Source organism: Alkalihalobacterium sp. APHAB7, assembly GCF_048323755.1.
Classification (GTDB): Bacteria; Bacillota; Bacilli; order Bacillales; family Bacillaceae_F; genus Alkalihalobacterium.
Map to the genome: position 1 here is coordinate 1 of NZ_JBLWFS010000022.1, position 57,671 is coordinate 57,671.

The 57,671-nt window shown below is 38.5% G+C and carries 50 protein-coding genes and 1 riboswitch (1 of these 51 running past the window's edge); of the genes, 38 read left to right on the plus strand and 12 right to left on the minus strand.

What is annotated here, in order from left to right; genetic code table 11:
- The first annotated feature begins 506 nt into the window (after positions 1-506).
- From ACNSTQ_RS17475 to ACNSTQ_RS17490, 4 genes are all read left to right on the plus strand, one after another.
- Positions 507-1,070 (plus strand): peptidoglycan-binding domain-containing protein, encoded by a 564-nt coding sequence (locus ACNSTQ_RS17475; protein ID WP_418201094.1) that lies wholly within the window; start codon positions 507-509, stop codon positions 1,068-1,070.
- A 311-nt stretch (positions 1,071-1,381) separates the two neighbouring features.
- Positions 1,382-1,906 (plus strand): cell wall hydrolase, encoded by a 525-nt coding sequence (locus ACNSTQ_RS17480; RefSeq protein ID WP_418201095.1) that lies wholly within the window; start codon positions 1,382-1,384, stop codon positions 1,904-1,906.
- A 451-nt stretch (positions 1,907-2,357) separates the two neighbouring features.
- Positions 2,358-2,693 (plus strand): hypothetical protein, encoded by a 336-nt coding sequence (locus ACNSTQ_RS17485; protein WP_418201096.1) that lies wholly within the window; start codon positions 2,358-2,360, stop codon positions 2,691-2,693.
- A 189-nt stretch (positions 2,694-2,882) separates the two neighbouring features.
- Positions 2,883-4,802: a serine hydrolase domain-containing protein gene (locus tag ACNSTQ_RS17490; protein ID WP_418201097.1), complete on the plus strand. Its 1,920-nt coding sequence runs from the start codon at positions 2,883-2,885 to the stop codon at positions 4,800-4,802.
- A 150-nt stretch (positions 4,803-4,952) separates the two neighbouring features.
- Here ACNSTQ_RS17490 and ACNSTQ_RS17495 read toward each other — a convergent pair whose 3' ends face one another.
- Entirely contained in the window at positions 4,953-5,459 is a 507-nt protein-coding gene (locus tag ACNSTQ_RS17495) for a GNAT family N-acetyltransferase (RefSeq protein ID WP_418201098.1), read from the minus strand.
- A 309-nt stretch (positions 5,460-5,768) separates the two neighbouring features.
- On the opposite strand from ACNSTQ_RS17495, the gene ACNSTQ_RS17500 reads away from it, so the two are divergent.
- Both ACNSTQ_RS17500 and ACNSTQ_RS17505 read left to right on the plus strand, forming a co-directional pair.
- The gene (locus tag ACNSTQ_RS17500) at positions 5,769-7,436 is read left to right on the plus strand and encodes a long-chain fatty acid--CoA ligase (RefSeq protein WP_418201099.1); all 1,668 of its coding nucleotides are present in this window, start codon (positions 5,769-5,771) and stop codon (positions 7,434-7,436) included.
- A 170-nt stretch (positions 7,437-7,606) separates the two neighbouring features.
- Positions 7,607-8,608, plus strand: a complete 1,002-nt coding sequence (locus ACNSTQ_RS17505) for an LLM class flavin-dependent oxidoreductase (protein ID WP_418201100.1) — start codon at positions 7,607-7,609, stop codon at positions 8,606-8,608.
- A gap of 106 nt (positions 8,609-8,714) precedes the next feature.
- Here ACNSTQ_RS17505 and ACNSTQ_RS17510 read toward each other — a convergent pair whose 3' ends face one another.
- Positions 8,715-10,082 (minus strand): FAD-binding oxidoreductase, encoded by a 1,368-nt coding sequence (locus tag ACNSTQ_RS17510; RefSeq protein ID WP_418201101.1) that lies wholly within the window; start codon positions 10,080-10,082, stop codon positions 8,715-8,717.
- Between the two features lie 193 nt (positions 10,083-10,275).
- Between ACNSTQ_RS17510 and ACNSTQ_RS17515 the strand changes: the two genes are divergently transcribed.
- The 7 genes from ACNSTQ_RS17515 (at position 10,276) to ACNSTQ_RS17545 (ending at position 17,407) form a co-directional block, all read left to right on the plus strand.
- The gene (locus tag ACNSTQ_RS17515) at positions 10,276-10,968 is read left to right on the plus strand and encodes a FadR/GntR family transcriptional regulator (protein ID WP_418201102.1); all 693 of its coding nucleotides are present in this window, start codon (positions 10,276-10,278) and stop codon (positions 10,966-10,968) included.
- A 144-nt stretch (positions 10,969-11,112) separates the two neighbouring features.
- Positions 11,113-12,207, plus strand: coding sequence for a tartrate dehydrogenase (locus ACNSTQ_RS17520; protein WP_418201103.1), 1,095 nt, complete (start codon positions 11,113-11,115; stop codon positions 12,205-12,207).
- Entirely contained in the window at positions 12,204-12,944 is a 741-nt protein-coding gene (locus tag ACNSTQ_RS17525) for an SDR family NAD(P)-dependent oxidoreductase (protein WP_418201104.1), read from the plus strand. The genes ACNSTQ_RS17520 and ACNSTQ_RS17525 overlap by 4 nt, the downstream gene beginning before the upstream one ends.
- Before the next feature lie 2 nt (positions 12,945-12,946).
- Positions 12,947-14,410: an aldehyde dehydrogenase family protein gene (locus ACNSTQ_RS17530; protein WP_418201105.1), complete on the plus strand. Its 1,464-nt coding sequence runs from the start codon at positions 12,947-12,949 to the stop codon at positions 14,408-14,410.
- Between the two features lie 73 nt (positions 14,411-14,483).
- Positions 14,484-15,518 (plus strand): TRAP transporter substrate-binding protein, encoded by a 1,035-nt coding sequence (locus ACNSTQ_RS17535; RefSeq protein ID WP_418201106.1) that lies wholly within the window; start codon positions 14,484-14,486, stop codon positions 15,516-15,518.
- A gap of 150 nt (positions 15,519-15,668) precedes the next feature.
- Positions 15,669-16,139 (plus strand): TRAP transporter small permease, encoded by a 471-nt coding sequence (locus ACNSTQ_RS17540; protein WP_418201107.1) that lies wholly within the window; start codon positions 15,669-15,671, stop codon positions 16,137-16,139.
- 2 nt (positions 16,140-16,141) lie between these two features.
- Positions 16,142-17,407, plus strand: a complete 1,266-nt coding sequence (locus ACNSTQ_RS17545) for a TRAP transporter large permease (protein ID WP_418201108.1) — start codon at positions 16,142-16,144, stop codon at positions 17,405-17,407.
- A gap of 580 nt (positions 17,408-17,987) precedes the next feature.
- Here the strand turns inward: ACNSTQ_RS17545 and ACNSTQ_RS17550 are convergent.
- A complete protein-coding gene (locus tag ACNSTQ_RS17550; RefSeq protein ID WP_418201109.1) occupies positions 17,988-18,206 on the minus strand; it encodes a hypothetical protein in 219 nt (72 codons plus the stop codon).
- A gap of 390 nt (positions 18,207-18,596) precedes the next feature.
- Between ACNSTQ_RS17550 and ACNSTQ_RS17555 the strand changes: the two genes are divergently transcribed.
- The 3 genes from ACNSTQ_RS17555 (at position 18,597) to ACNSTQ_RS17565 (ending at position 20,879) form a co-directional block, all read left to right on the plus strand.
- A complete protein-coding gene (locus tag ACNSTQ_RS17555; RefSeq protein ID WP_418201110.1) occupies positions 18,597-20,153 on the plus strand; it encodes an acyl-CoA carboxylase subunit beta in 1,557 nt (518 codons plus the stop codon).
- A gap of 169 nt (positions 20,154-20,322) precedes the next feature.
- On the plus strand, positions 20,323-20,589 hold the full coding sequence (locus ACNSTQ_RS17560) for a hypothetical protein (protein ID WP_418201111.1): 267 nt from the start codon (positions 20,323-20,325) through the stop codon (positions 20,587-20,589).
- Entirely contained in the window at positions 20,589-20,879 is a 291-nt protein-coding gene (locus tag ACNSTQ_RS17565) for a type II toxin-antitoxin system RelE/ParE family toxin (RefSeq protein ID WP_418201112.1), read from the plus strand. Before ACNSTQ_RS17560 ends, ACNSTQ_RS17565 begins: the two co-directional genes overlap by 1 nt.
- 141 nt (positions 20,880-21,020) lie before the next feature.
- Here the strand turns inward: ACNSTQ_RS17565 and ACNSTQ_RS17570 are convergent, their stop codons facing one another.
- Both ACNSTQ_RS17570 and ACNSTQ_RS17575 read right to left on the minus strand, forming a co-directional pair.
- Positions 21,021-22,316: a Zn-dependent hydrolase gene (locus ACNSTQ_RS17570; RefSeq protein ID WP_418201113.1), complete on the minus strand. Its 1,296-nt coding sequence runs from the start codon at positions 22,314-22,316 to the stop codon at positions 21,021-21,023.
- A 17-nt stretch (positions 22,317-22,333) separates the two neighbouring features.
- The gene (locus ACNSTQ_RS17575) at positions 22,334-23,875 is read right to left on the minus strand and encodes an AbgT family transporter (protein ID WP_418201114.1); all 1,542 of its coding nucleotides are present in this window, start codon (positions 23,873-23,875) and stop codon (positions 22,334-22,336) included.
- A gap of 293 nt (positions 23,876-24,168) precedes the next feature.
- Between ACNSTQ_RS17575 and ACNSTQ_RS17580 the strand changes: the two genes are divergently transcribed.
- From ACNSTQ_RS17580 to ACNSTQ_RS17590, 3 genes are all read left to right on the plus strand, one after another.
- Positions 24,169-25,410 carry a M20 family metallopeptidase gene (locus ACNSTQ_RS17580; RefSeq protein WP_418201115.1) on the plus strand — a complete coding sequence of 414 codons (1,242 nt, stop codon included), beginning with the start codon at positions 24,169-24,171 and terminating at the stop codon, positions 25,408-25,410.
- On the plus strand, positions 25,379-27,226 hold the full coding sequence (locus tag ACNSTQ_RS17585; protein ID WP_418201116.1) for a helix-turn-helix domain-containing protein: 1,848 nt from the start codon (positions 25,379-25,381) through the stop codon (positions 27,224-27,226). The genes ACNSTQ_RS17580 and ACNSTQ_RS17585 overlap by 32 nt, the downstream gene beginning before the upstream one ends.
- A gap of 129 nt (positions 27,227-27,355) precedes the next feature.
- Positions 27,356-28,354, plus strand: a complete 999-nt coding sequence (locus tag ACNSTQ_RS17590; protein ID WP_418201117.1) for a DUF3231 family protein — start codon at positions 27,356-27,358, stop codon at positions 28,352-28,354.
- Positions 28,355-28,969: 615 nt separating this feature from the next.
- On the opposite strand, the gene ACNSTQ_RS17595 is transcribed toward ACNSTQ_RS17590, so the two are convergent.
- Positions 28,970-29,473, minus strand: coding sequence for an Lrp/AsnC family transcriptional regulator (locus tag ACNSTQ_RS17595; RefSeq protein WP_418201118.1), 504 nt, complete (start codon positions 29,471-29,473; stop codon positions 28,970-28,972).
- Between the two features lie 184 nt (positions 29,474-29,657).
- On the opposite strand from ACNSTQ_RS17595, the gene ACNSTQ_RS17600 reads away from it, so the two are divergent.
- Both ACNSTQ_RS17600 and ACNSTQ_RS17605 read left to right on the plus strand, forming a co-directional pair.
- Complete coding sequence (locus tag ACNSTQ_RS17600) at positions 29,658-30,605, plus strand: DMT family transporter (protein ID WP_418201119.1); 948 nt, start codon at positions 29,658-29,660, stop codon at positions 30,603-30,605.
- Positions 30,606-30,755: 150 nt separating this feature from the next.
- Positions 30,756-31,223: a DMP19 family protein gene (locus ACNSTQ_RS17605; RefSeq protein WP_418201120.1), complete on the plus strand. Its 468-nt coding sequence runs from the start codon at positions 30,756-30,758 to the stop codon at positions 31,221-31,223.
- Between the two features lie 186 nt (positions 31,224-31,409).
- On the opposite strand, the gene ACNSTQ_RS17610 is transcribed toward ACNSTQ_RS17605, so the two are convergent.
- Both ACNSTQ_RS17610 and ACNSTQ_RS17615 read right to left on the minus strand, forming a co-directional pair.
- Positions 31,410-31,532, minus strand: coding sequence for a hypothetical protein (locus tag ACNSTQ_RS17610; protein ID WP_418201121.1), 123 nt, complete (start codon positions 31,530-31,532; stop codon positions 31,410-31,412).
- A gap of 310 nt (positions 31,533-31,842) precedes the next feature.
- Positions 31,843-33,393 carry a BCCT family transporter gene (locus ACNSTQ_RS17615; RefSeq protein ID WP_418201122.1) on the minus strand — a complete coding sequence of 517 codons (1,551 nt, stop codon included), beginning with the start codon at positions 33,391-33,393 and terminating at the stop codon, positions 31,843-31,845.
- 575 nt (positions 33,394-33,968) lie between these two features.
- Here ACNSTQ_RS17615 and ACNSTQ_RS17620 point away from each other — a divergent pair.
- The 3 genes from ACNSTQ_RS17620 to ACNSTQ_RS17630 all read left to right on the plus strand — a co-directional run bounded on the left by ACNSTQ_RS17620 (position 33,969) and on the right by ACNSTQ_RS17630 (position 37,855).
- Positions 33,969-34,802: an ion transporter gene (locus ACNSTQ_RS17620; RefSeq protein ID WP_418201123.1), complete on the plus strand. Its 834-nt coding sequence runs from the start codon at positions 33,969-33,971 to the stop codon at positions 34,800-34,802.
- A 524-nt stretch (positions 34,803-35,326) separates the two neighbouring features.
- Entirely contained in the window at positions 35,327-35,896 is a 570-nt protein-coding gene (locus tag ACNSTQ_RS17625) for a cupin domain-containing protein (protein WP_418201124.1), read from the plus strand.
- A 363-nt stretch (positions 35,897-36,259) separates the two neighbouring features.
- The gene (locus ACNSTQ_RS17630; protein WP_418201125.1) at positions 36,260-37,855 is read left to right on the plus strand and encodes a diguanylate cyclase; all 1,596 of its coding nucleotides are present in this window, start codon (positions 36,260-36,262) and stop codon (positions 37,853-37,855) included.
- 111 nt (positions 37,856-37,966) lie between these two features.
- Here the strand turns inward: ACNSTQ_RS17630 and ACNSTQ_RS17635 are convergent, their stop codons facing one another.
- Positions 37,967-38,269 carry a hypothetical protein gene (locus ACNSTQ_RS17635; RefSeq protein ID WP_418201126.1) on the minus strand — a complete coding sequence of 101 codons (303 nt, stop codon included), beginning with the start codon at positions 38,267-38,269 and terminating at the stop codon, positions 37,967-37,969.
- A 670-nt stretch (positions 38,270-38,939) separates the two neighbouring features.
- Between ACNSTQ_RS17635 and ACNSTQ_RS17640 the strand changes: the two genes are divergently transcribed.
- The 6 genes from ACNSTQ_RS17640 to ACNSTQ_RS17665 all read left to right on the plus strand — a co-directional run bounded on the left by ACNSTQ_RS17640 (position 38,940) and on the right by ACNSTQ_RS17665 (position 47,038).
- Positions 38,940-40,085 (plus strand): HD domain-containing phosphohydrolase, encoded by a 1,146-nt coding sequence (locus ACNSTQ_RS17640; RefSeq protein ID WP_418201127.1) that lies wholly within the window; start codon positions 38,940-38,942, stop codon positions 40,083-40,085.
- A gap of 177 nt (positions 40,086-40,262) precedes the next feature.
- Positions 40,263-41,447 (plus strand): peptidase, encoded by a 1,185-nt coding sequence (locus tag ACNSTQ_RS17645; protein WP_418201128.1) that lies wholly within the window; start codon positions 40,263-40,265, stop codon positions 41,445-41,447.
- Between the two features lie 260 nt (positions 41,448-41,707).
- Positions 41,708-41,818, plus strand: a riboswitch (TPP riboswitch).
- Between the two features lie 77 nt (positions 41,819-41,895).
- Positions 41,896-42,657 (plus strand): 3-oxoacyl-ACP reductase, encoded by a 762-nt coding sequence (locus ACNSTQ_RS17650; protein ID WP_418201129.1) that lies wholly within the window; start codon positions 41,896-41,898, stop codon positions 42,655-42,657.
- A gap of 614 nt (positions 42,658-43,271) precedes the next feature.
- Positions 43,272-44,660: an MFS transporter gene (locus tag ACNSTQ_RS17655; RefSeq protein WP_418201130.1), complete on the plus strand. Its 1,389-nt coding sequence runs from the start codon at positions 43,272-43,274 to the stop codon at positions 44,658-44,660.
- Positions 44,661-45,087: 427 nt separating this feature from the next.
- Positions 45,088-45,426 (plus strand): hypothetical protein, encoded by a 339-nt coding sequence (locus tag ACNSTQ_RS17660; RefSeq protein WP_418201131.1) that lies wholly within the window; start codon positions 45,088-45,090, stop codon positions 45,424-45,426.
- A gap of 421 nt (positions 45,427-45,847) precedes the next feature.
- Positions 45,848-47,038, plus strand: a complete 1,191-nt coding sequence (locus ACNSTQ_RS17665) for a sulfite reductase subunit alpha (RefSeq protein WP_418201132.1) — start codon at positions 45,848-45,850, stop codon at positions 47,036-47,038.
- 117 nt (positions 47,039-47,155) lie between these two features.
- Here ACNSTQ_RS17665 and ACNSTQ_RS17670 read toward each other — a convergent pair whose 3' ends face one another.
- Positions 47,156-47,647: a staygreen family protein gene (locus ACNSTQ_RS17670; protein WP_418201133.1), complete on the minus strand. Its 492-nt coding sequence runs from the start codon at positions 47,645-47,647 to the stop codon at positions 47,156-47,158.
- A 393-nt stretch (positions 47,648-48,040) separates the two neighbouring features.
- Between ACNSTQ_RS17670 and ACNSTQ_RS17675 the strand changes: the two genes are divergently transcribed.
- The gene (locus tag ACNSTQ_RS17675; RefSeq protein WP_418201134.1) at positions 48,041-48,601 is read left to right on the plus strand and encodes a sugar O-acetyltransferase; all 561 of its coding nucleotides are present in this window, start codon (positions 48,041-48,043) and stop codon (positions 48,599-48,601) included.
- 73 nt (positions 48,602-48,674) lie between these two features.
- Here the strand turns inward: ACNSTQ_RS17675 and ACNSTQ_RS17680 are convergent, their stop codons facing one another.
- Entirely contained in the window at positions 48,675-49,592 is a 918-nt protein-coding gene (locus ACNSTQ_RS17680) for a ferritin family protein (protein ID WP_418201135.1), read from the minus strand.
- 297 nt (positions 49,593-49,889) lie between these two features.
- Between ACNSTQ_RS17680 and ACNSTQ_RS17685 the strand changes: the two genes are divergently transcribed.
- The 4 genes from ACNSTQ_RS17685 to ACNSTQ_RS17700 all read left to right on the plus strand — a co-directional run bounded on the left by ACNSTQ_RS17685 (position 49,890) and on the right by ACNSTQ_RS17700 (position 52,130).
- The gene (locus tag ACNSTQ_RS17685; protein WP_418201150.1) at positions 49,890-50,315 is read left to right on the plus strand and encodes a hypothetical protein; all 426 of its coding nucleotides are present in this window, start codon (positions 49,890-49,892) and stop codon (positions 50,313-50,315) included.
- 318 nt (positions 50,316-50,633) lie between these two features.
- Positions 50,634-51,089: a hypothetical protein gene (locus ACNSTQ_RS17690; RefSeq protein ID WP_418201136.1), complete on the plus strand. Its 456-nt coding sequence runs from the start codon at positions 50,634-50,636 to the stop codon at positions 51,087-51,089.
- A 129-nt stretch (positions 51,090-51,218) separates the two neighbouring features.
- The gene (locus ACNSTQ_RS17695) at positions 51,219-51,662 is read left to right on the plus strand and encodes a GNAT family N-acetyltransferase (protein ID WP_418201137.1); all 444 of its coding nucleotides are present in this window, start codon (positions 51,219-51,221) and stop codon (positions 51,660-51,662) included.
- 75 nt (positions 51,663-51,737) lie between these two features.
- Positions 51,738-52,130 (plus strand): NUDIX hydrolase, encoded by a 393-nt coding sequence (locus ACNSTQ_RS17700; RefSeq protein WP_418201138.1) that lies wholly within the window; start codon positions 51,738-51,740, stop codon positions 52,128-52,130.
- Between the two features lie 590 nt (positions 52,131-52,720).
- Here the strand turns inward: ACNSTQ_RS17700 and ACNSTQ_RS17705 are convergent.
- Positions 52,721-53,191 carry a DinB family protein gene (locus tag ACNSTQ_RS17705; RefSeq protein ID WP_418201139.1) on the minus strand — a complete coding sequence of 157 codons (471 nt, stop codon included), beginning with the start codon at positions 53,189-53,191 and terminating at the stop codon, positions 52,721-52,723.
- Between the two features lie 243 nt (positions 53,192-53,434).
- Between ACNSTQ_RS17705 and ACNSTQ_RS17710 the strand changes: the two genes are divergently transcribed.
- The 3 genes from ACNSTQ_RS17710 to ACNSTQ_RS17720 all read left to right on the plus strand — a co-directional run.
- Positions 53,435-54,337 carry a DMT family transporter gene (locus ACNSTQ_RS17710; protein WP_418201140.1) on the plus strand — a complete coding sequence of 301 codons (903 nt, stop codon included), beginning with the start codon at positions 53,435-53,437 and terminating at the stop codon, positions 54,335-54,337.
- Between the two features lie 278 nt (positions 54,338-54,615).
- On the plus strand, positions 54,616-55,590 hold the full coding sequence (locus tag ACNSTQ_RS17715) for a quinone oxidoreductase family protein (RefSeq protein ID WP_418201141.1): 975 nt from the start codon (positions 54,616-54,618) through the stop codon (positions 55,588-55,590).
- A 20-nt stretch (positions 55,591-55,610) separates the two neighbouring features.
- A protein-coding gene (locus ACNSTQ_RS17720) for a molybdopterin-dependent oxidoreductase (protein WP_418201142.1) crosses the window boundary here: on the plus strand, positions 55,611-57,671 show its 5' portion. Its footprint extends 249 nt past the window's final position; only the first 2,061 of its 2,310 coding nucleotides appear in the window; the start codon lies at positions 55,611-55,613; the stop codon falls past the right edge of the window.

Here is a 57,671-nt window from a genome sequence, read left to right on the forward strand (position 1 = left end):
GCGAAGCGAAAATTTTTGGAGAAAGAGGGGGTACCCCCTCTTTCTCCAAAAAATAATAAACCCTACCAAAAAACTAGTTAGGTGAAAACATTGATTCTCAAATTTACACAGGATTGTGGACTTGACTCTTTAGGGAACTCCAGGGTCCTTATTTCATGATTTTTCAAATAAAATCACACGTTTTTCATCAAATAGAGGCCTCTCAGTGCCCATAACTTCACAACCAGTCGGTTTTTCTATAAATAAGGTCCTCTCAAGTCCACTTTGTATAACTATATAGATACAGTCGATGTGATAGTGTATTTACATCCGTTGAAATTACGGTTTGTGACAAAAGAGATCTTACGGTGCGCTCCAGTACTTATTTCGCTTTAAGGTCGTTTGCACCTTACTTATAAAATTCCACCATAATTTTATAAATCAAAGAATATATCTCCAAATTTATGAAACCTTATGATCGCATGTGGCGTCTCATAATTGAAATTAATAATTAGGAGATGATTTCTTTGAATAAATGGAAAAAGGTATCAGCAACAGCCGCAGTAGCTTCAGTGTTATTATTAGGAATTCCTGCAGGGATTGGGGCACAACAAAGTGCAAATTATTCTATATTTGATTACGCTTCAACGGGTGTTTTGAAAGAAGGTTCACGAGGGGAAAACGTAAAGATTATGCAGCGCGCATTGAATAAGGCGATGGGTGCTGAGCTAACAGAAGACGGGATCTTTGGACCGAATACAACAACAGCCGTGCTAGCGTTCCAAAAGTCACATAAGCATTTAGCGAATGATGGATTGTATGGTGCTCAGACACATGCAGCACTTTCTAAACAAGTTAATTCATTTGGATTTGCAGACAGCACATTAAAGCTTGGCAGTCGAGGAGGAGCAGTAAAAACTCTACAAAAAGGGCTAAAGGATATGAGTTATAACGTAACCGTTGACGGTGTTTACGGTCCTAACACAAAAGCAGCTGTTATCAAATTCCAAGAGCGTTTTCCGGAGTTATCCAACGATGGGATCTTTGGCCCCAAAACGAAAAACGTAATGGATAAAGTGTTGAATGATTAGTATCTTGAATTAATCATGGGGACATCAGGATAGAGATTATGAAGATAATCATATGAAAAGCATTCCTTAACGGAATGTTTTTTTGATGTGGTCTAATTACTACATTCTCGTTTGTTTAATGGTCTCTCCTATATACCCAAGACATTCCATGGCAACTCTTTCCTCCAAAACCATGGAAGACATTACAGGTTTAAAGTCTATTCCATATTTGTTATGGTGGTATATGTATTTATTTTGACGTTTAGAGAAGCTTGATTTGCTTTTCTTTTTTTATATAGATCTGATCATTTGACCATAAGGAGGTTTTACGAATGGTTAATGTTATTACTACATTGTTATTATTAACGGGAGCAGAAGTACCGGAAGAACATTTGCCGAAGTTATACGAAGAACAATTACCGCAGTTACACGAGGAACGTCTTGTGTATAAGACTGAAAAAGATAAAGAAGAATTGAATGGACTAGCTGTACGAATTTCCCTCACTGAAGAAGAGCAAGACCTTTTAGAACGACTTGTCACTGCAGAAGCTAAAAGTGAACCGTTCGAAGGAAAGGTTGCAGTCGCTGAAGTCGTTTTAAATCGAATGGAAAGCGAGCAGTTCCCAGACGAATTAGAAGAGGTCGTGTACCAAGAGAATCAGTTCTGTCCAGTAACAAATGGTTCCATTCATAATGAAGCGACAGAAAAGGCCGAACAAGCAGTTCAGGTAGCTTTAAGAGGAACCAACGAAACGAACGACGCCTTGTTTTTCTATAATGACAACATTGTTAAGACGAGCTGGCTCGAAAGCAAACAAACGACAACTCGAATCGGACAACATGTGTTTAAAAAGTAATAGATATGCAGATCAATATAAAACATTAACTAAGAGAAAAATATTTATCATGATAACGGGTTCAAATTAGAGAGAGCGTAATTGTAAATGATAATAGGAGTTGCGTACTAAATCATATGGTTTAGTACGCTTTTTTTGTTGTTAATCATGTTGTGCAACTTAATTTAAGAAGTATATTAATACACCCTTTGATTATAGAACATAACCTGGTTTCCTTTATGACTCTATACCTAGAAGAACTGTCATTTTAATATGTTAAGAGTAGATAAATATTCTAGTAATTCTGGAATTTAATGTTAAAATAAATCATAGGAAATAAGTGTAAGGAACGGTATTCTATGGTTTTATATACACACCGCCCAAATTGTTATATTCTCTTTTGACTATAAAGGAACTGCATTTGTTTATATAGTCGCTGTTTTATTTTCAGCAGTACCCCCAACTTCAAGGAGTGGAACGAGTAGGTGGGGAAGATGTCACAGAAGTTATCTACTTATGGGCAGCTTGGTTTGACCCATATAATTTGGAAGTGCTTGTCATTCCACTTGCTGTTATTCTTGGAATGCTAGCAGCTTGGATTACCAAAAGAGTAATATTAGGACCTTTAGTCTATGTTAGTGTAACCATTCTTTTTTACATGTGGATTTATGTATATTTTTATTCGTTTGATTCATCACAATTTTCCGCTATCCATATGAATGACTTTGAATCGTACATAATAGAAACATTTTTTATTATTATTACCTGGATATTATCTTGGGCCTTCGTTAAAGCGCAAAAGAAGTAAATTATTTAAGTTATGGATTGAACGTAATAGAATAGAGGCCGATTAAATAGCTTAATTAGGGTATTGTTATTAAACGATTGTACGTAAATTGACAAACTAAATATTCCAAAAAAATATATGATAAAAGTAACAGTTCAATAGTATTTAGAATGAGGAAGTTAGAATGATCATAACAAGGGAGGGATTAAATTGAAGAAACAAATTGTATTCATGTTATGCATTTTGCTGCTCGTCCTGCCACTTCAAATTCATGCAACAGCGACGCCAGAGAAAAGCGTCGAAATCACGAAAGAAAATGTGCAGGCGTTTGTTGAACAAATGTTTGAAGAAAATATGAAAGAGTACCAGATCCCGGGAGCGGTTATCTTAGTTGTAAAAGATAACGAGATTCTTTACGAACAAGGTTTCGGGTATGCGAATCTGGAACAGGAGCTTAAAGTCGATCCGAGTCAATCGTTCTTTCGAATTGGATCGGTATCAAAGTTGTTTACAGCAACGGCGATTATGCAGTTAGTTGAACAGGGATTGGTCGATCTAGAAGCGGATGTTAATGAGTATTTGACTTATTTCCAAATTGATACCCAGCAGTTTCAACCAATCCGAGTAAAGCACCTTTTAACACATACACCGGGTTTTGATGAGAGGTTTTTCGGAATGGCAGCTGAGCATTATAGTAAACGACTACCGTTACGAGAATACTTAAAAGAAAACCAACCACAGTTGATACGCGAACCCGGTCAGTATATCCAATACAGTAATTATGGAATGGGAATATTAGGGTTAGTTATTGAAGAAGTTACAGGATTATCTTATGAGGAATACATTGAACAACATATTTTAAAACCGCTCAATATGAACGAAACTTATGTCGCGATGAACGCAGCTGTTGAGGATCAGCTAGCCCGTGAATACTTCCCAAGAGGAGAACATTTTCAAGAAGAACCATTATATGATTACCACTATCCTCCTGCCGGATCGTTCGTAGCTACAGCTGAAGATATGGCCAAATTTATGCTCCTTCATTTAAATGAAGGTACTTGGAATGGAACGACGGTCATAAACGAAAGTACAGCAAAGCTAATGCATGAACGGCAATTTTCTCAGCATCCGAATGTACAAGGTTTTGGGTATGGATTTTTTGAACGACTGCAGAACTCCCATCGCTTTTTGGAACATGGGGGTAACACAGGTGGAACAAATAGTATGTTGATGATTGATAAGGAGCGAAATATTGGGATATTTACGTCTAATAACGGGTTTGCAGGAGGACTACTTAGTTATTATTTTCCGTCTGCCTTTATCAACCACTTTTATCCGATGAGTCAATCCGTTGCAGCAATGGAAACAGCCGCACAACCTGTTGAGGAAGGTCTCAAACGATACGAGGGCAGCTATTATACAAACCGCTACAGTCATGAAGATGCGTCAAAAATTACACTAGCGATGGCACCTCCAATCAAAGTAAGTCAGGACACTGATCATTCATTGATTGTTCAGAATTTAGGACAGGAAAGTACATTTATCCAAGTAGAACCGCTTGTATTTATGAACCCTGAAACCGAACAGTATCTCGCTTTCGAAGAAGATGGAAAAGGGCAGATCACTCACTTGTTTTATCCAGACAGCTTCGTGTATGAAAAAGGTACCTGGTACCAAAATGCAATGTTACACGGCATCCTATTCGGTGTTTTTGTTTTGTTTTCTGTAGCTACTGGTCTTTTCTTGATTATAAGACTAATTAAAAAATTAGTGACAAGAAATAAACAAAGAAATTCGACAGAAACGAGACAGAGCTGGTATAAGGATGCAGGAAAGCTAAACATGCTGATTTGTTTGAGTTTTTTACTCTTTTTAGTCGTACTTGTAACGGGGCTCCTTCAGATGGATGGGATTGCCGCTGTGTTTATTGAACTGCCTCTCGCGGTTCAATTGGCACTCTATATTCCATTAATTACTCTGATATTAGTCCTCATACAAGGCTTTGCCCTTATTTTCGCTTGGTTGTCTAGATCAGGTACGGTGTTTAAAAGGCTATATTATACGACGGTTTTATTTTTGGCCATGAGCGTACTGCTCGTATTGAATTATTACAATATGATTGGGATTTAGATTTAAGCGGTAAGTTGATCTAGTGGTAGAACATTTCAAACGTACAAAAAACCTTCTTCTATGATCATTGTGGAAGAAGGTTTTTTTAGCATGGAGAAGGGTTCTAGAAGTGATCTTATTTTATTCTTTTGTCAACTTTGAATGAAATGCTTATGAACACTGATAACGATCCGGATATAGTTTCTTTTCATAAATATCAACTCGGTTATTATGTCCGTCTGTTGCTGAGTTGATGATCACAAAGCCTTCTTGTCTCCAAAAGACTGCCCCAATCTCATTACCATCTTGAACACACAATCTCACTTTCTGTTTATTTTGATCAATCAGTTTTTTCTCGAGCAGGTGAAGGGCCTTTGAAGCGACCCCGCCTCTGCCATGTTGTTTATGGACAATTAACAAACCTATCCACGGTAGATGGTCGGACTTATGATTTAAGAGATAATGAATGAGTCCAACAGGTTCATTGTCTTTCGTTATGTAGTAGTATTCTGCACCTAACTTTAAATTTTCCTCGTTGTCTTTGATGATATCTTCTTCCGTTAAAAATTCCTTCGCCATAACAACCTGATTGTAGGCAGGGTGTGAATTCAAAATTGTTTTTTGGATGGTGATATCCTCTTTTGATTGGACAACTTTTATAGATACTAGATCAATCATTAGATTCTTCCTTTCTTGGTTATGCAAAACCTCTTATTTCTTAATTTTACATGGCAAACGATTAATCCTTTTATAAGATATAAAATGGTGAGAAAAACTTTTGATGTCTGTGCGTCTTTTGCACAGTTAACATTCAGATTATATTAAAAAAATATTCTAGTAAAAGATTGAAGTGAGGGAGAGTTCCTTTCCTGATAATAAGTTTACATTTATATGAATATTCTGTTATTATTAGACTATGTATCTTGTAAGCGGTTACACTTGTTCTTTCAGCGAGTGATTATTTTTTATTTGGGTGGTGACTTTTTAATGTTTACACGGCATTTTGAATTTTGGCCAACACATTTACCGAAATCTTTACCGATCCCTGAGTCCACGATTTATGACAACTTAGAAACGACCACAAAACGTTACCCCGATAAGACAGCGATTGTTTTTTACGGAACAGAAATCACATATCATCAACTTCACAGAGAAGTCGAACAAATGGCAGGTTACTTACAGCAGGAATTGGGTGTTTCAAAAGGTGACCGAGTCTTGTTGTACATGCAAAATTCACCACAGTATATCATTACCTTTTACGCGATTTTACGTGTTGATGCTGTCGTTGTTCCGATTAATCCAATGAATGTGAAAGATGAAGTTGCCTTTTATTTATCCGATTGTGACGCAAAAGTGGCGATTGCTGGCCAAGAGTTAATGCCGGAAATTGAGCCGTGTCTTGGTGTCACTCCACTTCAACATATTGTGGTCGCTGCTTATTCAGAATATGCTCAGCAAGAGTTGGATTATGTGGTGCCTCCTGTCGTTGCGGCGCCGAAAGAGCTTTTTATTTCGTCAGCGATTACTGCCTGGAAAGAAGCTTTATTAGCGGGTCACAAGCCGGGTCCAAGCGAGGGGAAAAGTGATGATTTATGTTGCTTGCCTTATACATCCGGGACGACAGGGAAACCAAAAGGCTGCATGCATACCCATAAGACTTTGCAAGCTACGCTTGTTGGCGGGGCGGTTTGGAGCGGAGCAACACCAGCGGATACGAGTTTGTCAACGTTGCCGCTTTACCATGTGACCGGTATGCAGCATAACATGAATGGCCCGATTTACTTGGGAGGAACGATGGTTTTGATGACACGCTGGGATCGGGATGTCGCGTTAACGTTAATGGAAAGGTATCGAATTACGAGGTGGACGAACATTTCGACGATGGTTGTGGATTTCTTAGGCAATCCTAATTTGAAAAAAGAAGCGATCGAGTCCCTTCGGATGATTGGCGGCGGTGGAGCACCATTACCTGAGGCGGTTGGACAGAAGTTGTTTGAATTGACGGGGCTTCGGTATGTCGAGGGATATGGACTCACAGAAACGATGTCGCAAATTCACCAGAACCCACTCGATCGAGCGAAGTTACAGTGTTTAGGGGTGCCGCAGTTTGATGTTGATGCTAGAGTCGTAGATCCGGTAACGTTAAAAGAACTAGGTCCACATGAAGAAGGAGAAATCATCGTAACGGGAGAACAGGTGTTTAAAGGATACTGGAACCGACCGGAGGAGACGAAAGGTGCTTTTGTTACGTTGGAAGGTAAGGAATTCTTTAGAACAGGCGATATCGCTCGCTATGATGAGGAAGGATATTTCTTCTTAGTCGACCGGGTAAAACGTATGATCAATGCGTCTGGTTTTAAAGTATGGCCTGCGGAAGTTGAAATGTCTTTGTATAAACACCCTTCGGTTCAAAATGCTTGTGTCATAGGGGTGCCAGATGCTAGACGAGGAGAGACGGTCAAAGCGTTCATTGTCCTGAATGATGGTGGAAAAGACACAACTGCTGAAGAGATAATTGCATGGGCTAAGGAGCATATGGCGGCTTATAAGGTGCCAAAAATCATTCAATTCCTTGGTGCACTTCCTGTTTCAGGAAGCGGCAAGATCCTGTGGCGAAAACTACAAGAACAAGAGCAGCAGAAAGTAGAAGGCTAGTTTATAGCTTATATATTTAATAAGAAATCACCTTCTCCTAGTTAATAGAGAGGGTGATTTCTTATTAGGGCTACCTATTATAATTGTTTTCAGGGCATATTGCTTTGTATTGAGTACTCTCCTTGTTAGTATAATAAGGTATGAAATTACTCAAGAGGGGACAAAAGTAAATGTCAAATATACAAATTCCTGTGTCTGTTTTAAATCTAGCACCGATTCGCTTAGGACAAGGATCTAAGGAAGCCATTGATGCTATGGTTGACTTGGCACAAGCAACAGAGAAAATGGGATATACACGATATTGGATTGCGGAACATCATAATACGTCTACTTTAGTCAGTTCTGCCACTTCGATTTTAATAAAACATACATTAGAGAATACAGAACAAATTCGTGTAGGTTCTGGTGGCATCATGCTGCCGAATCATTCTCCGCTAGTCGTAGCCGAACAATTTGGGACAATGGCGACGATTTACCCGGACAGGTTAGATTTAGGTTTGGGAAGGGCGCCTGGTACTGATATGCATACGGCTAGTGCACTCAGACGGTCCAATCATGATTCGGTTCATTCATTTCCTGACGATGTGAATGCTCTGTTGACGTATTTCGGGCCAGAAGTGGATCAAGGTTATGTCAGAGCATATCCTGGTGTTGATACGAATATACCGGTTTATATTCTAGGCTCTTCCACAGATTCAGCTTATTTAGCAGCTAAATTAGGTTTGCCGTACGTTTTTGCTGCTCATTTTGCACCTCAATATATGGACGAAGCCATCGCCATTTATCGTCAACGATTCCAGCCATCAGAATACTTAAGTTCCCCGTATATGATCTTTTGCTTAAATGTCATTGCGGATGAAAGTGATGAAGAGGCGAAAAAGGAGCTAACAACGATGCAACAATTTTTCTTAAATGTTGTACGTGGTACAAGGCAGCCATTGCGTCCTCCTGTTGATAGCATGGATTCCATTTGGAGCCAGCCTGAAAAAGATATGGCTAATGCCATGTCGAGGGTGACTTTGATAGGTAGTAAAGCATCAATTAAAGACCAATTAACGAACTTCCAAAACAAATATAACGTGGATGAGATCATGGCTGTGTCCTATATCTTTGACCCTGATAAACAAAAGCGATCCTATGATATACTAAAAGAAGTTGTGGATGGAAGATAACAAAAAAAGAAACTCTGTCAGGTGTGGCAGAGTTTCTTTTCGTTTCTAATTTTTAGTTGAAGTAAACAAAAATCCTTACCAAAAAGTTATGTTAGTAAAATATTTTTTAGTATTTATCAATGATCTTGTCTGGGTTTAAAATGCATTTTGGATCTAATGCCTTTTTAATCGTAATCATGACGTCGTAAGCAGCACCGTGCTCAAGTCGTTGGTATTTCTTTTTGCCCATTCCCACGCCGTGTTCACCTGTACATGTACCTCCGCGAGATATCGCATAGTTTACGAGATGTTCAGTAAATGTTTCTGTAAGTTCCATTTCTTTTGGGTCGTTTTTATCGACCATTAAGAGGACATGGAAGTTACCGTCGCCGACGTGACCGACGATCCCACCTACAAGGCCGAACTCGTCTAATGTTTTTCTAGCATTATTTATTGCTCCAGCTAGCTCGGATATCGGAAGGCAAACATCGGTTACTAACAATTTCTTGCCTGAAGCGCCGTGAATAAATGCATACGCTAGATGATGTCGCGCTTCCCATAATTGATACGCGGCTTTTGAGTCGTTTTCGAAAATGACTTCTTGGCAGCCTATATCATAGACAATTTCCTGTGTAAACTCTACATCTTGCGCAAGTCCCGCTTCGTTCCCGTGAAATTCTATGAAGAGGGTGGGGGCCTCAAGATAGTTCGTTTTACTATGCTGGTTTACTTGTTTCATCGAGTAACTGTCCACCAGTTCGCAACGTGCGATTGGAATACCAGCTTGCAGGATTTTTACGACAGCATCTACCGCTTGAGATACGGTTGGAAACACAGCTCTTGCAGCAGTGGTGAATTCTGGGATTCCATAAACTTGCAAGGTAATTTCCGTAAACAGACCGAGCGTTCCCTCGGAGCCTACGAATAAAGAATTCAGATGATAGCCTGAGCTAGATTTCACAGCTAAACTACCTGTTTGAATAATGGTACCGTCTGCCAGAACAACTTCTAGATTTCGAACTTGATCACTCATCACACCATATCGAACCGAGGTCGTCCCACTTGCATTCGTGGCGATCATTCCTCCAATGGTCGCATCCGCTCCTGGGTCAACAGGGAAGAATAATCCGTATTGCTTTAAGGCCTTATTTAATTGAGTGCGGGTAATGCCGGGTTGCACTTTTACAAGAAAGTCATTTTCGCGAATTTCAATAATTTGGTTCATCAACGAGAAGTCAACGGTAATCCCACCTTGGTAGGGAATAACATGAGCTTCTAAACTAGAACCAAGACCAAACGGAATGACTGGAACTTCGTATTGACTCGCTAGCTTGTTAATTTCACTTACTTCTTCTTTACTTTTAGGGAAGACGACGACATAAGGTAAGGCTTCGGTATGGTGAGATTCGTCTTTTCCGTGATTTCGTAGAGTAGTTTCATTTGTTGAGACACGATCTTCAGATAGTAGTTCGACTAATGCAGTGATGTGATCCATATCTAATTCCCCCTTGAAGTAGCATACTAACTATTTTTCTATAAATGTTATCACAAGACAATTAAAATTTGTAAATAAGATTCCTGCATTTTACACAATTTCGACAAATTATAATTGATTGACTATTTCGAATTGCCTATATATAATACTCTTAAGTTAACAGGTCTTATGAAGACTTAGAGAAGGTGAAAATTTGAAAGTAAAACGTACTTCTTTAGTTGATGATGTTGTTTCTGCATTTATCCAGGATGTTGAAGAAGGTAAGTATGAAAGTAGTAAAAAATTACCTTCACAAAAAGATTTAGCTGAGTATTATCAAGTGAGTTTAATTGTTTTACGAGAAGCGCTTTCGAAATTATCTGCGATTGGATTGGTAAGCTTTCATCAAGGAAAAGGCACTTATCTAAATAAAGAGGGAAGATCGTCCACTTCTTCTGACTTTTCATCGTTAATTTTCCATGATGTTCAAAATTTGAGATCTATCATTGAAGCTCGACAGCTCATTGAAAAGGAAACAAGCTATTTAGCAGCCAAACGAAGAACGAGTGAAGATTTGATGGAGATCGAAAAAGCGATTAATGGCATGAGAGAAAACTTCGATCAGATGGAAATGTTTGCGAAATGGGATTTAGAGTTTCATATTGCGGTAGCCAAAGCTTCTAAAAATCCAGTTATGCAAAGAGTGATTACCCTCATGATTGAAAGCTATCGAAAGCAAGTACATAAATTTTTTAGTATTCCAGATGTCGTCGAACGAGTTTTTAGAGAGCATGAGCTAATTTATGAGCATATTCGAGATGGGAAGGCGAAAGAAGCGTCAAGAGTCATGTATTCACATTTTGAATTACCGGAACGAGTATTTTCTTTAATGCTAGAAGAGAAGTGATTTGAACTTAGACCGTATTGAAAGCGCTCCTTTGTTTGTTAGATTTTATAACAAGCCATCTCATGTTTTCCTGCTATCTTGTGAGTTATAGCCTAGCGAGATGTGGTAGTTTTATAGATTACGAAGAGAAGAGGTAGATAGAAAATGACCACCCTACATAAGATTGCGGTTTTACCAGGAGATGGAATTGGTCCCGAAGTTGTCCGTGAAGCTATGAAGGTGTTAGAACTATTGAAAGAATTAGATCCGTCATTACATATCGATTTTGAAACCTTTGATTGGAACAGTGATTATTACCTTGAAAACGGCAGGATTATGCCAGAGGATGGCCTAGAAATATTAAAGCAGTATGACGCAATTTTATTTGGAGCGATTGGGGATGCACGTGTTCCAGATGAAGTGACGATTTGGCAACTGATCATGCCGATTCGCAAACAACTGCAACAATATATCAATTTCCGTCCTGTAAAACTATTGAAAGGTGTTCCTTCGCCGTTAGCAAACGAAAAAGATATTGATTTTGTTATCATTCGGGAAAATGCAGAAGGTGAATACTCCAATAGTGGCGGAAGACTGTATACCGGATTAGATCAAGAAATAGCCGTTCAAAATACGATCATTACGAGGGCTGGTACGAAAAAAGTGGCTGAATTTACGTTTGAATATGCGAAAAAGCATGGGAAACAATCAGTGACAAGTGCAACAAAATCGAATGCAATCCTTCATTCGATGGTGCTTTGGGATGAGGTCGTCAAAGAAGTAAGTAGGAACTATCCTTCCATTCATACGGATCACTATTTCATTGATGCCCTTGTTGCTTATTTTGTATCGAGACCACAAGATTTCGATGTCGTCGTAGCGTCCAATCTATTCGGTGATATTTTAAGTGATTTAGGATCTGCGGTCGTAGGGGGACTCGGTCTTTCACCATCAGCTAACTTAAATCCTGAACGAGACTTTCCTTCCATGTTTGAGCCGGTGCATGGCTCAGCACCTGACATTGCGGGTCAAGGAATTGCCAATCCGATCGCGCAAATCTGGTCAGCTGCTTTGATGCTTGAACATTTAGGAAGAGCGGACCTGGCAGATGTGATTGTTCATTCCATTGAGCAGGTATTACTAGACAATCAAGTTCGTACTCCAGACCTCGGTGGGAGCTCCACAACTAGTGAAATGGGGACTGCAATTTGTGAATCGATTAAAAAACAGATTCAAGAAAGGCAGGTTAATCACTCATGAGACTACGAGATGAAGTGTTTGTCATTACCGGTGCACAAGGTGGAATGGGAAAGGAGACGGTCAAACGATTTTTAGAGGAAGGCGCTTATGTCGCTGCTGTTGATTTAAATATTGACCACTCCTTAAAAAATGATCGTCTGCTACCGATTTCTGCTGATCTGACAAATGAAGAAGATGTGAAGAGAGTCTTTTCTGAAACTTATCAAGTGTTCGGGAAAATTACTGGGCTTTTAAATATAGCTGGGGTTGCTCAATCCGCTACGCCAATTGAAGAAGTAAGCTTAGATGACTGGAAAAAGATTATGGACGTGAATACAACAGCTGTATTTCTAACTTGCCGTGAAGTCACTCCTTACTTAAAAAAAGAAAGTGATGGAGTAATTGTGAATGTCGCTTCGATTTCTATGGTTCGACCGCGTCCCGGTTTAAATGCTTACATCGCTTCAAAAGGGGCAACTGTATCATTGTCTCAGGCGCTAGCGATTGAATTAGCGGAATATGGCATTCGTGTCAATGTGGTTAATCCGGGACCAGCGGATACGCAAATGTTAGGTCAGTTCTCATCGAAAGAAATGGATATTGAAACGACGAAGGAAACGATATTTAAAAAGAGTGTTCCTTTAGGAAAATTAATTCAACCGATTGATATCGCCAATTCATTGGTTTATCTCAGTTCAAAGGAATCTGCGATTGTGACCGGCGCTGTATTAAATGTAGATGGGGGAAGGGGGATTTAATGATGAGTAACTCAACAACGAAAGTTCAAGGGTGTTATATCAACGGCGAATGGACCGTCCCTGATCCATCAAGACTCATTGAAGTGAAAAATCCCGCGAATGGAAACGTGATTGCGGTCGTTCCAAGAGGAGATCAAGAGGACGTGAACCTCGCTGTAAATGCAGCGAAAGAAGCCTTTCGTTCCAAAGAGTGGAAAGCGTTAGAACCTCAGCAGAGAGGCAGACTTCTTTTTAAAGCAGCGGAGATCATCCGTGAAAACAAAGAGGAACTTGCGAAAATCGAAACATTGGATGTCGGTAAACCGTTAAAACAATCCGAAGTCGATGTGGAAGTGGCCGCTCGTTATTTTGATTTTTATGCAGGTATTGCTGATAAAATCATGGGAGAAACGATCCCGGTACAAGAGGGGATCATTAATTATACCGTTCGTGAGCCGATTGGCATTGTAGGACATGTAATTCCATGGAACTACCCATTACAAATTGGTGCAAGAAGCATTGCGGTCTCACTGGCAACAGGTAATGCAGCGGTATTAAAGCCTGCCGAGGACACTCCTTTAAGTATCCTGAAGTTGGTTGAACTGCTTGAGCCATTAGGGTTTCCTAAAGGAATTATAAATGTTGTGACAGGATACGGTCATGAAGCCGGTGCTGCACTGTCAGGGCATCCAGACATTAATCACATTACGTTTACAGGTTCGGTTGAAACAGGAAAAAGAGTCATGGAAAGTGCAGCACAAAATATTGTTCCTGTAACACTTGAACTTGGTGGAAAATCGCCAAATATCGTATTTGATGACTGCAACGTTGAAAATACGCTCGATTGGGTTCTTCGTTCCATAGTTCAAAATTCAGGGCAAACGTGTTCAGCCGGGTCTCGTCTAGTGATACAGGAGACCATCAAAGATTCGTTTGTGAAACAGCTTGCTGAAGCGATGGAAAAGCTGACAATCGGTGCAGGAATAGACAATCCTGACCTTGGTCCTGTTCTATCGAAAAAACAATTTGAGCATATTCAACGATTTTTAACATTAGCAAAAGAAGATCGTATCCCAGTCGCGACTGGAGGAAACTGGGTGACCGTCGATGGCTGCGAAGAAGGTTACTTTTTACAGCCGACGATATTAAATGACGTGCCACCCGAGCATTTGCTTGCCCAAGAAGAAATCTTTGGTCCTGTATTAACTGTAAGCACGTTTCGTACAGAGGAAGAAGCCGTTCAAATCGCGAACGGGACTCCATATGGACTGGTTGCAGGGGTGTGGACTGAAGATGTTGGCAGAGCTCATCGGGTTGCGAACCAATTGGAGTGTGGTCAAGTCTTCATAAACCACTACGGTGCTGGTGGTGGAGTGGCTCAACCATTTGGTGGGCATAAAAAAAGTGGGTTTGGACGAGAGAAAGGTTTAGAAGCGATCCAAAACTATACCCAATTAAAAAACGTAGCTCTACGTTATTCATTCTAGGTTTTAATCTTGTTGTCTATCATAACAGCAAAATTAAAATAGATAAAAACAAAGACATTAGGGGGAATTTAGTATGAAAAGGTGGCCTTTTTTAACAGCTGCTGTATTAGCAACAACGATGTTATTAGGAGCTTGTGGAGGTTCTCAGACATCAACAGAAAGTGAAACTGGTGGAGATACAGAAGAACCAGCAGCTTCGACAGGGGAAACATTTGTATTACAAGCAGGACATTCTTTACCAGAGGATCATCCTTATGAGTTAGGACTTCAAGAGATGGCAAAGAACATTGCAGAACGTACGAATGGTCAAGTGACAATTGAAACGTTCCCGAACAGCCAAATTGGTGCAGAAAGAGAGTTAACAGAAGCTCTTACGCTTGGAACGGTTGATTTAGTTGTTACATCAACTGCTCCTGTCTCTAACTTTGTACCAGAACTTGAAGTATTAGATTTACCATTCTTATTCAACGATCGTGATGCTGCTGTAGCGGTACTTGAAGGTGAGATCGGACAAGAAATTTTTGCTAGCTTTGAACAATATGGAATTGTCCCGCTTTCTTGGGGTGAAAATGGTTTCCGACATGTAACGAATGGCTTAAGACCAATTACAGAGCCTGCTGATTTAAAAGGATTAAGTATTCGTACACAAGAAAACCCTGTACATCGCGCGGCATTTGAAGCTCTAGGGGCACAACCGTCTCCAATGGCTTGGACAGAAGCATTAACTGCTTTACAACAAAAAGTAGTTGACGCACAAGAAAACCCAGCGATCGTTGCGGATCAATTCAATTTATTTGAAGCGAACCAAAAATACATGACATTAACAGGACATGTTTACTCAGCGGCATTATTTTTATTAAGCCAAGAAACGTACGATAAACTTCCTGAAGATTTACGTGCGATTGTTGTTGAAGAAGGGCAAAAAGCTGGTGAGTTTCAACGTAATTTAATTATCGAAATGGAACAAGAATCTTTACAAAACTTAAAAGAACAAGGAATGGAAATTATTGAAGATGTAGATGTAGATCCTTTCCGTGAAGGAATCGTATCCGTCTATGAAAACTTCTCTAACCAAGACTTGCTTCAACGTATCTTAGACGCACAATAAGTTTCATAGTTAGTGATTAGGAAAAACGGGAAGTCTCTTTCTTCCCGTTTTTTTATAGAATATCGTATTAAACTTTAGCCCCAATGAAGCTACTTCTATGCTGGGCCATTATTAAAAAGGCTTTTATGCTTATTTAAAGGTGGGAGACAAATGAGAAAAGTAGTAAATTCAATCAATCTAACCGTAAATTATCTCCTCATAGCCATATTTATCGTTTTAATCGTAGCAGTATTTTGCCAAGTACTCTTTCGATTTGTAATCAACCAACCATTGGCTTGGACAGAAGAGCTTTCTCGTTATTCATTGGTATGGGTTACGTTTTTAGGAGCCGCACATGCGATGGCTACCAAATCGCATATTGGAATGTCAGCTCTGGTCGACAAATCACCACTATTGTTACGCCGTTTTTTTATCATTATAGCCGCACTCGTTAGTTTAGGGTTCTTCTTTATTATGATACAACAAGGGTTCAATCTAGTCGGACGTTCAATGACTCAATTATCTGCCGTTTTACGAATTCCGATGGGGTATGTGTACTTGGTCATTCCGATTAGTGGGATTTTGCTCACGATTAATCTATTAGATGTCACGTGGCAAGAGTTAAGGAAAGGAGAGGAATAGGTATGGAAATGTTAGTTTTTGCATTATTAATTCTATTATTTATTATTAATGTTCCCATCGCAATTGCGCTAGCGATGTCAGCTGCTCTTATTTTTATTATTCAAGATTCCGTTCCTTTACTTTCCATTATGCAACGAATGTTCAGTTCTGTTGACTCGTTCCCGCTTCTTGCCATACCTTTCTTTATTCTAGCAGGGAAGCTGATGGAGAGCGGTGGAATGTCCAAACGGCTGATCCACCTTGCCAACGTCATCTTTGGACGAATGCGTGGGGGGCTTGCGGTTGTATCAATCATTGCTTGTGCTTTCTTTGCTGCACTATCAGGGTCAGCGGCAGCGACGACAGCTGCGATTGGGTCGATCTTAATTCCAGCGATGGTGAAAAAAGGCTATGACCGAAATTTTTCAGCAGCCGTTCAAGCAACAGGGGGTACGATTGGAATCGTTATTCCTCCAAGTGTTCCGATTATCCTATTTGGTGTAGCAGCAGGTGCGTCCATTAGTGACTTATTTATTGCGGGTATTATTCCTGGACTATTTATCGTCGTGTCGTTGACGATCCTTGTCTATGTCATTTCGATTATCAAAGGGTATGGCGGGGGAGAAAAATACAACTTTAAAGAGTTTTTACTTGCATTAAAAGATGCTTCGCTTGCTTTATTAATGCCTGTTATCATTTTAGGCGGTATTTACGGCGGGATTTTTACACCAACTGAAGCAGCTCTCGTTGCCGTTGTTTATGGTTTCATTGTTGGTTTTATTATTTATCGCGAAATTAAGATAAAAGATTTGTATCATATTTTTACTTCTTCGATCCAAATTACGTCAGTCATTATGTTTATTATTGTCGGGGCTTCGGTTTTCGGATCGTATTTAACACGTGAAAAGATACCCGCTCAAATTACAGAGTTTATGCTAGGAATATCGGATAACTGGATTGTGACGTTACTACTGATTAATCTACTGCTATTATTTGTTGGAATTTTTCTAGAGACGGCAGCAGCAATTATCATTCTAACTCCAATTCTAGCACCAGTCGCTCAAGCTTTAGGGATGGATATGGTTCATTTTGGAATTATTATGATTGTAAACTTAGCGATCGGCTTTATTACGCCACCGGTGGGAATTAACCTCTTCGTCGCTTCGAATATAGCAGGAACCAAGTTTGAAAGTCTAATAAAAGCGATAGTTCCTTTTATCTTGGTTATGATTGTGTGTGTGCTTATTATCACATTCATTCCTGCATTGAGCTTGTACTTAGTGAGATAATAGAATTGTTTGTATGCGTAGAAGCAGAACTCGTTGGAGAAGGGTTCTGCTTTTTGGTTTTTCTGTTACGGATTTAATTAGGCTACGATTATTCTAAGAAATTTGTAGGCTTGGATTGTATAAAATTCGGACGCTCAAACTAGAGTTACGCTATTTCTAGGAAATTCGGATGCTTGTCTAGAGTTACGCTATTTCTATGAAAAACGGACCCTTGACCTGAGCTAAGCTATATTTACAATATTGTGGACTTGAGAGGCCCTTATTTTCTTAAAATCGACTCTATTTCAGCTATTAGGGCACTGAGAGGACCTTATTTGATATAAATCTAGTGTCATGGACGCATTTTTTGTGAAATAAGGCCTTCTGAGTACCCTAAACTGAAGAAAACAGGGGTTTTGACACAAATAAGGTCCCCTGAGTCCGCTAAGCTTTATTCACCAAGTTTGACCCCAACTAGATAATAAAATCACCTTCTCTTTTCTGGGAGAAGGTGATAGTAGTGTACAGATAGATCGTCTCGGTCCCTAGTATAAGTTCTTACATTAACATTAACTAGGAGCAAAGTGCTATTGTTAGATTTTTATTTTTTCTTCTTTTTGGACGGATCGGCGCCGCTCGCTTTCCCTTTTTTTACAGCTTCAAATGTAACGTCTACATAATACTTCTCGTCCATGTTTTGAACAGTGGACACTTTAATTTTACGGCCTTTAATGGTTAAATTTTGCCCTTCAGTTGGAACCTGTTGCAGCAGCTGACATAATAACAGATCTCTTCTGTTGTAAAAATAAACATTATACATTTGATATCACCTATTTCATATGGGATGTGTTGCTCAGTGTGCTATATCGATTTCTTCTTATAAACTATTAGGGTTTATGCACATTTAGAACTATAAAACGGAATACACTTTTCTTTAAATACAGAATATTCTGATGTATAGTAGAGAGGTAAATGTTTCTGCAAAAAAGTTCAAATAACCTCAATATAGTAACCAATCTTCTAATTACCACCTATCTATTCATATACTATTCTATCTAATCATTCCAGCACTTTTTCTTTCTTTCAAACTTCCTGGCCAGACAGAACTAAGTTTAGCGTCTGAGAAGATCTAATCCATAGGTTCTTCTAATATCTTGGCATTTATTTTTACTAGAAAAATAAATAATGATTTCAAAGGAGGCAGATAAGTGTGAGTTGGGAACCAGAAATTAAAGAGCTACGCCAAAGAGAAGAATTAGCCCGTCAAATGGGAGGAAAGGAACGGGTAGAGAAGTATAAGTCGTATGGAAAATTGACCGTACGGGAGCGAATTGATAAGTTGCTAGATGAAAGTACGTTTCACGAAACCGGTGCGATTGCCGGGAAAGCGAAGTATGATGAAGAAGGCAATCTAATCGATTTCACACCCGCTAATTTTATTTTAGGTACCGGTCGAATTGACGGTCGCAAAGTGGTTGTTGGCGGGGATGATTTTACGGTCCGAGGCGGGGCTGCGGATGGGGCGATTTTTGGAAAGCAAGTATATGCTGAGAGAATGGCGCATGACCTACAATTGCCGATCATTCGTCTCGTCGATGGAACTGGTGGTGGAGGAAGTGTGAAGACGTTTGATACGAGTGGCCATACGTACATTCCAGTCAACCCGGCTTGGGATTACGTGGTCGCCAATATGGAACGCGTTCCTGTTGTTGCAGCCTGTATGGGGTCGGTCGCAGGTTTAGGCGCAGCACGAGTGGCTGCTTCTCACTTTTCTGTCATGATAGAGGAAAACTCACAATTATTTGTGGCCGGACCACCCGTCGTTAAATACGGGATGGGACAAGATTTAACGAAGGAAGAATTGGGTGGAATTCAAGTCCACCGATCAAGTGGCGCTGTAGATAATGTAGCCAAGTCAGAGGAAGATGCTTTCAGGCAAATGCGGACGTTTTTATCGTACCTTCCTTCGAATGTATGGAAGCTGCCGCCAGTAAAGGAGACAGAAGATTCACCTGAACGACGCGAAGAACGGTTGATTTCATTCATCCCGAAAAATCGTCGAGCCCCCTACAAAATACGCGAACTCTTGCCGCTCCTATTTGATCAGGACTCCATTTTTGAGATGGGGCGCTTTTACGGTGGTGGTACAGTTACTTGCTTTGCTCGTTTGGATGGACATCCGGTCGGAGTACTTGCTCCCGATCCGTTTGTGAATGGTGGAGGGTTAACTGCTGAGAGTTCTGAAAAACTAGAGCGTTTTGTGGACCTTTGTCAGACCTTCCATCTTCCAATCGTTAATCTTGTGGACCAACCAGGGATGGTCATTGGTCTTCCATCTGAGAAGAAAGGCACGATTCGAAAAGGTGTACGGGCGGTTTCTGCTGTTTATCAGGCAAAGGTGCCTATGATTGAAATTATTATGCGTCGAGTGTTTGGAGTAGGTGGAGCAGGGATGAGTAACGGACATGGATTAAACCAACGATATGCATGGCCGTCTGGAGATTGGGGCTCACTTCCGGTTGAAGGCGGAGTACAGGTTGCGTATCGTCGAGAGCTCGAAGCAAGTGAGGATCCAGATGCTTTATTAAAAGACTTACTCGATCGCATGGAGTCAATCCGATCTCCATTCCGTACTGCTGAAGCGTTTGGTGTTGAAGAGATTATTGACCCAAGGGATACAAGGCCGCTTTTGTGTGAATGGGTGAAAGATGCATATGAACGTCTGCCGCAACAATTGGGGATTTCTAGACATGGGATGCGACCTTGATTTAATGTTTTAACGTAAAACCACAAGTTGTATTAAAGGATTTTCATTATTAACCTAACAAGGAAATCTTCATTGTACTAGCCTGTCGAAACTATAAGAATTTCGGTTAGACATTACATGAATACGTTATGGTATTATTAAAGAAAGGATCATAATGGTGGTGATAACTATGGGGAAAATCCTGTCTTCTGAAGAACTAATGAAGTATATCTCTAATATGAATAGTGAGAATTCTGTATTTCAGTTTTCTATTCCTGGAAAAGGGAAATTTACACTTGTTCTTCAAGAAGAAGATAAACAATCCATAAAGGTTGAAGCTGAAAAAAATCCTGAGCTGAAACTTATGTTAAAGGAAAGTATGGAGCAGTACGAAAATGGACAGGGCATGACTACTACAGAGTTATTAAGATCACTTTCCAAAAAGGACTTTATGTAATGCATGATCGGCATGATCGAAAAGTTATCTGGACTCCTGCTGTTATGGAAAAACTCACCTTGTTTAGAAGTGAAAGATATACGCCTGAAGAAACATTTGACTTTATTTCTCAGATTATTTTAGAAACTGAAGGTCTATTAGAGAATGATATTATTGGTAAATTTTATAATGAAGAATTTGGTAAATATAAAGGGATTTCAAGGGTAGTGGTTAAGAATTTTAGGGTTTATTACAAGTTAATTGATAAGGATGTTGTCATTTTAGCCGTCCTTTTCCCAGGTGAAAACTAAATAGGCAGAAGAATACATAACCCAACCCATGAAAAGGATTACTCCTCATGGGTTGGGTTTATTGTGTTATTTGAAGTATTTATCAATTTTTCCCAAAACACTAGAACTAGCTCTGGTTTAACTCACTTTACTAAACACCATCTATTCATTCGCTAGCTTCCATAAAACATCCTTCATCACCGCAACACCATCTACGCAATCCGATAAGTACGTAAATTCTTCGGGTGAATGACTTTTTCCGTTCACACTTGGAACGAAGATCATCCCAGCCGGAACATACTTTCCAACAATCATCGCGTCATGCCCAGCGCCGCTCACTAGATGGCGGTAGGGGAGATCGTGATTGATGGCGGCCTGTTTAATATACGTCTGAATGTTTTCAGGTACAGGGACCGGCGGGATATTGGTTGGATTTTCGTGATGCACGGTTAAGCCTCGTTTTTCAGCGATTTCATGTGCTTTTGCAACGATTCGCTCGTTCAGCTCAGCCAAGGTATCGGTGTGAATGTCTCTCGCATCAACATTGACCGCTGTTTTCCCGGCGATGACATTAGTCCCATTCGGGTAGACGTACATTTTACCGACGGTTGCTACCGCGGTTTCATTCATTTGTCTCGGAAGTTTTTCAACTTCAAGAATGAACTCAGCTGCACCCGTCACGGTATCTTTTCGCATATGCATCGGCGTATTTCCGGCATGGTCGGTTTCACCGTAAAACGTAAAGGTGTGCCAAGATGGACCGGCAATCCCCGTCACGATTCCGATCGTTTCTTCATTTAATTCTAATTGTTTTCCTTGCTCGATATGTAACTCTAAAAAGGCGTAAATGTCTTCGGCTTTTCTAGGTTTTTGCTCAATGTTTTCCGGGGTCAACCCTTGTTGGCGCATCGCTTCAGCAACCGTTATGCCATCATCATCATGATGAGCCTCTAATTCATGATAGGTAACTTCGCCCATCATTGCGCGACTTCCAAAGATCCCATTTTTAAAGCGAGAGCCTTCCTCATTGACGAAAATCACGAATTCAATCGAACGTTTCGGTTTTTCTTTTTGTTGGATCATCGCTTCAATCGCCATTAGAGAACTTAAGCAACCTAAAGGACCATCGAACGCACCGCCATTAGGGACACTATCGATATGCGAACCTGTCATGACGACGGGCAACTCAGGTTCAGTTCCTTCATATCGGGCGAATAGATTGCCTGCCGTATCTTCAGTAACGGTTAGACCTGCTTCACGGATCCATTTTTTAAATAATTCTTTTGCTTGTTTTTCCTCATCCGTATAGACAAAGCGGGTTACACCGCCATCAGAGGTTTTTCCGATGGCAGCTAACTCATCTAAGCGATCCGTTAACACTTTGGGATCAATCGCTGGGTAAGTCTTACATTTTTCTACATCTTGTAATAATCGTTCTTTTGAAAAAACGTTAGTCAAACTATGTCACTCCTTTATTATGGTAAATAAATGCCACTTCCAGGTCCCAACGGTAAGCCAAGGAAGTACCAGAAGACGAAAAAGACGATCCATGCTAATCCAAATAATATACTGTATGGAAGCATCACTGCAATTAAAGAGCCTAGACCTAGATTTTTATCGTAACGACGAGCTAATGCAAGTAAGATCGCAAAATACGCAAACATCGGTGTGATCGGGTTTGTAATTGAGTCCCCAATACGATATGCAAGTTGTGTAAATGCTGGATCGTAGCCTAATAACATAAACATCGGGACGAAGACCGGTCCAAGAATCGCCCATTTTGCAGACGAACTTCCGATAAATAAATTCAATGTCGCACTAATAAGTATAAAGCCAATTAATAATGGAATGCCGGTAAAGTTCATACTCTTCAAGAAATCAGCGCCGGTGATGGCTAGGATAATTCCTAAGTTACTCCAGTTAAAATAAGAAATAAATTGAGCAGCGAAGAAGGCTAAGATAATGTACATTCCCATCGTACTCATACTTTTAGCCATCGTATCGGCAACATCTTTATCATTACGAATCACTTTTGTGATCATACCATACACCAAAGCAGGAAATAAGAATAAGCCCATGATAATCGGTACAAGTGAGCTCATAAATGGTGAAATAATAATGCCACCATCTTCAGCGCGTAATGCACCGTTTGTTGGAACGATCAGTAAAGCAATAACGGCTAAGTATACTAAAGTAGTGACTCCTGCCCATTTTAAACCTTTATTTTCTACAGCCGTTAATTGTTCTAACTTCATTTGTGGTCCTGTATATGTACCAAGACGTGGTTCGACGATTTTATCCGTAATCCAAACGGCTAACGGGATAATGATAACCGCTGATGCCGCTAAGAAATAATAGTTCATCGCTGGATTGGCGATAAATGTGGGGTCAATAATTCGCCCTGCTTCTTGTGTAAAGCCAGCTAATAGGGCATCAAGCATGTTTACGATCAAGTTGGCACTAAATCCACCCGCAACCGCTGCGTACGCTGCCACCATTCCGGCAATCGGATGACGTCCAACACTCATAAAGACGAGAGCGGCAATTGGAGGAAGGACGATAAATCCAGCGTCACCGGCCATATTCGCTAAAATACCAGCAAACACAATGGAGATCGTAATGAGAGCTTTCGGCGAGCCTAACACAACTTTCTTTAATAAAGCAGAAATGAGTCCAACACCTTCAGCAACACCAACACCGATCATCGTCACGAGGACAAGTCCGAGTGGAGGGAATTGAGCAAAGTTACTGACCATTTTCGTCATGATCATTTGAATTCCTTCTTTGGTCATTAAGCTAATGGCGGCTACCGTTTCTCCTGTCGCTGGATTGACAACACTAACTCCTGCCATCGCTGCAAAATGAGAAGCAATAATAACAAGTAATGCAAAAATGATGAATAATGTCACCGGGTCTGGAAGTTTGTTACCAATACGTTCGATGAAGTTTAAGAACATATGAAACAATCCAGATTTTTTTTGATTTGGAACCTTTGGCTCTACGTTCGGTTGTCCCATTAAAACTCCCCCTTTAAGAATATTCTGATTATTATATTTTTTGTGATGCTTTTGATTGTACATAAAAATAGTATAGTAGTGTAACAAAAAATGATTAAGTTTTTTGTGATAACCCACAAAAGTATATTGTAAAAATATGTTCGTTAACAAATTCAAGTGAAGAATATTCAAAAAAGTAGTTACATTTCACAAAAATATCTACTATAATTTAGTGAAACGAAACATAGATCTACATATCTATTAAATTGTATAATCATTCAGAAAATATATAAATATAGAATGAGGGATGTTAATTGAGTACGAAACTATTAGATCGATTAGAAGAGTTATACCCTGAAATGGTAGAGCTAAGAAGATACTTACACGAAAATCCTGAGCTTTCATTTGAAGAAGTAAAAACACCAATCATGATCGCTGAATACCTAGAAGAGTTAGGAATTGAAGTGAAACGTGGTGTTGGAGGCCGTGGGGTTGTCGGTTGGATTCGTGGTGGGAAACCGGGTAAAACGATTGCCGTTCGTGCCGATTTTGATGCATTACCGATTCAAGAAGAAACGGATGTGCCTTACCAATCAAAAATACCTGGGGTCATGCATGCATGTGGGCACGATGCGCACACGGCTACTTTAGTTGGAATTGCAAAAGCGTTATCGGAAAATCGTCACGAGCTTAGCGGGAATGTCGTTCTCATTCATCAATTCGCCGAAGAGTTATCACCTGGAGGAGCGAAGCCAATGATCGAAGACGGCTGTTTAGATGGAGTTGATGCGATCTTTGGTACTCATATTTGGTCAACGATGCCAGTTGGCGAAGTGTCGTATTGCTCAGGACCAGTAATGGCAGCAGCTGATGCGTTTGATATCGAAATTATTGGAAAAGGGGGTCACGGTGCCGCGCCACATGAGACAATCGACTCCATTGTCGTTGCCTCACAATTTGTAACGAGCATTCAACAAATTGTCAGCCGAAACATGGACCCGTTAAAATCAGCTGTCATTAGTGTCGGTTCCTTCCATGCTGGAAATGCGTTTAACGTAATCGCAGACAAAGTGAAGCTAAATGGAACGGTGCGAACATTTGATCCAGCAGTCCAAGATGAAATTATTGAGAAACTGGAGCGACATTTAAAAGGTGTTTGTGAGGCATCTGGAGCAACGTATAAATTTGAGTATCGAAAAGGGTACCCAGCCGTTGTCAATCATGAAGCGGAAACGAATCATCTGGCTCAAGTGGCGAAAACAATTGTCGGTGAAGAGAATGTTAAAAAAATGGCGCCAATGATGGGTGGAGAAGACTTTGCCTACTACCTACAGAAGGTACCAGGTACCTTTTTCTTTACGGGGGCAGGAAATGAGGCGGAAGGGATCGTCTACCCGCACCATCATCCGAAGTTTAATCTTGATGAAAAATCAATGCTGATTGCCGCGAAAGTTTTAACAAAAGCAGTGATCGAATATATGGAAGATGGAACAAACGGCAACGGAAGAGAAGAGGGAAGTACGAATGAAAGAGACGTTAAGCAGAAAACAACTTAAACTCTTAATGGAAGTGTCTAATGTATTAAACTCTTCATTAAACATCGTCGATACGATCGATTCCATTATGCGCGAAACGATCAACGCGATCGATGCAGCTGACGGTGGCGTCCTCTTCTTGTACGATGAAAAAGAAGAAGTACTCGTAGCAAAATCCGCGCAAGGATTTGAACAGAAGATTGTTGGTAATGTGAAGCTAAAGCCAGGAGAATCAATGACTGGCTTAGCTTTTCTTGCTAAAAATTGTCTTATTTTCCCTACACAAGAACAAGTGAGAAAAACGATTGCCTCGCTGAGTGGTGATAATTTTGCTCAACTGGAAAGTTCCATTCCTAATTTTCCTTATTCTGCGATATGTTCGCCGATTATTCGAAATGGTAAATCAATCGGTGTGATCACGTTAGATTGCTTTCATTCCGAACACCATTTCACTCAGGAAGATATTAATCTATTAGAAGCAATCTCGCATCAAGCAGCGGTTGCACTGGAAAAAGCCAATTTGTATCAAGAAAAAGAAACCCATTTAACGAAACTGCAAACGTTAAATGAAAAGATGACAGAACAAAACGAAGTACTGACAAGGTCAATCGATATTCATACAAGCTTAACGGATCTTGTTCTAAAAGGGGAAGGTCTTAACTCGATTATTCAATATATTTATGACAACATTGGATATGATGCGATTCTGTTGAATGAGTTTGGACAAGTCCTCGCGAGCACGGTCGAGTCTCCTTTTACATATGACCAGGTTTATCACATTTTAACTGTAGCTGAACAATCTAGAAAGAAGGTCATCGCTAGTCGACCTCTTAAAATGAACTGTTCGAACGGGAATGAATTGTCCGTATTTATTTTTCATATTGGGTCCGCCGAGCGAAATCTTGGGGTTTTAACGATCCTTGCTGACAGCCATATTAGTAAAATGATCATAGCTGCGCTCGGTCATGCATGTACCGTTATTTCATTGGAGATTTTAAAAAACCATGCGATATTTGATACTGAACAATCATTAAAAGGGGAATTTATCGACGAATTGCTATCGGATCGTCTCGATGACACCTTTTACCAACGAGCGAAGCATTTACGGTTAACCAATGATAGTCATTACAGTTCAGTTGTTTTTTCATTTGAAGAGTTAACGCCTACTGATAAGCGCGTGGTAAATTTGAAACGGCAGTTTGTTGATTTTATCCAACAATACATCTCACAACATTTTACGAACGGAATGGCGGTTTTAAGAGGAGATCAAGTTGTCGTTATTTTATCGTTCGAAGACCAAGTATCTAAAGCCGCGCGTGATTTTGCTCAAGGGGAACTGATTGCGTATGTAAAAAATCTCATCCTCTTTAAACATTGGAATGTTCAGATCATCACCGGAGTCGGAAGGTATTACGACAGTCTTGAAAAAGCGAAAAAAGCAATTAATGAAGCTTTGAAATGTATTCAATTCATTAAAAGTTACGGGCTAAAATTAGATGTGCTGAAATACAAAGACTTAGGCGTCCAACGTCTTTTATTGCAAAATTCTAAAGAAGAACTGCAGGATTATGTAAACGAAACGTTAGGGCCCTTACTTACATACGAGTCTACGAAACGAAGTGAACTATTAGAAACATTAATTCTATACCTCGACCATAATCAAAATTTAAAGCAAACGGCCGAAGCGATGCATGTCCATTTAAATACGTTATCCTACAGGCTGAAGCGAGCCGAGAAAATTCTCGATACCGACTTCTCGGACAGCCGCCAATTTCTTGATATACATATGGCATTGAATTTATATCAGTATTTGGATAGAGGGGAAAGGAAATCATAGAACTTTTTCGTTTAGCTGTTCAAATCTTATTTCATATCTATTCACTTTTTTGAAAATAAGATAAGTATAGTATGAAGATCGTGAGAAATAATAAGACTAAATAACTAGAGTGGATTGGAGTTTTGTTTTATGGGTTCTCACGAAAATATAAAATTCACCTCATCAGAAATGGCATCATTATGGAGTGCTTACATTAATCACACACATAGTATTTGTATGATAGAGTATTTTATAGCAAAAGCAGAAGACTCTGAGGTATTAAACGTTCTTAAGAATACTTATCAAAACATAGAACAGTCAAAAGAGACGTGCAAACAGCTTTTACATTCTGAACAAATCCCAATTCCAACTGCTTTTAGTAGCCAAGATGTTGATGTAAATGCACCAAGACTTTTTTCTGACTCTTTTTCTTTAATATACATAAAAAATTTATCAAGAGCGATGGTAGCCTCTTGTGGGTTAATGTTTACGATGTCCACTCGGAAAGATGTTAGAGATCATTTTGAGGACTGTTTATCCAAGGCAACTTCCGTATTTAATGAAGTCAGTGACTTGTTGTTAAAAAAAGGACTTTATACAAGACCGCCATTTATTGAACCACCGAAAAAAGCGGATTTTATTGAAGATAAAGACTATTTAAATGGAATGAATTTATTAAATGACCAACGCTTTTTAAATGCAGTTGAAATTTCACATGTTTTCGCAAATATTGAAGCCAATGTAATTGGTAATGCAATAACAAAAGGTTTTGGACAAACGGCAGATAAAAAAGAAGTGAGAGAATTCATGGAAAATGCAAGTCAGCTTTCAGGAAAAATAGTCAATTCACTAACGCAATTCCTAACAGGAAGTCAATTACCAGCACCCATGCCATCTGAAACTCAAGTTTTTAGTTCAACTCACCCTCCATTTTCGGATCGACTAATGATGTATGAGATCACTGTTTTATCAGGGGCGGGACTAGCTGATTATGCTACATCATTGTCTACAAGCATGAGAAATGATTTAAAGAAACACTACATGAACCTGATAAACGATACGATGAAGATAGCCAAAAAGGCTGAAAGTATAATGATCGAAAATCATTGGCTTGAACAGCCGCCGCAACAAGACAGAATCATATTTTAAAAATAGTTAGAGTTGAAGTAATTTGTGGATTCCTCCACTTGATTATTGATTTAACGGGTAGTGAAGCTATCTTAGTAATTAGATAGAGCATTAAGAAATGTTGAAGGTTGATGATGCAGGGTTCACGATAGCAGCAGATACGATTAATATGTGGAATAAGGGCCGATAAACTTTTATGGCACCGAGAGGCCCTTATTTCGTTCAAATCTAGTATTTCCGAAATGTTAGGGCACTGAGTGGACCTTATTTGGCAAATTCCATGTATGAAAGACGGGTTTTTCCGAGAATAAGAGCTTCTGAGGTCCCTAAACTCATGAAAATACTGTTTTTTTCACAAATAAGGGCCTCTGGAGTCCGCTTTTATGTAGTGCACAGCTTCAATCTCGCTTCCAACTATACTAATCAAGAAGGAATCCAGTGTTTACTTGTTCAACAGCATAGGAGACCGCTACAACCTCTACAACCTCTACAACCAGGTTTTCCCCCTGGATGCACACAGAAATGTCCGCCCCAATGTGTTCGGCAGGACGCCTCCACAACAGAAATATCATGATGTCCTCAACAGTATCACGCCCCACAACAACCAAACACTCAACTTCTAAACAATCTATCAACCTAACTTTCATCCTCCTGATCACCATCTTCATCCCAAATAGGTAATACAGACGAATATTTTATTTCTCTTAGCCCTAAGCTGGTTTGGATTTTCGTTATCCCCAGCTTATTTAATTTTCGAATAAACGTTTGCAAGTCTCTGCGGTCTTTATTGGCAACCTTTAATAGATAGTCATATTCTCCAGTTAAGCAATGACATTCTAACACCTCAGGCATTTGGCAAAAGGCTTCTTCTAAAAGATCCAATTTCTCAGCATGATGGATATTGGAACTAATAAAAACAAAGCATAGTAAATCAAAACCTAATTTCTCAGGATTTAAGATCGCCACTTGTCGACTGATATAGCCTTCCTGTTCTAACCGTTTAATTCTTGTGTGGACAGCTGGCGAAGACAAATTGACGCGTCTAGCGATTTCTGCATTGCTTACGTGTGCTTGTTTTTGCAGAATGTCTAAAATTTGAATGTCCACTTGATCGAGCACTTTACTAACGATCGATTCCATCAAAATTCCTCCTTTAAATTATTCCAAATTTAGCCGTTTATCATATGTGAAAACAGAAGAAATTAAACCAAACTACCTATTAAACTTTAAAATTTTTTAATTAAATTCTATTATACAAAAGATTATTTTGAATATGAACTATAAATGTTACAGTTATTAATATGAAAAGGCGAAATGAGTACAGGTGGGGGAGTTTGAGGTGCGGTATTTCTATTTTGGGTTATTACTTTTGACGAGTTTTTTATGGGCGGGAAATTTTATTGTAGGAAAGTGGCTTGTCGAGCATGCTTCCCCAATGACATTAACAACGCTACGGTGGCTTATCGCAGTTCTATGTTTATTTCCGATTGTATGGGGTGTGGAGAAGAAGATTTTACCTTCACGAAAGGCTGTGCTCCCATTACTATTAATGGGACTGACTGGAGTTGTGTTATTTAATGTTTTACAGTTTATGGCACTAGAGCATACGTCAGCGACAAATGTAGGGTTAATCTCCACCTTAATTGCGCTATCGATTGCCTTTTTTTCTTTTGTTTTTCTGAAAGAGAAAATAACTTTTTTTCAAGTAGCCGCGATGTTCATTTCCTTATTTGGTGTATTGCTCGTATTAACGAATGGTAATATTGAACAATTGTTTTCATTTCAATTTAATCTTGGGGATGCATTTATGATCGGAGCTGTTTGTATATGGGGAATTTATGTTGTCCTCAGTAAATGGGCGATGAATTACACATCACCGATGATGGCTACATTGTACTCTGGAATTTTCGGCCTGCTGATTTTATTCCCGTTTAACGTCTCTAATTTTACGGTGACAAATATTAATGCAACGTTTGTATATTCGATTTTATATACTGGTGCCATTTCAACCGTTGTTTGCATCGTTTTATGGAATATTGGTGTGAAAAATTTAGGAGCATCAACAGCCGGACTTTTTCTTAATTTCAACCCCGTTTTTACAGTAATTCTAGCTTTTCTTTTACTTGGAGAAAGAATGACCTTTATCCAAATCATCGGCAGTGCCATTGTGATTACTGGTTGTTACTTATTTACATATTTTAAAGAGAAGGGTTATTCATCTAGAAAACTAGTTCAAAATCCGATACAAGGAAAAGTTGGACGGGTAAGTTAGGTTCGTAAGGTTAACAATACCAAGTACAAGTCACCCTTTGTTCGATTTAGACCTTACCAACTACATAAACTGTGTTCACCTAAACCTAAACTTGGTATTCTTAAAGTACATCACACAGAAATTGGATGAGGATTGAATGGAGGAGTATAAGTGAAGTACAAAATGAAAAGAAAAGACCTAGCAACAAAAGAAGAGATTTGGAATGCAGTTATTACTGTAATGGCAGAATATAATTTTCCGACTGAAAATGAAGTTGCAAATGATATATACATGGTCTACACTTACTATTCCGAACTTGAAAGCGGTGGTCATGAAAGCTTACTTAATTGGTTTTCAGGGCATATTGAGGAAGTCGGAATTACGAATTACGTAAGGAACCTGACGAGTATCCTAGATAAAATCGGTGCTCACGATTACGCCAAAATTGAAAAAGAATATGGCGAGAAATTATGGAGCTTATTTCAGGCGTTAGAAAATGATGAAGCAGCAGAAGGTGATTTTTATCAAGTAATCGAAAAAGCAGATCAAGCGTATCAAAACCTTAATGGACAATTAGAGAAGTTATTAGAACATTATTTTGTTAAAGTTTATGAGAATATAATCGAAATAGTAGAATAGTTGTTATTTACGTAGCGTAACTTCATACAAAAACGGACAGCTTTTTAATTTAATTTAAAATAGAAGATAAGTAAAGTATTTGATAATAAAAGGACCACACCTATTAGTCCTATCTAACAAGTGTGGTCCTTCATTTAATTTTCTTCAACTAACTCTCCCCGTTAATAAAATATTAGGTGAGAATAACTATTCATTATTTTTATTTCTCTCTAATTCTTCTACTCTTTTCTGTAACTTTTTAACTTTTGAGTCAGCGTCAAAAGCAAATCCCATTGCTATTAGTGCTACGATAAAAGCTATTGTTTGCATTTATATCCGTTCTCCTCAATACTCATAATTTTTTCTTGTTAAATAAGTCTAAAGACTACGATTTTAAACAATTTAAACTATTTTTCTCTACTTCACGTTAGTTGAAGAATATTACTACACATCTTAGTTTAACATAAAATTCCATTAATTCCTTTGAATAGTTTAGGTGGAATATGTAGTTGATTAGTAATTAAATTAACAAGGATTAAAGCATTAATGAGCAAACAAAATCAAAGGGAACCTACAATTCGAGGTTCCCAAGACTTTATTGCATTATAATTAACACCATTTATTGATAGTTTACCAAATATTAACTAATTTTTTTAGTTCTCTGTTTATTCTCTTTAATAATATTTTGTTCTAACGCTAATGTACGCGCTACTTTCGGTGCTAACCAAATCATCGGTAATAGAATGAGTGAAACGGGAACTGCCGTTACAACGATAAAGGATTGCAATGCACCGATACTACCTTCACCGATGGCTAAGAGGATTACGGCAACGGCCCCCATGACAACAGCCCAAAATACACGCAGGCTCCTTGATGGGTTATCACTTCCTGTAATAGCCATAGAAATCGTATACGACATCGAATCGGTAGTTGTTGCTACAAAGACGATCGTTACTAATAAGAACGCAGCTGCCATTAATGTCCCCAAAGGAAGTTGTTGCGTTATGGCGATCATCGCGGCAGGCATTCCTCCAGAAGTTAACGCATCTGAAACTGAACCAGGCTTAAGTAATTCATAGTAAATCCCTGAGCCGCCTACAACTGTAAACCAGAAGTTAGTTACAATCGGTGCGATAATAGCTACTGCTAGAAATAACTCACGCAGTGTTCGACCACGAGAAATACGACTGATGAAGATCGCCATCATTGGACCATATCCGATAAACCATCCCCAGAAGAAAACAGTCCAATAAGCTAACCAATCACTATCCCCACGATACAAACTAATCTCCAAGAAACTATGCATATAAGTTCCCATCGTGCCAATGAAGGCATCAAAGATAAAAGCGCCGGGCCCAAGAAGGATTACGGTAACAATTAAAAGTAAAGTAAAAAGAACATTAAAGCGGCTTAACAACTGGATTCCTTTATGGATTCCAGTAACAGCAGATATTGAAGCGATCGTAATTAATCCAATAATAATCAATAGTTGCGTTACATAAACATTTGGAATGCCAAACAGACTTTCTAAACCGTAGGCTGCTTGTAAGCCAAGAAATCCAATCGGTCCGATTGTTCCCGCAGCTACAGCAATAATGGCAAAAGAATCGACTAATGTTCCTAGAACACTTTTTTCCTTTATTTTTTCGCCAAAGATCGGATAAAGAAGAGTTCTAGGTTTTAACGGCATGCCTCGATGATAATGTCCGTACATCATCACGACTGCACTTAATGTACCTAAGATTGCCCAAGCTAGAAATCCCCAATCCATAAAGGACTGAGACAAGGCAGGAATGATTGCCTGTTCGGTTGCAGCTTCTACGCCATCAAACATAGGTGGAACCGTTAAGAAGTGATACATCGGTTCAGCAGCGGCCCAAAACACGCCACCACCGGCTAATAACGTACACATTATAATAGAAATCCATTTAAATGTACTCATTTCTGGCTTTTCTTTATTTCCTAATTGAATGTTCCCGTATTTGGAGACGGCCATTCCAATCGCGACAACAAACGTGGCAAGCATGAGAACTTGCCAAAACGCTCCAAAGTATTGAACAGACAAATTAAATGAACTGTTCACTAAATGACCTACAAGGTCTTCGTTAATGATCGATGTTAACACAAATAAAACGAGCAACCCGCCACTAATCAGTAATACGGGCCAGTCAAGATTACTATTTTGTTTCACAAATATCCTCCTAAAATTTTCGTTATTGAAAATATGTTATTTGTCTTTGAAAAGACGTAAGCTGAAATCATACCATTCCTATTTGTGAGTTGCTATCCGCAAAATAAGCGATATCTAGGGAGTGTGCATCTTGTATATAGATATATAGTAAAAATGACAGGAAATAAGGAGAATTACTAGATAATGATCTAGAATAGTTCCGATTTTAATAAATTAAAAATTTGAAATAATGAGAGGTTAGTACTTGAAACATACACTTGAAGAGTAATACTATTCCTGCCAGCACAAGTAAAACATGAAAAGTAAACAGCCGTTAGATTGAAATAGAATAGGAATTCATTCTAGTTTATGATATAATAATAGATCTAAGTGTAAAAATTTCTCACCAGCTTTAAGGTGTTGTAAAATAGTAAAGTCACCACATGACGGTTTTAAAGTGTGGTTTTTTCATATGTAAAATTTTTTTATTAAAGTTGCTATACTGCTTACTTTAGAAATCTAGCATGTAAATTTATGAAACTGATAAAATAAAAAAAAGATAGAAGCGAATGGGAAAGGATAAGTGGTGGAGAGAGATGGAATTAAAAAACAACGAAGAACTAAATTCAAATCGTAGTTCCTTTAGAGAAACCATGAGACAACTCGTTGAGCATAAATATTTTCAACCGATCGTAATTGGTATTATCCTTTTAAACGGTCTTATCATTGTGACTGAGACTTATTTGACTGGAAACAGCGTATTACTAGCGTTAGATAAAATTATTGTTTGGGTGTTTGTGGTCGAATTGTTCATGAAAATGATGGGGCTCGGCTTCAAAGGCTATTTTCGAGATCGTTGGAATATCTTTGATTTTATAATCGTTATCGGAAGTCTAGTCTTCTATTCAACGCCTTTTGTCAGCGTTTTACGTCTGATCCGAGTGTTACGTTTAATCCGGATGATCCCAGCGATTCCAGCCTTACGAAAAATCATTGACTCATTATTGAAGTCCGTCCCAGCGTTAACAGGGATCTTAGGCTTATCGATCCTGTTATTTTCTATTTATGCGATCATTGGGACAACCTTCTTTAGTGACGTTCTTCCGTATGAGTTTTTCGGAAGCTTCCATACAGCGCTGTTCACGTTAATGCAAGTCGTAACGTTTGAGTCGTGGGCGAGTCAAGTTGCCCGACCGATCATTAATGAAGTGCCGTGGGCTTGGGTATACTTTGTATCATTCATCATTATCGGAGCATTAGTCATCTTGAACCTTGTCGTCGCTGTAATCTTAAGCTATTTAGGCCAAGACGACGATGCAAAACGTGAGGAACAGATGACTCGATTATTTAAAGAAAATCAAGAGCTGAAGACTGATATTGAGGAAATTAAACAATTGCTTATTAATCAAAACAATAAAATCAATCAATAGATATAAAAAGCTAAAGTCAGCGGTTTGTGAGACTTTAGCTTTTTTTGTTTATCGATCGATGCATACGACTAATACTGTGATCAGCACCTTTATCTTGTAAGGTCGTACCGATATCCATTGTATACGCCATCACTTGCTGATCTCCTGTTAGTTCCTGTGGTTCTTCCTTAAGAATTTCCTCCTCGTCTATTTAAACCTCTTCGACTACAGCTGTTTTCTCTTCTGCACGTTTTGTTGGTCTGTATCAGGTAAAAGAATTTTGATTAACGAAATAGGACTATAGACTTACACCTCGTGATAATAGTCATAAAAAAAGTCATAATTTTACCAAAAAAACGGAATTCAATTCAATATTTAGATATAATATGTCACAAAAGTACTAATCGGTTTGCAAAACTCCAGGAATGCTAGATGTTATACCTCATAACGTCAAATCCATAATGTTAACGTGACTGGATTTCATTTGTTACGGTTGAATGCGTTCACTTAGCAAGCGTTACAATAGATGAAAGGAAGTGTAAGCTTTGAGTACAATAGAACGAACCATTGTCCATGGGATTACAGGAGAGGAAATTACCTTTGTTGAATGCTGTCACGAAACGAATGATGAGTACTTATTTATTCGTGTCAAACTCCCGCCTGAGGGTGAAGGGCCACCTCTTCATTATCATTTAGCATTTGAAGAAATGTTTGAAGTAGAGGAAGGGGAATTAACAGTTACGGTTCGGGACAAAGAAATGAAATTAACGCCACGCGATCAAGTGACCATACCAGTAGGTGTTAACCATCGTTTTACTAATTCTTCGAATGAACCGGTGACGTTTACTGTTAGGTTAACTCCTGGCCATCAATTTGAAGAATCGATGCGGATTGGTTATGGTTTAATTGAGGACGGAAAGGTCAACGAAAAAGGAATGCCTAAAAATATAATTCATACAGCCTTAATCTTAAAAATGCAAGATACGTATATTTGTGAAATCCCAAAACCTGTGCAATATCTATTATTTAATAACTTAGCGAATTTAGGCAGGTGGCTTGGAGTAGAGAAGGCGTTAATGAAAAAATATCTACCAGAATACTTACAAGCCAAATAGTTTTTCTGATTATAACAATATGGTGCAGAGATGTGAATCACTGCATCTTTTTATATGGATAAGAACCTTAATGTTGTTGAGTCATACAGATCTAGGTCTCGTTTTGATTTTTTATGGTAAGGTATATATTGAACAACGGAAAAAGGAAGTATCTAGAAAAAAGTATGATTATACCTAATCGCATTATTCATCTATACCTTTGTTTTTGGATGATCTTAATACGAGTTACGGAACCGAATCAGACTTTCAAATTGATTAACAATTTTTTAAACTAGTGAAAACAGGCTTTTTTTACTAGTTTTTATGTATAATATAAAAGTTAAGGAAATTACCAAATGTACTTTTTAGGATTGGATATTAATCATGAAAACATTATTTAGGCGAAAATTTAAACTGACTACATTGCTAATTAGTCTTATTACTACATCTTTTCTATTAACCAGTGTTATCTTATTGTTTGCATCTTATCAGTCCGAGAAGCGGTCATTGATAGATACCTATTTATCTTTAAATTATTCAAAGTCAGAGAAAATAAGCAGTTCTGTTGACTCGCTGTTTAAGTCAATGAAGATTAACTTGCAAGAGATCAGCTACTTTCTTTCAACTAACCCTCAGATGACAGACGAAGAGATTCAAGAATTTCTTGAACTTTTAAAGAAAAGCAGTAGATATTTTAATTCACTCGCATGGGTAGATGAAACAGGTGTCATTCAAAATATAGCACCTATCAGTGTTGGGTTAAAAGGGGAAGCGGTTACAGGCATGACGAAAGAGGTAGTTGATACGAAAGTACCTATGTTAACACCTCCTTATATCGCACCGTCAGGACGAATGTTAGTATTATTGAGTGAACCTTTCTTTGATAGTGAAGGAAATTACAAAGGCATTATTGGGGGAACGGTCTATCTGCAAGAACCGAACGTTCTAAATGAAATTCTAGGGAACGACTTTATCGATAGTAATGGATCTTATTACTATGTCGTTGGACCAGAAGGAAAGTTACTATTTCATCCTGACGTTAATCGCATTGGAGACGATGTGAGGGAAAATACAGTAGTTTCTAAGTTATTACAAGGAAAAAGCGGCAAGGAGCAGGTTGTCAATACGAAAGGTGTCCCTATGTATGCCGCTTACAACTATATTCCTGAAATAAGTTGGGGAGTCGTCCAACAAACACCTGTTTCTTTTGTTAATGAATTATTAAAAAATCACATTCAAAATTTGATCTATACTGTACTATTCCCTTTTATTGTAATATTGGTAATATCTTTAATTTTTGCTAGAAAACTTGCTAAACCATTTATTGAGTTGGCCGACATCGTCAACCAACTTGGTTCTGAAAAAGACGTACAGGTATCTGTTCCTGAATCTCATTGGAATCGAGAAGCAGACCTTTTAACTCAAAGTGTAAAAATGGCTATAGAAGCCGTTCAACAAAATAATAAAAAACTTGTGGAAGAAGCCATGACAGACACACTTACTGACTTACCAAATCGACGAAAGTTTAATGAAGTTATGACGAGATTGGTGAATGACGGACAACCCTTTTCACTAGTGTTAATTGATATTGATCATTTTAAATCAATCAATGATACTTATGGACATCTACAAGGGGATGAAGTTTTAAAATACTTATCGAACACGGTTCAAGCTCTTATTCGTAAACAAGATCATTTCTTTCGATTTGGAGGAGAAGAGTTTGTTTTATTACTTCCGAGTACTACTTCAAAGGAAGCTCTTATCGTTGCAGAAAAAGTTCGAACTAAACTGGAGAATACAAACACACCTGTAGGAATACCAATTACTGTTTCTTTGGGGATATCAGAATTCCCATTCCACACAAATTCGTTGGATGATTTGTTTTTATTTGCAGATAAAGCTTTATATCAATCAAAATCTAGTGGTAGAAACAGGACAATGATTTGGTCACCGAATGACGAATTGCGTAATAGTGTCTGAAGAGTGGGTTGCATTGCATTAAGTAAAGAGAAGAGACAAGAAAAACACCTATCCGTATGTGTGATAGGTGTTTTGTATGCGTTATATACCAACTAATCATACGTAAAAAGCTTATAAAACCGAAAAATTAATTCTTGGCTCGGATTGAATGATCAGTTTCCCGTCTTTTTCTTCGAGTGCCAAGCGATAAATGTTCGGGGTACCTGAAATAGTAATGTCGACGACGGGCTGTGCGTTATGGTTTTGGGCAGTCCTAATCCTGTATTTTAAATAAGCATGTGTTCCGTTTCGAACGCGGCGACGAATTTTTTGATGTTTTTCTTCACAGAACAAGGCTTCATGTAAGTTTTCATTAGTTAATTCTTGTCCAATTAACGATGCTAATCGTTCGTGAATATCAGATTTTTTTATCATTCCTATATTTCCTTTCATTTATATAGATCTCATTATTACCAACAAGAACGGTTGGAGGTTCTTACTTCTAGGCTGTTTTCGTAAACTTTGTTGCTTTTGGACCGTTTTTTGAAAATAAAATAGCCTTTTCAAGACAAATTGATTTGTCTGAACGGCTGTTTTATTTTCAAAAGCTTCACGCATAGCGTGAAGAGCCAAGCATTCGCTTGGCTTACGGTCCAAAAGCACGGAGCAACAATCTTTGTAAAAAGAGCCTACTTCTATTGTATACAAAGAATTCCGAGACGCAATCATAATGAAAAAAATTTAAACGTAGTTAATTAAACCCTTGATTATTTGACTTGTAAAGTCCTATTAAAACAGCATTTAACAGTTTTGCTAGTCCAATAGGTTGAAGAGGAATAATTTTTCAATAACACCTTTAACTATCCCCACTAAATTTATCCTATTTATGGGATATAAAGGTATAAATTGTGGACCAAAGACATATCGACTTACTCAATTTCCAATTTTATAAGACAATAGTAACAATCAAAAATAGGTATTAATATCATAGTGAAAAACTACTAATTATTGTAGTATTAAAATAGCGTAAAAACTCGACTTATGAAATAATTGGTAGAATCTGATAGATATTTGTCGCAGTAGTAATTGTAGTTAGGAGTTAGTGATGCATAATCAAATTAGATTAAATGAAGAGCAACAAACCATTAAGTGGTTTTTATTGCTATTTTATATCATTTTGTTTTCTTACGATATTATTTATTATTTTTTTATGAGAGCAGAGCCAGGATTACCTAGTGAAGGTTTAGGATATTGGTTTCATATTATCATGATTGGACTATTACCAATAGCGATTTATCAATTAAAAAAAAATAAACCTGAAACGATCAAATACGTTTATTTTTTTACTTTTTCAATTTTAACAATTTTTAACGACATCATCATTTATTGGGACAACCCAAATTCGTATAGTAGCGGGAACATAGTCGAACTCATGATTATATTGTTTTCTCCTATTTTTGTAAATAAGTTATATTTTATACTCGTTTCATTAGGTACTATTGTGCGTTTAAGTATTGTGGGCTTAGTGATCCAAGACCTTGCTGTGATGCAGCCGATGCTAATTGTAGTGGTTTTAGCCTTAATAGCTTTCATTCTTCTCAATCGTTTTATTAGTTATTTATCAGCTCTTAAGAACTCCTATGATAAACAGTTAGAGGGGATTGTAAAAGGAATTATTTCAACTCTAGAGCTGAAGGATCCTTACACTAGAGGCCACAGTGAAAGAGTAGCCGATTATGCCATGTCCTTAGCTAAAGAAACAGGGAAATTCAAAACAGATGAACTGAAAACATTTTATAATGTATGTTTGTTGCATGACATCGGTAAAATCCATATACCTGACTCCATACTAATGAAGCCAGGTAGACTCACTGAAGAAGAATTTGAAATGATTAAGACCCATCCGGCTGTTGGAGCTCAAGCTGTTAAACACGTTAACGGAGTAGCCGAACACCTTGATGTGATTAAGTATCATCATGAACGTTGGGATGGGAAGGGTTATCCAGAACAATTACAAGGTGCGAACATACCATTATTAGCTAGAATTACATCAGTAGCCGATGCCTTTGATGCGATGACTTCTTCTAGATCTTACCGTTCAGCATTGCCGGTTAGCGAAGCCTATAAAAGAATAGTGGATGGGAAAGGCTCTCAGTTTGATCCTCAGTTAGTAGAGTTATTTGAAAAAGTTTATCCTTCTTGGTGTGACTATCATAAAAACTACCCATGGCAAGACACGAAAGTAGAATGATTTAATTATACAGAGAAAAGGAGGTGACAAACTATGAAAATTCGTAAACTAAAAAAGATCAAATTAACTTGCTGGTGGTGCACGTATTTTGGACGTTAATTAATGATGATATTTTATTAAAAAGGATGCTAGAAACATTTGGCATCCTTATTTATTTTATAGAAGGAAGGCACGAACATGAAGCTATCACTTCAAACGAAACTGACCTTACATTCGTTAACTATTCGTAAAGATAAAAAACATTATATAGTCGAAGAAGTGACATCAGGCGAGTTCTATGAGATGCCGCAAGTTTGTATTGATGCAATTGAACAGATTAATCAAGGGGTTTTACTAGAACAAATTGAAATCGAGCTCAAGCAAAGGTACCCGGAAGAAACGGTTGATCTGGTTGATTTTGCCGAACAACTTTTGGAATTACAGTTAATAAAAGAAGTAGACGGGGTAACGGTTGAAGTGAAGAAGAGCCGTCCAGTAGAGTCGGGGTTTACATGGATTCCCTCGAGTGTTGGACGTGTCTTTTTTAACCGTTTCTCGAATAAATTGTATGTTGGTTTACTCGCTGTTAACGTCTTATTTTTAATTGTTAACCCGCAATCCTTTCCTAGTTATAAGGACATCTTTTTATTTGAAACGGTCATGCCAAGTTTGTTGTTATGGATGGGTGTTTCTTTGGTGCTTGTTTTGATCCATGAATTTGGACATATTTTAGCGGTTCGCTCATATGATTTACCCGCAAAACTCGGGATCGGACACCGACTATTTTTTGTTGTATTTGAAACGGATTTAACACCTGCATGGAAGCTCGCACCGAAACAAAGAAATAGATTGTACTTTGGCGGATTATGCTTTGATCAGTTGATGCTTTTTATCGCCTTAAGTCTGCAGCTCTTTTTCGGTGTGAATCACGGTTTGATTGCGGGAATTTTAGGGCTTGTCGTACTTGATATCTTCATTCGCACGATCTATCAATGTTGTTTTTACATGAAAACGGATTTATATTATGTGTTTGAAAATTGCACAGGTTGTTACAATGTGATGGAAAATGGGAGAAAGCTGTTAAGTCAGTGGTTGCCGTGGATCAAAAGCCCACCGGCGACGGAAACGTTTGCTGGCGAAGAGAAAACGGTGAAGCTGTATTCTATTTTTTTTGTAACGGGGATCTTATTAACTTGCAGTTTATTTCTCTTTTATTTTATTCCGCAAACAATCTACGCTTTTACGAAAATACTTCCAGGCTTTCTCCAACCGATTAGCGATCCTGTCTTTTGGGATGCAGCCGTTTTTGTTGGACAATTCGTGTTGATCCTCGGGTTATTGCTGTATTCGTGGATTAAAAATCGTGCGGAGGATGCGGTATAGGAATCAGAAGCACTGTTATACGATTTAATCAAAATTATGCCGATATATTGTAAGTTGCGCCGATAAAACTAAAGTTACGCCGATTTATCGTGAATTGCGCCGATAAAAGCAAAGTTACGCCGATTTATCGTGAATTTTTGCGGGGATATATTAAAAGTTACACCGATACTCATAAAAATTCTATTAAATGATACAAACATTTGAATTGATTTATATTTGATCAAGTTATAAAATAGATTAGAAAGATTTACCAAGAGAATATGCTCTACTAGGGGAGCCTGTCGTTCAGGCTGAGAAAAAAGGAACAGACTTTTTGACCCTCAGGACCTGATCTGGATGATACCAGCGTAGGGAAGTAGTTGAGTTTGAACTATGACTAGGTCCATATTTTTGACCTGGTTTTTTTGCATGCAGTTCTAGACTTTTTACATAAAATGGAGGGATTGTTATGGAATTAAGCAAACAAACGGTATTAATAACAGGAGCAAGTCGTGGAGTAGGAGCTGCATTGGCTAAAGCTTTTGTAAATGAAGGCGCAAATGTCGTAGTGAACTATTTTCAAAGTAAAGAAAAGGCAGAGGACTTGGCCCAGACATTAGGTGAAAAAGCGATCGCTATTCAAGCCGATGTAAGAGATAAGGATCAGGTCAATACAATGGTAGCTCAAGCAAAAGAATATTTTAACACGCCGGTTACAACGATCGTAAACAATGCGTTAATCGATTTTCAATTCAATCCTGTAGCTCAGAAAAATGCGTTTGAACTTCAGTGGGAGAATTTTAATACCCAGTTTGAGGGAAGTGTGAAGGGCTCACTAAATACGGTGCAGGCGTGTTTAGCCGACATGAAGGAAATTGGGTTTGGTCGTATTGTGAATGTAGGGACCAACTTAGTACAAAACCCAGTGGTTGCCTACCATGAGTACACAACCGGGAAGGCTGCACTCCTCGGATTTACGCGCAATTTGGCAAAAGAACTAGGGCAATACGGGATTACAGTCAATATGATCTCCGGTGGGCTTTTAAAAGAAACGGATGCTAGCAGCGTCACAACGGAAGAAGTGTTTGGTATCATTCAAGCTACAACGCCATTACAAAAAGTAACGACACCTGAAGAATTTGCTGAAACCGCTTTGTTCTTTGCATCCCCGTGGGCACGAGCAGTAACAGGCCAGAACTTAGTCGTTGATGGTGGATTGGTGATGGACTGATTCACCATCTACAGTCAATTATATGGGGAAATGAACAACAATTAGTCATAATTAGTTAAGATTGATTACAACCAATATCATTAATAGGAAAGTATCGTTTTACTTTAGAAATAGACTTTGCTAATTCAGCAAAGTTTATTTTTGCTTTTGGACCGTAAGCCAAGCGAATGCTTGGCTCTTCACGCATAGCGTGAAGCTTTTGAAAAGAAAATCGGTCCAAAAGCAACAAAGTTTACGAAAACAGCCTTTAATAAAAAATAGCTCATATATTACTACTAGAATCGTTAGTTCAGCACTATTCGACAAAGTTACTCATTGAATGATTACTCATTCATGTTATAATCAATATTATCTAAATATTTTAAATAATTTCAATTATGTATACAGACTTACAGAATATTTTAATCACTTCTACTACATATTAAACTCACTAAAAAGATAGAAATAATTAAGATTAATACGAACTCTTACTGAAAATAATAAATGTGGAGCGGTATGGTCGTGTTATTTTTTGGTTTCTATACAGGACGTTTTTCATTCTGGGAGTTGACTTTGCGAGCAGAGGATTAATAAATCAACGAATGTAAGCGTATACACAAAAGGGAGGATCTATCATGGCTTTGCCAGCAAAACAAGAAACAGTTGTTGAAACACCCCTGCAGCAAGAGAGACCGGCACATAATGAGATGTTATTTTACGGAATGGGCTTTTTTGGAATTATTTTAATATGGACTATGGTTGGGACATTTTTAACATTCTATTATACCGATGTGGTTGGAATTTCGGCTGGTGTCGTTGGTACACTCATGTTAGTTGCGCGTCTGTTAGATGGTTTTACGGACGTTGGTATGGGCGCGCTAGTGGACCGAACGAAGTCTAAGTATGGAAAGGCTCGTCCGTGGATTTTATGGTTGGCGATTCCATTTGCGGTTTCGGGGGTTCTGTTATTCTCCGTACCAGAACTTAGTACGACTGGAAAAATCGTTTATGCGTATGTGACTTATTTTCTTCTCATTTTAATGTACACAGCAATTTCAATTCCTTATAAAACACTACTTGGATTAATGACACAAGATCAAAAAGGGCGTACGTTAGTCAATGTGTATACAGGTGTATTTACTTTGTTGGCTACGATCCTTGTCATGACATTAGCTCAACCGATCGCTAGTAGTATCGGTGGAAATTTAGGATGGACCGTTGTTGCATTCGGTATTGGTGTCATCATCATCGTAAACTGTTTACTCGCTTTCAGCAAAACAAAAGAACGAGTCGATATTGAAACGACCGCTCAGCCTAAAGAGAAAATCCCATTTAAAACTGAATTTAAAGCATTACTTAGTAATAAATATTGGGTCATCATAACTCTTTATTGTGTAATCGCTTATACATTAAATGCTCTTTTATCCGGTGCAGGTATCTTTTATGCTCAATATATTTTAGGTAGTGCAGGATACTTTTCTTTAATTGCTCTTACTTTATTTTTACCGACGATCGTTGGTTTCTTCTTTGTCGGTCGTTTGATTGCACGTTTTGGTAAACGAAATATTGCTATCTTTGTGACGTGTGTGGCAGCTTTTGGTTCTGTCATCAAGTTAATAGACCCTAACAACCTTTCTATCTTTTTAATAGGGAACACAGTTCAAGGTTTTGCACTCTTACCGATCATCACATTCTTATACGCGATGATTAATGACACGACAGAGTACGGTGAGTGGAAGTCAGGCTTTAGAACAGCTGGATTAGTGAATAGTGCAGCAAGTTTTGGAATGAAAGTTGGCGCGGGTATTGGTGGAGCGCTCATTGGTTGGTTATTAGCGTTCGGTGGTTATGTTGGAACACTGGCAGAACAATCGGCCTCCGCAGAAATGATGATTTTGGTCTTAAATATTTACTTGCCACTATTTTTAACTATATTACAACTCATTTTCTTATGGATGTATAAACTCGATAAACTGTACCCGACAATTGTTGCAGAGATTAACGAGAGAAAAGCGTTAAAGTAGTTTTTCATATAACGGGTAAGGCAGTTAAAGTGGAAATAAATCATGTAACTAAAGGACGTTGTTTCATCGTTGTATTCTTTTGTAGAATAACAGTTGATGAAACAACGTTTTTTTGTATAAGGCTCTTTTCACAAAGATTGTTGCTCCGTGCTTTTGGACCGTAAGTCAAGCGAATACTTGGCTCTTCACGCTATGCGTGAAGCTTTTGAAAATAAAATAGCCGTTTATTTTTAAAAAACGGTCCAAAAGCAACATTTTACAAAACAGCCTTGTAAAAATAGAAAAGCCTGACGCTAATGACTTTATCTGTTTATCGACAGTAACACTTTTTGTCCAGTATGAGTAAGCAAAGTATAGTCAAGAATTAAAAGTAATGCGATAATAAAGGCCAGAGAATGTTAGGGAATTCATAAAGAGGTGTCTGGTTGTGAGTGTAATTTTATATGATTTATTTCTAGTAATGTTCGGTCTTATTCTTGGGATCATTGTGAAAGACCCGCTACTGAAGCTATTTACGGGCAAGTATAAGGAAGAAGCACGCCAGAAAAAAAGGGTCAAACTGTTAGTGTACATCCGGAAACACGGTGCGAAAGTAGGGCCGACTACGGATGAACTCGCACAGAAGGTATTTTCCAACAAAGTAGATATTGAAACCGTGAAGCAGTTATTAAAAGATATCGAAGACACGGGTTTGATTAAGAGGATCGCCCATAAAGGCCAAGATGACTTGCAAACAAGATGGGTGTTTACGGAGAAAAAGTATTAATTAAACAAGAAGTTAAACAACTGGAGCAATGTATGATGGAAGCCGATAAGTCGCACAATATAAGTGAATAGTTCAAGATTATAATGTTCAAATGTTAAATACTTTATACCATTATAAATTAAAGTACGAGGATTATCACATTCTAGTTAAAATTATCCAAAGTTTTTTTCAAAAAGTGATAAAAAACACAACTATTATTTCTAATATATGCTATCCTCTTTATGTAAGAATTATTCAGAAGATATAGTTCAACAAATCACATTTAAACGCTGCTTATCATTATATATAGTAAAACCCTTTTTCTTAAAGAAAATCTCAAATTTAACCGCATTAGGTATAATAATGGTAGAATTAAATGGAAGCAGTATTTTAAATACTATAGATAAAAATGCAATCGTTTTATTAACAATGAGAGGTGAGTATGATGCAACAAACAAAAGAAAAAATCTCTGAACCAAAGAAAGAAAACAATGAGGTGGTAAAAGTTTATTCTCGAACTAATCCATTTCAAGCGAAAGTCCTCGAAAATAAAAATTTAAACGGAGCTGGCTCTAGTAAGGAAACACGTCACATCGAGTTATCTTTAGATGGATCGGGCCTTTCATATGAACCTGGTGATTGCTTGGGAATTCTCCCAGAAAATGATCCAGAGCTAGTTGCAGAACTTCTTCAAGAATTAAAAGCAGATGGGAACGAATCTGTAACGATAAATAAACAAGGCGATCAACTTTCATTGAAAGAAGCGTTAACGACGTATTTTGAAATAACATTATTAACTAAAAAAGTAGTACAGCAAGCAGCTGAGCTAACGGAAAATAAGGAATTAAAAAACCTTGTGTTACCTGAAAATGTAAGTCAATTAAAAGAATATATGGAAGGTCGCGATTTATTAGATCTTTTACGCGATTTCGGTCCGTGGAAAGCTTCTCCACAAGACATCGTGACACTTTTAAGAAAAATGCCACCGCGCTTGTACTCAATTGCAAGTAGCTTTGCTGCGCATCCAGGTCAAGTACACCTTACGATTGGTGCAGTACGCTACACAACTCACGGCCGTGAACGTAAAGGTGTATGCTCGGTTCAATGTTCGGAACGTCTTCATGAAGGAGATACATTACCTGTTTTTGTACAGCAAAATAAGCACTTTAACCTGCCAGCTTCTGAAGATACAGATATTATTATGGTTGGTCCTGGTACGGGAATTGCACCTTTCCGCTCATTTATTGAAGAACGAGCAGTGAACAAAGGAACAGGGCGCTCTTGGTTATTCTTTGGAGATCAGCATTCATCTACGGACTTCCTTTACCAAGATGAATTAGAACAGTATCAAAAAGATGGTGTACTCACAAAGTTAGACGCAGCATTTTCTCGCGATACCGAGCAAAAAGTGTATGTTCAGCACAAGATGATGGAACACAGCAAAGAATTATTTGAATGGTTAGAGAACGGTGCATACTTCTACGTTTGTGGAGATAAGCAATACATGGCAAAAGACGTACACAACACACTAATTGATATTATTGAAAAAGAAGGAAAAATGAACCGCGAGTCAGCTGAGGAATATCTAAGCGATATACAAAAGCTGAAACGTTACCAGCGTGACGTTTATTAAAAAATAGTCTATGGTGAATTTCACCTGTTGGTGTTAAAACAAATAATTATTCAAGGTACGCTGTTACTAATCGGAATATACGAGGTGGCATCGTACCTTTTCAATTTTTATCACGATTCATTTCCAGTAGTTGAAAATTCTCATGTTAATCTGCTTGAAAATCTGCCTAGGCGTTCCATAATAAACCCTCTGCCTAAATTGAGGATATACTGAATCATAGTATATATAGATTGGAGCATCTAGTAAGCTCGGATGGTTAGCAAAGAATGCTCGGTCCCCGTATATCATACCTTTAAGTGCTGTCATCATCTCTTTTTGGAAGATCGTAAATCGAACTCTAGAAACATCCTCACTAAATTCCCCGCCGTCTACATATGCTCTCCCCACTAAACGGAATTGCCCGAAGTTGTTTCGTTGCCACTTCGCCAGAACTTCATCGCGCATTTCTTCGTCAATCGCCTCGTAATTATAAACATACCCAACATCTAAAAATAACTCGCCGGTGATATCAGAATGAGTGAGTGTATATTTCCGTCCTTCAATTGGCTCAGCTGAGTTGGCGGGCGGAATCATATTAACCGATAACTTATCTGGATGAAAAGAAGACATAATTTCTCCTCCTTACGTTGGCATTCATACATTCTATTATTTAAATAGTGAATTGGAGCTTTTCCTAATTTAATGATTAAATTTAACTAAGGAAATAGCATTCCAGTAAATATAAAAAAACAACGAAGACTAGGTAAAAGGAGAGAAGACAGAGCACTAAAGTGGCTTGAAACCTGAAGTTAAAAAAAATGAAAAATGCAGCGGAGTCAGAGTCATACCGTCACTTTTAGCTTATAATCAGCGTGTTTCGAGGAAAAACGCTCACCATAGATTTAAAAACGTAATTGCAGGACAAATATAGTAAGGACAAAAATATTTTTTATTCAAATTTAAACTCCATTCAAAATCCCTAACTGTATTCACACCAAATAATAAAAATGAGGTGCCTAATAGATGAAAACAGAAAAAGTAAAAATGTTAAATGGAGAACTATATAATGCAGCGGATCGAGAGCTAGTTCAAGAGCGAATGAATGCCCGGAGGTTAACGAGATTATTCAATCAATCTCTGGAAACAGACGACAACGAACGGTTAGCTTTGTTAAAAGAATTGTTTGGATCTACCGGTGAAAACGTGTATATTGAACCTTCTTTCCGATGTGATTACGGTTATAACATCCATGTCGGTGAAAATTTCTTTGCTAATTTTGACTGTGTCTTTTTGGATGTTTGTGAAATCCGTATTGGGGACAATTGCATGATTGCTCCTGGGGTTCACATTTACACAGCGACCCACCCATTAAATGCAACTGAAAGAATATCAGGTGCGGAGTATGGTAGGCCAGTAGCGATCGGGGACAATGTTTGGATTGGGGGAGGCGCGATAATTAACCCAGGTGTAACGATCGGAAATAATGCGGTTATCGCTTCTGGCGCCGTTGTCACTAAAGATGTACCCGATCAAGTGGTTGTCGGCGGTAACCCTGCAAAGATTATCCGTAAAATTAAAGGGTAAAACCTCTATCATATGTTACAAGTATGAATATCTTCCATACAGGTGACAAGAGGTAGAAGAGGAGACCTTCTACCTAATTCCTTGCAAGACCTCTTTCAAACGCTTTAAGATGATTTAAAGAAGCGTTACGTAACTGAGTAAAAACAGTTCTTACATTATTTGGAATATCATAAGACAGAAATCTTTCATACATAGATATATTTTCGATCTCTCCTTGAACGCCAGCAGCATACGCCACCTTAATATTTTTTGGTGTTGTAACTAATGCTTGTGACTGATCCTCAGGAACCGGTACCTGGTACCGTTCAAACAGCGGCAATAAGGCACTAATATGTCTTAGCTCAGCCTCTTTTATTTGTGCAAATGTACGAATATTTCCAAAGGTTGTTAAAATATTATCATATCTTGCTTGTGCTAGGTATTCGTCTTGGAGGGCATACGTGAGCATTTGCGGTAAAGACAATTTTGAGGCGTATAATGCCCCCAAAGCTCCATAATTTTCAATTTGCCGATAGGAGTGTTCTACCTTTCGAACATTTTGAAAAAAATACAAAAACCATACCGCATGATTTTGTTCATCTGAAGCTGCCCGTCGAAACCTATCTTTGATAGTTTCATCCTGTGCTTTATCTGCGATGTCTAAATAGAAATCAACCGCCTCTTGTTCATCTTTAAAGGCAAATTCAACACCTGCGCGATACTTGTCTGGACATTCCTCAATGATTTGGTAAGATGGTTGACGACCTGTTAGATTTGTATATATCCGGCTAAACTCTTCTAAATGCCGATTTTCGTCCTGCTGTATCTCAAGAATTTTATTTCTTTCCTCTGTTGTAGGTGCCATTTTTGCTAATTTTTCATAACAATCAACAGCGCTAAACTCGGCATTAATTGCTTTTTGGATATCCATTACAAGTTGAGTGTCATTCAGAATACGAAAATATCCATTACTATGAGGGCTATAGTTATAAAAATACGGATTAGAATACATTTTGATCCTCCTTTCTATTAACTTGCAACTTATCTTATGTGTTTAAGTATGGGTAGGTGCACAGGTGATATATATTACAAACTAAACGAATGCCTATTTATACGGGGACAAGATGTTTTGTGCATGAGCCTGCATAGGATGATATTGACCTAGAAGATAAACACCTATGGAGAGGGAGGCTATCATTTGAACCCGTATGATTATTACCAACAACCATCGTATGGTGTAAGTGACTATGGATATGCAATGGAACCTACTTATTCAGGACAGATGCAGGCACAAAATTTGCCTGGAGATATGGATATGCAAAGACAATTTCAATTTTTAGGACCGTATATTGGTGGATTTACAGGTTTCTTTGGACCACCAGGAAGACCACCGGGACAACCGCCATTTGGTCCACCGCCAGGACAGCCAGGATTTCCAGGACAACCACCATTTGGTCCACCGCCAGGACCACCGGGGCAAGCAGGCCCTCCAGCGGGACCACCACCAGCATTTACTCCAGCTGCACAAGAAATTACCCCTTTTGCGGTAGACCCAGGTGCTATCCGTGGATGTCTATTCCGTTATACGTACGTTTGGTTAACAAATAGACAACAGTTCTGGTTCTACCCAACGTTTGTAGGAAGAACATCGGTTGCTGGCTGGAGATGGACTGGATTTAACTGGGTTTACTTCGGAATTGATCTTAGACGTATTTCATCGTTCCAATGTTTTTAATAATATAACTTCTTTTATAATTGCTTCATTTAAGAGAACATTTAGCCACCGACACATCTACCCGTGTTGCGTTAAATAACAGGAAGGGGCCTGATATCATTTCAGGTCCCTTTTTGTGTATTATGGAATACATGATTATTCAATAGATAAGGACCTACTGATTTCGCGCCTAATGTAATCAATAGAAAAAGGTTTAATTTTAGGTCTTAATCTTGCTTTTAGATAACTTCTAAATTTCTCCATTTTTTATTCAATGGTCAATTACAATATGGTACCATTAATGAAGGCTTCTTATGAATGAAAAGGGGGTATTCCTTCATGAAAAAATGGATCATTATTTCTATTTTACTTTTAATTGTCATTTGGGCTGCAGTTATAATGAATCAAATGAAACTCACTTCGTTTGAGGAAGTCGTTCTCCAAAACCTAAATATTAACGAGTTGGATAGTGTTTACATTACTCGATTTCCGGATCTAGCAACAGTGACCTTAAAAGATAAGAACGAGATCAAAGAATTGCTCAACGAATTTTCGAATGTAGAATTAAAAGAAGAGAGGTCTCAAGGTGAATATAAGTACTGGATAAATATTAACGGTGCAGCAGAATTTGCTGATCCTAATATACGAAGGATTTCGATCGTTCTTTATGAAGACCACATGCGGATAACTGATAGTCACCATCGAACGAGAAGACAAGATACGTTTGTTGTTACGAATGAGGTGAACTATTGGCAAGCACTTGAGAGTGAAGACTTCATTTGGGAAAAGCGTTAAGGTTGTTCTAGAAAAACCCTGACAGTGCAAGACAAATACTCTTAAAATAACGGACTTTTTTAAAGGAAGCTATCAGTGAGCCTACATAAATCAAAACCTGACCTACACCAATTAAAGGAGTGAATAAAAATGAACATCTATCAAGCAACGATAAAAGACTTAGAAGGTGTAGCCCTTTTGTTCGATCAATATCGTGTGTTCTATAATCAACCATCTAATATAGAAGGGGCTAGAAATTTTATAAAAGAAGGATTAGAAAAGAATGAGTCTGTCATTTTTGTAGTGAAGGATCAGGAGAACTATTTAGGTTTTACTCAACTGTATCCGACGTTTTCTTCCATATCGATGAAGCGGGCCTGGATTTTAAACGATTTGTATGTTGATGAACGAGCGCGAAAGCAGGGAATAGGAGAGATGCTTCTCTTTAAAGCGAAAGAACTGGCGCTAGAAACCGGGGCGAAAAGCATCAGTTTAAGCACAGCACCCGACAACTATTCGGCTCAGAAATTATATGAAAAACATGGCTACCAACAAGATAAACAGTTTTATCATTATGAATTAAATTTGATGTAAGAGTTGTCTATCAGGTTGGTTTGATATCTCAGCATCACTAGCATTATACTTTTGAAAAAATAGAGGGTGCGCTTCATGAAAAACGTTTTTACTCGTGTCCTGATCAAGGATACTGACAATCATATATTAGTAATAAAAGATCTAGCAGGTGTTTGGAACTTCCCAGGGGGTAAACTGGAGTTAGGAGAAGCTCCTATCGAATGTGCCAGAAGAGAAGTTCGTGAAGAAATAGGTGTAGATGTCGATGCTCTTACAGAGATAACGCAAGGGGATTTTTATTTCAGAGACATTCAGTGGCACGGTCACTTTTTTCTAGCCGAGTCCATTAGTGGTATCCCTTACATAAGAGAGGTCGATAAAATTACAGACCTCCAGTATATCGATCGCTTTGAATCCGTGAATTTTCCTTTGGAATTAGTTGAGGTTATTGAGGATTTGTTTGCAAAGCTGGAGGCTGGAGTCATCTAATGAACCTCTACGTTATTTAATGAGTGATACAATTTAATATTTCATAAAATATTGTCCATTAAACAACATAAGAGCACAAAGAAGGGGTATTATCAGCATCCATTCATTTCTTGTTCCATTAGCGGTTGCGGCCATTACTATTTTTGGGGGACTGTTTATCACTCAATGGTTGGTGGCCGGTGAACTACTACTAAGCCACCTTATGATAGCAATAATAGGTTTTGTACTTCTTACGGCTGCTTTAATTTGGAAAAAGAAGAACAAAAATTAAATCTAGCCTTGATAGAGTTGGGTTGGGAAATGCAGAAGTGGACTCACAGGCCCTTATTTGTGATAAAATCAGTGGTTTCAGAGGTTTAGCGGACTCACAGGCTCTTATTGTCTGGAAAAACAGTTGTTTGCTCATAAAATCCTTTAAATAAGGGCTTCTCAGTCCGTGAAATTGAAAATCTCATAGATTTTAATGAAATAAGGGCCTCTCAGTCCGTAAAAAATCATCAGCTATCCAAACAACCAATCTATCGGACTCTTTCATTAGAAATTATTATACATACGAACCCCATCGTTCGTTTCATGAGATGTATCTTCTCCTACATGTAATCTCGAAAAATCAAATCAGTAGAAATGGGTTTCATACCTAGTTCTCTTGACCAAATCGAGAGTTGACCGATATGGTGAACTTCATGTGTGATGATATGGAGAAGAACTTTTTTGTACGTAAACGAATAGGAGACGCCCTTTTTATTTGTCAATTCCAACCGTTTTTCCTCATCTTCACTTGTCCAGTGCTTTAGAAACTCTTCAGTATTCGCCCTTGTTTCCTTCGCATAGGCAATGACCTCATCAAGACTAGAGATGGAACTAAAATCAGTTGAGATAACAGGTTTATTTTGCATGTGATGAACCCATAATCGTTCACAATCAATGACGTGATAGAGGTTCTTTAAAATACTTCCGACCCCGCCAATTCGCTCTTTTCGTAACTCTTCTTCTGAAAGAGCTTCACACCATTTAAACCAATCATCTCTTACTTGCCAATTATACAAAAATAAATCTAACATCAGACCACTCCTTAAGCGTATGTTCTCAATATTATAGTAACCTATAAAACCATTTTTTTGATATAATTTGACTTAGTAGCTGGATAAAAATTACTAACGTATATCTTAACATAGATTTGATCAGATCCCTGGAGGAAGATAGCGACTTGGTCATATAATGCAACGAAAGTAAAGAAAAATGTCTACACCTTGATAAGCTATAGGCAGGAGAGGAAGAGACAGAAATCAGGAGGAACCATTCAAATGCCTGTTGGCTTACTATTAACTATTTCAATTATTGCTGTGTCTTTTGCAGCTATATTCGTCAAGTGGTCCGACGCACCTGCGACGATCTTAAGCATGTATCGAATGTATTTAGCTTGTCTTCTTTTATTCCCGATCGTATGGGTTAAAAGAGAACAATTTTTCAAACTATCTAGTAGGGATTGGTTGTTTTTAACGGTGGCTGGAGTCTTTTTAGGCTTACATTTTGCTTTGTGGTTCGGTTCGTTGAAGCTGACAACGGTAGCTAGTTCAACGATTATCTTATCTTTACAACCAATCGTTGCATTGATAGGAGGTTTTTTATTTTTCAAAGAAAAAGCAAGCAAATTGATCATATTACCAATAGGGATTTCAGTTGTAGGAGTCATTATGGTCGGCTGGGGTGACTTTGGATATGGAAACTCAGCTGCTATGATCGGAAATTTGTTATCATTCCTTAGTGTGATCGCTGTAGTCGCTTATTTGCTAGTCGGTCAAAGTAAGGTGAAGAATATCTCTCATTGGATATATAGCTTTTGTGTATTTTTATTTGCTGGTGTTGCCTTAACGATATTTAATCTTGTATTCAGTATACCGATGGTTGGATACGACGCACGAGAATGGGGGATTTTTGTTTTATTAGCCATTGTCCCAACGATAGCTCATGTCATATTTAACTTCCTATTAAAATACGTAAACACCACCACGATTTCCATGAGTATCTTAGGTGAACCAGTAGGGGCAACTCTTTTGGCAGTTATCCTCTTAGGAGAACAGGTCTTACTGTTTCAGATTGTAGGCGGGGTTATCGTTTTATTCGGTGTCTTTTTATTTTTACAGCAGCAAAAGAAAGCAGATCGCGTTAGGAAAAGGGTGGAGGCGGAGAAGAATATAACTACTTAGACCAATGGATTTGGATTGAAAATAGGACTTGGTTTCAGGACGTTAAGGAAAAAAATGTAACGTCCTGTTTGATTTTAATTGAATAATCTGAGATTTTCTACTATAATACCAAATATACCAACCGGTTAGTATGTTCCTTCTTAACCGCCTTTGTATGCGCTTTATATGTAGGAAGGATTTATTTTACCAGCAAGCACCATAACTGTAATTTGCGAACTATTAAATTCGTAATCTAGTATTTAAAATTCAAACTCAACAACAAACAAGGAGATGAAATGATGAAGGCGATTCAATTTCATGAGTACGGGAAACCCGATGTTTTAAAAGTAGTAGACGTTCCAACTCCACAAGTAGACAAAGGCCATGTTCTAGTCCAAGTGAAGGCAGCAGGGGTCAATTTTGCCGATACAGCGAGACGTTATGGACAATATTTAGAAAAAACTCCTCTTCCATACATACCAGGAGGCGAAGTTTCCGGTGTGATTACCGAGGTGGCTCCTGATGTCACTGACTTTAAAGTAGGGGATCGTGTCGTTGCATTAACTGCCAATGGAGGTTATGCAGAATACATTGCCCTCCACGAATCTCAACTCGTTCAAATCCCAGATCAAGTAGATTTTAACCAGGCGGCCTCAATTTTAGGGCAGGGTCTATCCGCGTATCATATTTTAAAAACATCAGGGCAAATGAAAAAAAATGAAACAGTCCTCGTCCATGCTGCCGCGGGTGGAGTAGGTACTTTAGCTGTGCAGTTGGCGAAAATTATGGGGGCAAGCCACGTTATCGCTACAGCAAGTAGTACTGAAAAGCTAGAACTTGCAGCTTCATTAGGTGCGGACACTGTCATCAATTACACAGAAGAAAGCTGGCATAAGCAAGTACGTTCCGTAACAGACGGGAAGGGTGTCGACGTGATCCTCGAAATGGTAGGTGGAGAAATTTTCAAGAACAGCTTGAAGTGCCTAGCTATTAATGGACGTCTCGTCATCTATGGTCGGGCCGGAGGACAGATCACACAATTTGATCCTGCGATCCTCATGCAACGAAATGTAAGTGTCGTCGGGTTTTGGTTAGTTCATATTCTAAACGATACCAAACTATATAAAGATAGTGTAAAAGAATTACTAACGTATATCAGCGAAGGACAATTGAAATTAATTGTGGGTGAAGCTCTACCATTAGAGGAAGCGGATAAGGCTCATGAATTAATTGAAGGACGTAAAACAATTGGAAAACTTGTGTTAAATCCGTAACCCTAAAAAAATGAGGGGATGTGATCGTTCTGAAGAGTGAAACTAGTAAGGTGGACCAGTCTATAACTGTTAACTATCGGACGTGTCCTTTATGTGAAGCGACATGTGGCTTAGAAATCCATACAAAAGGTCAGGAAGTCATCCATATTAAAGGCGATAAATTAGACCCTTTAAGTCGTGGTTATTTATGTCCTAAAGGTTATAGTTTAAAAGAATTGCACTCGGACCCGGATCGTCTAAAGAAACCGATGATTCGTAGAGGTGAGAATTGGGAGGAGGCCTCATGGGATGAGGCTTTCTCAGAAATCAGGATGAGGCTGCGTCCGATTATCGAGAACTACGGAAAAAATGCTGTTGGAGTTTATCTAGGAAACCCGATTGTTCATAATTTAGGATTGATGTTATATATGCCGATGTTCTTGCGCTCATTAGGTAGCAAAAACATCTTTTCCGCTAGTACACTAGATCAAATTCCTAAACAACTTTCATCTGAATTCATGTTTGGAAGTGATAGTAATCTACCTATTCCTGATATTGACCGTACCGATTTTATATTAATGATTGGAGCCAATCCATTAGCCTCTAATGGCAGTTTAATGACAGCACCGAATATGAGAGGGCGTTTAAAATCGCTTCAAGAACGCGGTGGTAAGTTTATTGTGATTGATCCTGTTCGTACCGTGACAGCGAAACAAGCCGATGAACATCATTTTATTCGTCCAGGGACAGATGCATTATTGTTACTTGGACTAATCCATACTCTGTTTGCTGAAAATTTGGTGAAGCTCGGTAAGTTAGCTGACCTAATTAATGGGCTAGAAGACATTGAATTGCTATCAAAGGATTTCGCTCCAGAGCTCGTAGGTCCTAAATGCGGGATACCAGCGGAAACGATTCGTTGTATGGCACGTGAATTAGCAACAACTCCTAAGGCTGTTGTCTATGGGAGAATGGGAACCTGTACCCAGCTGTTTGGTACAATGAATAGCTGGCTGATCGAAGTCATCAATGTGCTCACTGGGCATCTGGACAGTGAGGGTGGCGTGATGTTTACCAATCCGGCAACGAGGCGAGCTCAAACGAAAAAATCCCGTAAACCGCGCTACAATCGCTTTCAGTCTAATGTTAGAAATTTGCCTGAGGTACTAGGGGAACTACCAACGTCTAGTCTGGCAGAAGAGGTCGAAAATCCGGGTCCTGATCAGATCAAAGCCTTTATATCAGTTGCTGGCAATCCCGCTCTTTCAGCTCCTAATAGCGAAAGGTTAAACAAAGCTTTGGAAAAAGTGGACTTTATGGTCAGTTTGGACTGTTATTTAAATGAAACGACACGGCATGCCGATGTGATTTTACCAGCCCCTTCACCGCTTGAGAGATCGCATTATGATATCACTTTCTATAGTCTAGCAATTCGAAACGTTGCTCATTATTCTCCAGCTGTTTTTGACCTACCAAAAGAGCACAAAGACGAGTGGGAAACGCTCCTAAATCTAATTGCTGCGGTCAACGATCAAGAAATCACAGGGGACGTAACGAAAACGTTGGATGACGTTATGGTGAAGGAAATCATCAAACATGAGGTAAAGAACGAAAATTCTCCTATTTATGAAAAGAATAATGGAGAAATAATGGGCTTGTTGAACGAAAGAAAGGGACCTGAGCGGTTACTAGATTTTTATTTAAGGGTTGGCCCATATGGAGACCACTTTGGTAAGAACCCTGATGGATTAACTCTAGCTGTACTTGAGGATCATCCTAACGGAATGGACTTAGGAGCGCTTCAACCAAGAATAAGAGATAGTCTACAAACCCCTTCAGGCAAAATTGAGTTAGCTCCATCTGTATTGATTAACGATGTCGACCGTCTGAAAGAAACGATGAATTCACATTCCGATCATCTTCTTCTTGTAGGACGAAGAGATCTCCGGAGCAATAATTCCTGGATGCATAACCTCCCCGTGCTAGTAAAAGGAGAAGACCGTTGTAAACTTTGGCTTCATCCCGATGATGCCAACCGGATCGGCCTTCAAGCCGGAGATCAAGCACTAGTACAATCCCGTACAGGTCAAATCATTGCGCCT

Excerpts from the sequence above, each read along its gene's own strand:
- ACNSTQ_RS17675 (WP_418201134.1), top strand. The coding sequence starts at position 48,041 with ATGAAAACAGAAAAAGTAAAAATGTTAAATGGAGAACTATATAATGCA.
- ACNSTQ_RS17545 (WP_418201108.1), top strand. The coding sequence starts at position 16,142 with ATGGAAATGTTAGTTTTTGCATTATTAATTCTATTATTTATTATTAAT.
- ACNSTQ_RS17595 (WP_418201118.1), bottom strand. The coding sequence starts at position 29,473 with ATGGAATCGATCGTTAGTAAAGTGCTCGATCAAGTGGACATTCAAATT.
- ACNSTQ_RS17590 (WP_418201117.1), top strand. The coding sequence starts at position 27,356 with ATGGGTTCTCACGAAAATATAAAATTCACCTCATCAGAAATGGCATCA.
- ACNSTQ_RS17695 (WP_418201137.1), top strand. The coding sequence starts at position 51,219 with ATGAACATCTATCAAGCAACGATAAAAGACTTAGAAGGTGTAGCCCTT.
- ACNSTQ_RS17540 (WP_418201107.1), top strand. The coding sequence starts at position 15,669 with ATGAGAAAAGTAGTAAATTCAATCAATCTAACCGTAAATTATCTCCTC.
- ACNSTQ_RS17685 (WP_418201150.1), top strand. The coding sequence starts at position 49,890 with ATGGATATGCAAAGACAATTTCAATTTTTAGGACCGTATATTGGTGGA.
- ACNSTQ_RS17620 (WP_418201123.1), top strand. The coding sequence starts at position 33,969 with ATGGAATTAAAAAACAACGAAGAACTAAATTCAAATCGTAGTTCCTTT.
- ACNSTQ_RS17530 (WP_418201105.1), top strand. The coding sequence starts at position 12,947 with ATGAGTAACTCAACAACGAAAGTTCAAGGGTGTTATATCAACGGCGAA.
- ACNSTQ_RS17650 (WP_418201129.1), top strand. The coding sequence starts at position 41,896 with ATGGAATTAAGCAAACAAACGGTATTAATAACAGGAGCAAGTCGTGGA.
- ACNSTQ_RS17550 (WP_418201109.1), bottom strand. The coding sequence starts at position 18,206 with ATGTATAATGTTTATTTTTACAACAGAAGAGATCTGTTATTATGTCAG.
- ACNSTQ_RS17565 (WP_418201112.1), top strand. The coding sequence starts at position 20,589 with ATGCATGATCGGCATGATCGAAAAGTTATCTGGACTCCTGCTGTTATG.
- ACNSTQ_RS17670 (WP_418201133.1), bottom strand. The coding sequence starts at position 47,647 with ATGTCTTCTTTTCATCCAGATAAGTTATCGGTTAATATGATTCCGCCC.
- ACNSTQ_RS17505 (WP_418201100.1), top strand. The coding sequence starts at position 7,607 with ATGTCAAATATACAAATTCCTGTGTCTGTTTTAAATCTAGCACCGATT.
- ACNSTQ_RS17690 (WP_418201136.1), top strand. The coding sequence starts at position 50,634 with ATGAAAAAATGGATCATTATTTCTATTTTACTTTTAATTGTCATTTGG.
- ACNSTQ_RS17665 (WP_418201132.1), top strand. The coding sequence starts at position 45,848 with ATGATGCAACAAACAAAAGAAAAAATCTCTGAACCAAAGAAAGAAAAC.
- ACNSTQ_RS17510 (WP_418201101.1), bottom strand. The coding sequence starts at position 10,082 with ATGGATCACATCACTGCATTAGTCGAACTACTATCTGAAGATCGTGTC.
- ACNSTQ_RS17715 (WP_418201141.1), top strand. The coding sequence starts at position 54,616 with ATGAAGGCGATTCAATTTCATGAGTACGGGAAACCCGATGTTTTAAAA.
- ACNSTQ_RS17655 (WP_418201130.1), top strand. The coding sequence starts at position 43,272 with ATGGCTTTGCCAGCAAAACAAGAAACAGTTGTTGAAACACCCCTGCAG.
- ACNSTQ_RS17500 (WP_418201099.1), top strand. The coding sequence starts at position 5,769 with ATGTTTACACGGCATTTTGAATTTTGGCCAACACATTTACCGAAATCT.
- ACNSTQ_RS17705 (WP_418201139.1), bottom strand. The coding sequence starts at position 53,191 with ATGTTAGATTTATTTTTGTATAATTGGCAAGTAAGAGATGATTGGTTT.
- ACNSTQ_RS17520 (WP_418201103.1), top strand. The coding sequence starts at position 11,113 with ATGACCACCCTACATAAGATTGCGGTTTTACCAGGAGATGGAATTGGT.
- ACNSTQ_RS17560 (WP_418201111.1), top strand. The coding sequence starts at position 20,323 with ATGGGGAAAATCCTGTCTTCTGAAGAACTAATGAAGTATATCTCTAAT.
- ACNSTQ_RS17645 (WP_418201128.1), top strand. The coding sequence starts at position 40,263 with ATGAAGCTATCACTTCAAACGAAACTGACCTTACATTCGTTAACTATT.
- ACNSTQ_RS17610 (WP_418201121.1), bottom strand. The coding sequence starts at position 31,532 with ATGCAAACAATAGCTTTTATCGTAGCACTAATAGCAATGGGATTTGCT.
- ACNSTQ_RS17585 (WP_418201116.1), top strand. The coding sequence starts at position 25,379 with ATGAAAGAGACGTTAAGCAGAAAACAACTTAAACTCTTAATGGAAGTG.
- ACNSTQ_RS17635 (WP_418201126.1), bottom strand. The coding sequence starts at position 38,269 with ATGATAAAAAAATCTGATATTCACGAACGATTAGCATCGTTAATTGGA.
- ACNSTQ_RS17630 (WP_418201125.1), top strand. The coding sequence starts at position 36,260 with ATGAAAACATTATTTAGGCGAAAATTTAAACTGACTACATTGCTAATT.
- ACNSTQ_RS17525 (WP_418201104.1), top strand. The coding sequence starts at position 12,204 with ATGAGACTACGAGATGAAGTGTTTGTCATTACCGGTGCACAAGGTGGA.
- ACNSTQ_RS17495 (WP_418201098.1), bottom strand. The coding sequence starts at position 5,459 with ATGATTGATCTAGTATCTATAAAAGTTGTCCAATCAAAAGAGGATATC.
- ACNSTQ_RS17710 (WP_418201140.1), top strand. The coding sequence starts at position 53,435 with ATGCCTGTTGGCTTACTATTAACTATTTCAATTATTGCTGTGTCTTTT.
- ACNSTQ_RS17480 (WP_418201095.1), top strand. The coding sequence starts at position 1,382 with ATGGTTAATGTTATTACTACATTGTTATTATTAACGGGAGCAGAAGTA.
- ACNSTQ_RS17535 (WP_418201106.1), top strand. The coding sequence starts at position 14,484 with ATGAAAAGGTGGCCTTTTTTAACAGCTGCTGTATTAGCAACAACGATG.
- ACNSTQ_RS17640 (WP_418201127.1), top strand. The coding sequence starts at position 38,940 with ATGCATAATCAAATTAGATTAAATGAAGAGCAACAAACCATTAAGTGG.
- ACNSTQ_RS17700 (WP_418201138.1), top strand. The coding sequence starts at position 51,738 with ATGAAAAACGTTTTTACTCGTGTCCTGATCAAGGATACTGACAATCAT.
- ACNSTQ_RS17575 (WP_418201114.1), bottom strand. The coding sequence starts at position 23,875 with ATGGGACAACCGAACGTAGAGCCAAAGGTTCCAAATCAAAAAAAATCT.
- ACNSTQ_RS17680 (WP_418201135.1), bottom strand. The coding sequence starts at position 49,592 with ATGTATTCTAATCCGTATTTTTATAACTATAGCCCTCATAGTAATGGA.